At 59.5% G+C, this 53,585-nt stretch carries 65 protein-coding genes, 4 tRNA genes and 1 pseudogene (1 of these 70 running past the window's edge); 53 read left to right on the top strand and 17 right to left on the bottom strand.

The window, feature by feature from the left end; all coding sequences use genetic code 11:
• From EQW76_RS00005 to EQW76_RS00030, 6 genes and pseudogenes are all read left to right on the top strand, one after another.
• Positions 1–245, top strand: a pseudogene (locus EQW76_RS00005) (arsenical-resistance protein); the annotation flags it as partial.
• Positions 242–670 carry an arsenate reductase (glutaredoxin) gene (gene arsC, locus EQW76_RS00010; RefSeq protein ID WP_142822248.1) on the top strand — a complete coding sequence of 143 codons (429 nt, stop codon included), beginning with the start codon at positions 242–244 and terminating at the stop codon, positions 668–670. The pseudogene EQW76_RS00005 and the gene arsC, both read left to right, overlap by 4 nt.
• The gene (gene arsH / locus EQW76_RS00015; protein ID WP_142822249.1) at positions 663–1,370 is read left to right on the top strand and encodes an arsenical resistance protein ArsH; all 708 of its coding nucleotides are present in this window, start codon (positions 663–665) and stop codon (positions 1,368–1,370) included. Before arsC ends, arsH begins: the two co-directional genes overlap by 8 nt.
• A complete protein-coding gene (gene arsK, locus EQW76_RS00020) occupies positions 1,367–2,581 on the top strand; it encodes an arsenite efflux MFS transporter ArsK (protein WP_142822250.1) in 1,215 nt (404 codons plus the stop codon). The genes arsH and arsK overlap by 4 nt, the downstream gene beginning before the upstream one ends.
• 138 nt (positions 2,582–2,719) lie before the next feature.
• Positions 2,720–3,232 (top strand): hypothetical protein, encoded by a 513-nt coding sequence (locus tag EQW76_RS00025; protein ID WP_142828912.1) that lies wholly within the window; start codon positions 2,720–2,722, stop codon positions 3,230–3,232.
• An 83-nt stretch (positions 3,233–3,315) separates the two neighbouring features.
• A complete protein-coding gene (locus EQW76_RS00030; protein ID WP_142822252.1) occupies positions 3,316–3,834 on the top strand; it encodes a hypothetical protein in 519 nt (172 codons plus the stop codon).
• 37 nt (positions 3,835–3,871) lie between these two features.
• Here the strand turns inward: EQW76_RS00030 and EQW76_RS00035 are convergent, their stop codons facing one another.
• Positions 3,872–4,597, bottom strand: coding sequence for an SDR family NAD(P)-dependent oxidoreductase (locus EQW76_RS00035; protein WP_142822253.1), 726 nt, complete (start codon positions 4,595–4,597; stop codon positions 3,872–3,874).
• 185 nt (positions 4,598–4,782) lie between these two features.
• Between EQW76_RS00035 and EQW76_RS00040 the strand changes: the two genes are divergently transcribed.
• The 3 genes from EQW76_RS00040 (at position 4,783) to prfB (ending at position 7,901) form a co-directional block, all read left to right on the top strand.
• Entirely contained in the window at positions 4,783–5,739 is a 957-nt protein-coding gene (locus tag EQW76_RS00040) for a LysR family transcriptional regulator (protein WP_142822254.1), read from the top strand.
• 115 nt (positions 5,740–5,854) lie between these two features.
• Positions 5,855–6,637: a TIM barrel protein gene (locus EQW76_RS00045; protein WP_142822255.1), complete on the top strand. Its 783-nt coding sequence runs from the start codon at positions 5,855–5,857 to the stop codon at positions 6,635–6,637.
• A gap of 132 nt (positions 6,638–6,769) precedes the next feature.
• Positions 6,770–7,901 (top strand): peptide chain release factor 2 gene (prfB, locus tag EQW76_RS00050; RefSeq protein WP_142822256.1). Its coding sequence is split into 2 segments (ribosomal slippage): positions 6,770–6,838 and positions 6,840–7,901, totalling 1,131 coding nucleotides; the frame shifts between segments, so codons are not numbered across the junction.
• A gap of 78 nt (positions 7,902–7,979) precedes the next feature.
• On the opposite strand, the gene EQW76_RS00055 is transcribed toward prfB, so the two are convergent.
• Both EQW76_RS00055 and EQW76_RS00060 read right to left on the bottom strand, forming a co-directional pair.
• Complete coding sequence (locus EQW76_RS00055; protein ID WP_224128255.1) at positions 7,980–8,492, bottom strand: hypothetical protein; 513 nt, start codon at positions 8,490–8,492, stop codon at positions 7,980–7,982.
• 41 nt (positions 8,493–8,533) lie between these two features.
• Complete coding sequence (locus tag EQW76_RS00060) at positions 8,534–9,307, bottom strand: NAD kinase (RefSeq protein WP_142822257.1); 774 nt, start codon at positions 9,305–9,307, stop codon at positions 8,534–8,536.
• A 211-nt stretch (positions 9,308–9,518) separates the two neighbouring features.
• On the opposite strand from EQW76_RS00060, the gene EQW76_RS00065 reads away from it, so the two are divergent.
• Both EQW76_RS00065 and EQW76_RS00070 read left to right on the top strand, forming a co-directional pair.
• Complete coding sequence (locus EQW76_RS00065; protein ID WP_142823565.1) at positions 9,519–10,142, top strand: YigZ family protein; 624 nt, start codon at positions 9,519–9,521, stop codon at positions 10,140–10,142.
• Between the two features lie 131 nt (positions 10,143–10,273).
• Positions 10,274–11,323 (top strand): 3-deoxy-7-phosphoheptulonate synthase, encoded by a 1,050-nt coding sequence (locus tag EQW76_RS00070; protein ID WP_142822258.1) that lies wholly within the window; start codon positions 10,274–10,276, stop codon positions 11,321–11,323.
• A gap of 53 nt (positions 11,324–11,376) precedes the next feature.
• Here EQW76_RS00070 and EQW76_RS28960 read toward each other — a convergent pair whose 3' ends face one another.
• The 4 genes from EQW76_RS28960 to EQW76_RS00085 all read right to left on the bottom strand — a co-directional run bounded on the left by EQW76_RS28960 (position 11,377) and on the right by EQW76_RS00085 (position 12,688).
• Positions 11,377–11,544, bottom strand: coding sequence for a hypothetical protein (locus EQW76_RS28960; RefSeq protein ID WP_153816477.1), 168 nt, complete (start codon positions 11,542–11,544; stop codon positions 11,377–11,379).
• A gap of 93 nt (positions 11,545–11,637) precedes the next feature.
• Positions 11,638–11,850 carry a hypothetical protein gene (locus tag EQW76_RS29225; protein WP_162556542.1) on the bottom strand — a complete coding sequence of 71 codons (213 nt, stop codon included), beginning with the start codon at positions 11,848–11,850 and terminating at the stop codon, positions 11,638–11,640.
• Positions 11,851–12,071: 221 nt separating this feature from the next.
• Complete coding sequence (locus EQW76_RS00080) at positions 12,072–12,326, bottom strand: hypothetical protein (protein WP_142822260.1); 255 nt, start codon at positions 12,324–12,326, stop codon at positions 12,072–12,074.
• Between the two features lie 110 nt (positions 12,327–12,436).
• The gene (locus EQW76_RS00085; protein WP_142822261.1) at positions 12,437–12,688 is read right to left on the bottom strand and encodes a hypothetical protein; all 252 of its coding nucleotides are present in this window, start codon (positions 12,686–12,688) and stop codon (positions 12,437–12,439) included.
• 150 nt (positions 12,689–12,838) lie between these two features.
• Between EQW76_RS00085 and EQW76_RS28965 the strand changes: the two genes are divergently transcribed.
• Positions 12,839–12,991, top strand: coding sequence for a hypothetical protein (locus EQW76_RS28965; RefSeq protein WP_153816508.1), 153 nt, complete (start codon positions 12,839–12,841; stop codon positions 12,989–12,991).
• 79 nt (positions 12,992–13,070) lie between these two features.
• Here the strand turns inward: EQW76_RS28965 and EQW76_RS00090 are convergent.
• The 3 genes from EQW76_RS00090 to EQW76_RS00100 form a co-directional block, all read right to left on the bottom strand.
• Positions 13,071–13,146, bottom strand: a tRNA-Thr gene (locus EQW76_RS00090).
• A 246-nt stretch (positions 13,147–13,392) separates the two neighbouring features.
• The gene (locus tag EQW76_RS00095) at positions 13,393–14,085 is read right to left on the bottom strand and encodes an AprI/Inh family metalloprotease inhibitor (RefSeq protein WP_224128253.1); all 693 of its coding nucleotides are present in this window, start codon (positions 14,083–14,085) and stop codon (positions 13,393–13,395) included.
• 38 nt (positions 14,086–14,123) lie between these two features.
• Complete coding sequence (locus EQW76_RS00100) at positions 14,124–15,032, bottom strand: RNA methyltransferase (RefSeq protein ID WP_142822263.1); 909 nt, start codon at positions 15,030–15,032, stop codon at positions 14,124–14,126.
• 211 nt (positions 15,033–15,243) lie between these two features.
• Here EQW76_RS00100 and EQW76_RS00105 point away from each other — a divergent pair.
• From EQW76_RS00105 to tuf (EQW76_RS00115), 3 genes are all read left to right on the top strand, one after another.
• Positions 15,244–15,328, top strand: a tRNA-Tyr gene (locus EQW76_RS00105).
• A 23-nt stretch (positions 15,329–15,351) separates the two neighbouring features.
• A tRNA-Gly gene (locus EQW76_RS00110) sits at positions 15,352–15,425 on the top strand.
• Positions 15,426–15,678: 253 nt separating this feature from the next.
• A complete protein-coding gene (gene tuf / locus EQW76_RS00115; protein WP_142822264.1) occupies positions 15,679–16,854 on the top strand; it encodes an elongation factor Tu in 1,176 nt (391 codons plus the stop codon).
• Positions 16,855–16,953: 99 nt separating this feature from the next.
• On the opposite strand, the gene EQW76_RS00120 is transcribed toward tuf (EQW76_RS00115), so the two are convergent.
• Positions 16,954–17,541: a histidine phosphatase family protein gene (locus EQW76_RS00120; RefSeq protein WP_142822265.1), complete on the bottom strand. Its 588-nt coding sequence runs from the start codon at positions 17,539–17,541 to the stop codon at positions 16,954–16,956.
• Between the two features lie 394 nt (positions 17,542–17,935).
• Between EQW76_RS00120 and EQW76_RS00125 the strand changes: the two genes are divergently transcribed.
• The 5 genes from EQW76_RS00125 (at position 17,936) to EQW76_RS00145 (ending at position 20,527) form a co-directional block, all read left to right on the top strand.
• Positions 17,936–18,011, top strand: a tRNA-Trp gene (locus EQW76_RS00125).
• 318 nt (positions 18,012–18,329) lie between these two features.
• Positions 18,330–19,106, top strand: a complete 777-nt coding sequence (locus EQW76_RS00130; RefSeq protein WP_142822266.1) for a DNA polymerase III subunit epsilon — start codon at positions 18,330–18,332, stop codon at positions 19,104–19,106.
• 131 nt (positions 19,107–19,237) lie between these two features.
• Entirely contained in the window at positions 19,238–19,660 is a 423-nt protein-coding gene (locus EQW76_RS00135) for a hypothetical protein (RefSeq protein ID WP_142822267.1), read from the top strand.
• Positions 19,661–19,971: 311 nt separating this feature from the next.
• On the top strand, positions 19,972–20,181 hold the full coding sequence (locus EQW76_RS00140; RefSeq protein WP_111220660.1) for a cold-shock protein: 210 nt from the start codon (positions 19,972–19,974) through the stop codon (positions 20,179–20,181).
• Between the two features lie 121 nt (positions 20,182–20,302).
• On the top strand, positions 20,303–20,527 hold the full coding sequence (locus tag EQW76_RS00145; RefSeq protein WP_111220661.1) for a hypothetical protein: 225 nt from the start codon (positions 20,303–20,305) through the stop codon (positions 20,525–20,527).
• A 292-nt stretch (positions 20,528–20,819) separates the two neighbouring features.
• Here the strand turns inward: EQW76_RS00145 and EQW76_RS00150 are convergent, their stop codons facing one another.
• The 4 genes from EQW76_RS00150 to EQW76_RS00165 form a co-directional block, all read right to left on the bottom strand.
• Positions 20,820–21,155, bottom strand: a complete 336-nt coding sequence (locus tag EQW76_RS00150; protein WP_142822268.1) for a hypothetical protein — start codon at positions 21,153–21,155, stop codon at positions 20,820–20,822.
• A gap of 32 nt (positions 21,156–21,187) precedes the next feature.
• Positions 21,188–21,706, bottom strand: coding sequence for a YidB family protein (locus EQW76_RS00155; RefSeq protein WP_142822269.1), 519 nt, complete (start codon positions 21,704–21,706; stop codon positions 21,188–21,190).
• Between the two features lie 186 nt (positions 21,707–21,892).
• Positions 21,893–23,377 carry an alpha-amylase gene (amyA, locus tag EQW76_RS00160; RefSeq protein ID WP_142822270.1) on the bottom strand — a complete coding sequence of 495 codons (1,485 nt, stop codon included), beginning with the start codon at positions 23,375–23,377 and terminating at the stop codon, positions 21,893–21,895.
• A gap of 104 nt (positions 23,378–23,481) precedes the next feature.
• Positions 23,482–24,822, bottom strand: coding sequence for an MFS transporter (locus EQW76_RS00165; RefSeq protein ID WP_142822271.1), 1,341 nt, complete (start codon positions 24,820–24,822; stop codon positions 23,482–23,484).
• A 493-nt stretch (positions 24,823–25,315) separates the two neighbouring features.
• Between EQW76_RS00165 and secE the strand changes: the two genes are divergently transcribed.
• The 8 genes from secE (at position 25,316) to rpoC (ending at position 37,461) form a co-directional block, all read left to right on the top strand.
• The gene (gene secE, locus EQW76_RS00170; protein WP_111220666.1) at positions 25,316–25,516 is read left to right on the top strand and encodes a preprotein translocase subunit SecE; all 201 of its coding nucleotides are present in this window, start codon (positions 25,316–25,318) and stop codon (positions 25,514–25,516) included.
• A gap of 18 nt (positions 25,517–25,534) precedes the next feature.
• Complete coding sequence (nusG, locus tag EQW76_RS00175; protein WP_142822272.1) at positions 25,535–26,065, top strand: transcription termination/antitermination protein NusG; 531 nt, start codon at positions 25,535–25,537, stop codon at positions 26,063–26,065.
• 176 nt (positions 26,066–26,241) lie between these two features.
• The gene (gene rplK / locus EQW76_RS00180) at positions 26,242–26,670 is read left to right on the top strand and encodes a 50S ribosomal protein L11 (RefSeq protein ID WP_111220668.1); all 429 of its coding nucleotides are present in this window, start codon (positions 26,242–26,244) and stop codon (positions 26,668–26,670) included.
• Between the two features lie 4 nt (positions 26,671–26,674).
• Positions 26,675–27,370: a 50S ribosomal protein L1 gene (gene rplA / locus EQW76_RS00185; protein WP_142822273.1), complete on the top strand. Its 696-nt coding sequence runs from the start codon at positions 26,675–26,677 to the stop codon at positions 27,368–27,370.
• A gap of 335 nt (positions 27,371–27,705) precedes the next feature.
• The gene (rplJ, locus tag EQW76_RS00190; RefSeq protein WP_142822274.1) at positions 27,706–28,227 is read left to right on the top strand and encodes a 50S ribosomal protein L10; all 522 of its coding nucleotides are present in this window, start codon (positions 27,706–27,708) and stop codon (positions 28,225–28,227) included.
• 58 nt (positions 28,228–28,285) lie between these two features.
• Positions 28,286–28,663 (top strand): 50S ribosomal protein L7/L12, encoded by a 378-nt coding sequence (gene rplL / locus EQW76_RS00195; protein WP_142822275.1) that lies wholly within the window; start codon positions 28,286–28,288, stop codon positions 28,661–28,663.
• A gap of 260 nt (positions 28,664–28,923) precedes the next feature.
• On the top strand, positions 28,924–33,063 hold the full coding sequence (gene rpoB / locus EQW76_RS00200; protein ID WP_142822276.1) for a DNA-directed RNA polymerase subunit beta: 4,140 nt from the start codon (positions 28,924–28,926) through the stop codon (positions 33,061–33,063).
• A 189-nt stretch (positions 33,064–33,252) separates the two neighbouring features.
• Positions 33,253–37,461, top strand: coding sequence for a DNA-directed RNA polymerase subunit beta' (gene rpoC / locus EQW76_RS00205; protein ID WP_142822277.1), 4,209 nt, complete (start codon positions 33,253–33,255; stop codon positions 37,459–37,461).
• A gap of 277 nt (positions 37,462–37,738) precedes the next feature.
• On the opposite strand, the gene EQW76_RS00215 is transcribed toward rpoC, so the two are convergent.
• Positions 37,739–38,449, bottom strand: a complete 711-nt coding sequence (locus tag EQW76_RS00215) for a phosphatase PAP2 family protein (protein WP_142822279.1) — start codon at positions 38,447–38,449, stop codon at positions 37,739–37,741.
• A gap of 161 nt (positions 38,450–38,610) precedes the next feature.
• Positions 38,611–38,904: a transcriptional regulator gene (locus EQW76_RS00220; protein WP_142822280.1), complete on the bottom strand. Its 294-nt coding sequence runs from the start codon at positions 38,902–38,904 to the stop codon at positions 38,611–38,613.
• 506 nt (positions 38,905–39,410) lie between these two features.
• Here EQW76_RS00220 and rpsL point away from each other — a divergent pair.
• The 25 genes from rpsL to rplO all read left to right on the top strand — a co-directional run.
• Positions 39,411–39,782: a 30S ribosomal protein S12 gene (rpsL, locus tag EQW76_RS00225; RefSeq protein ID WP_003507760.1), complete on the top strand. Its 372-nt coding sequence runs from the start codon at positions 39,411–39,413 to the stop codon at positions 39,780–39,782.
• A 78-nt stretch (positions 39,783–39,860) separates the two neighbouring features.
• Positions 39,861–40,331 (top strand): 30S ribosomal protein S7, encoded by a 471-nt coding sequence (rpsG, locus tag EQW76_RS00230; protein ID WP_111220676.1) that lies wholly within the window; start codon positions 39,861–39,863, stop codon positions 40,329–40,331.
• 30 nt (positions 40,332–40,361) lie between these two features.
• Positions 40,362–42,461, top strand: a complete 2,100-nt coding sequence (fusA, locus tag EQW76_RS00235) for an elongation factor G (RefSeq protein WP_142822281.1) — start codon at positions 40,362–40,364, stop codon at positions 42,459–42,461.
• 64 nt (positions 42,462–42,525) lie between these two features.
• A complete protein-coding gene (gene tuf, locus EQW76_RS00240) occupies positions 42,526–43,701 on the top strand; it encodes an elongation factor Tu (protein WP_142822264.1) in 1,176 nt (391 codons plus the stop codon).
• Between the two features lie 321 nt (positions 43,702–44,022).
• Entirely contained in the window at positions 44,023–44,331 is a 309-nt protein-coding gene (gene rpsJ, locus EQW76_RS00245) for a 30S ribosomal protein S10 (RefSeq protein ID WP_003547547.1), read from the top strand.
• Positions 44,332–44,370: 39 nt separating this feature from the next.
• Positions 44,371–45,012, top strand: a complete 642-nt coding sequence (gene rplC / locus EQW76_RS00250) for a 50S ribosomal protein L3 (protein WP_142822282.1) — start codon at positions 44,371–44,373, stop codon at positions 45,010–45,012.
• Positions 45,013–45,025: 13 nt separating this feature from the next.
• Positions 45,026–45,646, top strand: coding sequence for a 50S ribosomal protein L4 (rplD, locus tag EQW76_RS00255; RefSeq protein WP_142822283.1), 621 nt, complete (start codon positions 45,026–45,028; stop codon positions 45,644–45,646).
• Positions 45,643–45,936 carry a 50S ribosomal protein L23 gene (locus EQW76_RS00260; RefSeq protein WP_111220680.1) on the top strand — a complete coding sequence of 98 codons (294 nt, stop codon included), beginning with the start codon at positions 45,643–45,645 and terminating at the stop codon, positions 45,934–45,936. Before rplD ends, EQW76_RS00260 begins: the two co-directional genes overlap by 4 nt.
• Positions 45,937–45,947: 11 nt before the next feature.
• Positions 45,948–46,784, top strand: a complete 837-nt coding sequence (gene rplB, locus EQW76_RS00265; protein ID WP_142822284.1) for a 50S ribosomal protein L2 — start codon at positions 45,948–45,950, stop codon at positions 46,782–46,784.
• Between the two features lie 15 nt (positions 46,785–46,799).
• Positions 46,800–47,078: a 30S ribosomal protein S19 gene (gene rpsS, locus EQW76_RS00270; protein WP_111220682.1), complete on the top strand. Its 279-nt coding sequence runs from the start codon at positions 46,800–46,802 to the stop codon at positions 47,076–47,078.
• Positions 47,079–47,080: 2 nt separating this feature from the next.
• Complete coding sequence (gene rplV, locus EQW76_RS00275) at positions 47,081–47,473, top strand: 50S ribosomal protein L22 (protein ID WP_111220683.1); 393 nt, start codon at positions 47,081–47,083, stop codon at positions 47,471–47,473.
• Positions 47,473–48,189 (top strand): 30S ribosomal protein S3, encoded by a 717-nt coding sequence (gene rpsC, locus EQW76_RS00280; RefSeq protein ID WP_111220684.1) that lies wholly within the window; start codon positions 47,473–47,475, stop codon positions 48,187–48,189. Before rplV ends, rpsC begins: the two co-directional genes overlap by 1 nt.
• Before the next feature lie 34 nt (positions 48,190–48,223).
• A complete protein-coding gene (gene rplP / locus EQW76_RS00285; RefSeq protein WP_111158089.1) occupies positions 48,224–48,637 on the top strand; it encodes a 50S ribosomal protein L16 in 414 nt (137 codons plus the stop codon).
• Between the two features lie 12 nt (positions 48,638–48,649).
• Positions 48,650–48,850, top strand: a complete 201-nt coding sequence (gene rpmC, locus EQW76_RS00290; RefSeq protein ID WP_111220685.1) for a 50S ribosomal protein L29 — start codon at positions 48,650–48,652, stop codon at positions 48,848–48,850.
• Positions 48,851–48,862: 12 nt separating this feature from the next.
• The gene (gene rpsQ, locus EQW76_RS00295) at positions 48,863–49,102 is read left to right on the top strand and encodes a 30S ribosomal protein S17 (protein WP_142822285.1); all 240 of its coding nucleotides are present in this window, start codon (positions 48,863–48,865) and stop codon (positions 49,100–49,102) included.
• A 265-nt stretch (positions 49,103–49,367) separates the two neighbouring features.
• Positions 49,368–49,736 (top strand): 50S ribosomal protein L14, encoded by a 369-nt coding sequence (rplN, locus tag EQW76_RS00300; protein ID WP_111158087.1) that lies wholly within the window; start codon positions 49,368–49,370, stop codon positions 49,734–49,736.
• 15 nt (positions 49,737–49,751) lie between these two features.
• A complete protein-coding gene (gene rplX, locus EQW76_RS00305; protein ID WP_111220688.1) occupies positions 49,752–50,060 on the top strand; it encodes a 50S ribosomal protein L24 in 309 nt (102 codons plus the stop codon).
• Positions 50,053–50,610 carry a 50S ribosomal protein L5 gene (gene rplE / locus EQW76_RS00310; protein WP_142822286.1) on the top strand — a complete coding sequence of 186 codons (558 nt, stop codon included), beginning with the start codon at positions 50,053–50,055 and terminating at the stop codon, positions 50,608–50,610. The genes rplX and rplE overlap by 8 nt, the downstream gene beginning before the upstream one ends.
• Positions 50,611–50,643: 33 nt before the next feature.
• Positions 50,644–50,949 (top strand): 30S ribosomal protein S14, encoded by a 306-nt coding sequence (rpsN, locus tag EQW76_RS00315; protein WP_111220690.1) that lies wholly within the window; start codon positions 50,644–50,646, stop codon positions 50,947–50,949.
• 12 nt (positions 50,950–50,961) lie between these two features.
• Positions 50,962–51,360, top strand: a complete 399-nt coding sequence (rpsH, locus tag EQW76_RS00320; protein WP_003547562.1) for a 30S ribosomal protein S8 — start codon at positions 50,962–50,964, stop codon at positions 51,358–51,360.
• 44 nt (positions 51,361–51,404) lie between these two features.
• Complete coding sequence (rplF, locus tag EQW76_RS00325; protein ID WP_111220691.1) at positions 51,405–51,938, top strand: 50S ribosomal protein L6; 534 nt, start codon at positions 51,405–51,407, stop codon at positions 51,936–51,938.
• 12 nt (positions 51,939–51,950) lie between these two features.
• Positions 51,951–52,313, top strand: coding sequence for a 50S ribosomal protein L18 (gene rplR, locus EQW76_RS00330; RefSeq protein ID WP_142822287.1), 363 nt, complete (start codon positions 51,951–51,953; stop codon positions 52,311–52,313).
• 143 nt (positions 52,314–52,456) lie between these two features.
• On the top strand, positions 52,457–53,026 hold the full coding sequence (gene rpsE / locus EQW76_RS00335; protein ID WP_111220693.1) for a 30S ribosomal protein S5: 570 nt from the start codon (positions 52,457–52,459) through the stop codon (positions 53,024–53,026).
• A 13-nt stretch (positions 53,027–53,039) separates the two neighbouring features.
• Entirely contained in the window at positions 53,040–53,249 is a 210-nt protein-coding gene (gene rpmD / locus EQW76_RS00340; protein ID WP_142822288.1) for a 50S ribosomal protein L30, read from the top strand.
• 15 nt (positions 53,250–53,264) lie between these two features.
• Positions 53,265–53,585, top strand: partial view of a 50S ribosomal protein L15 gene (gene rplO / locus EQW76_RS00345; protein ID WP_111220695.1) — the 5' portion only. 162 nt of this gene lie beyond the right edge of the window; the window shows 321 of its 483 coding nt (coding positions 1–321); it begins with the start codon at positions 53,265–53,267; the stop codon falls past the right edge of the window.

Here is a 53,585-nt window from a genome sequence, read left to right on the forward strand (position 1 = left end):
CGGGAGAGCAGCATTGCGTGGCCGGCCCGTCGGCGCTGATCGGCGCCAGCAATTTCTTCGAACTTGCGGTGGCCGCTGCGATCAGCCTGTTCGGGTTCCAGTCGGGCGCGGCGCTTGCCACCGTCGTCGGCGTGCTGATCGAAGTGCCCGTGATGTTGTCCGTCGTCTGGATCGTGAACCACTCGAAGGCCTGGTACGAGCGCGGCCCTTCGGTCTCCCGCAACACCTCCACAGAGGAGCCATGACCATGGATGTCACTATCTATCATAATCCTGCCTGCGGGACCTCCCGCAATACTCTGGCGCTGATCAGGAACGCGGGTATCGAACCGACGGTGATCGAGTACCTGCAGACGCCTCCCTCGCGGACTGAACTCGTGGGGCTGCTGACCGGCGCAGGCCTGTCGCCGCGCAACGCACTGAGGGAAAAGGGCACGCCTTACGATGAACGCGGCCTCGGCAATCTGTCGCTGACGGACGAGCAGATCATCGACGCCATGTTGCAGCACCCGATCCTGATCAACCGTCCATTCGTTGTCACGCCGCTCGGAACGCGCCTCTGCCGCCCCTCGGAAGCGGTGCTGGATATCCTTCCCCATAGGCAGGTCGGCGCCTTTTCGAAGGAAGATGGTCAGCAGGTCATAGACGAAAAGGGCAATCGTCTTGTCTGAATTGCCCGCCGCAGATCTGCGCCACATCCGGATGCCCGACCTCGATGCGCTGCGGACAGACATCTCGCATCACAAGCCCCGTATTCTGTTTCTCTATGGCTCGCTTCGTGAGGTTTCCTATAGTCGGCTCCTCGCGGACGAGGCCCGTCGCCTGCTCGAGCATTTCGATTGCGAAGTCCGTATGTTCGATCCGCGCGGTCTGCCGCTTCCCGATGCGGAGCCGGCCGACCACCCGAAGGTCGTAGAACTCCGCGAACTTTCCGAATGGTCCGAGGGCCAGGTCTGGGTAAGCCCGGAGCGCCACGGCGCGATGACCGGCATCATGAAGGCTCAGATCGACTGGATCCCGATGTCCATCGGTTCGGTTCGCCCGACGCAGGGCAAGACGCTCGCCGTCATGGAAGTCTCCGGTGGCAGCCAGTCGTTCAACGCTGTCAACCAGATGCGAATCCTCGGCAGGTGGATGCGGATGATCACCATTCCGAACCAGTCCTCCGTACCGCAAGCGTTCCAGCAGTTCGACGCCGATGGCAGGATGAAGCCGTCTCCGCTTTACGATCGCGTGGTCGATGTCTGCGAGGAACTGGTCAAATTCACGCTGCTGACACGCGACGCGTCTTCCTACCTGACGGACCGCTACAGCGAGAGGCGCGAGGATGCCGGTCGACTGGAGGCGCGGACCACGTTGAAGTCGATATGAAGCGCTTCGACCTGCCGGTGGCTGCCATTCTCGGCCTGGGGGTCACGCAGATTGTCGGCTACGGCACGCTCTATTACTCGTTCGGCATTCTGGCGCCTGACATGGCACGGGATCTCGGCGCCTCGGTGGAATGGATGTTTGGTGCCCTGTCGGCAGCGCTGCTGATCGGCGGGTTCGTCGCACCCTGGCTCGGACGATGGATAGACCGCTTCGGAGCAGGCAGGATCATGGCGATCGGTTCGTTGATAGCAGCCCTGGCGCTCGCCGCCTGCGCTCTGGCTCCCAACCGTTTCGCCTTCGCGGTGATACTGGTGTTCATCGAGGCGGCCGCTAATTTCGTCCAGTACGGAGCGGCCTTCGCGCTGCTGGTGCAGATCAACCCCAAAGTTGCACAGCGGAGCATTACTACCCTGACGCTGATCGCCGGCTTTGCCTCGACGATCTTCTGGCCCATCACCACGGCCCTGCATGCCCATCTGCCGTGGCGGGAGGTCTACGTCGTCTTTTCGCTTCTCAATCTGGCCATCTGCCTGCCGATCCACGCATGGCTTGCACTGTCTACTGCCAAGGTGCGCCGAAACGGCGCCGCCACCGCGCCAGCCCCTGTCGAAGGCGCACTCGCCGAGGGGCAGAGACGCGTCGGTTTCGCGCTGATGGTCGTTGGCTTTGCATTTCTGTCGCTGGTGAGCTCGGCCATTCTTGTGCATATGGTGCCGCTCATGGCGTCGCTGGGGCTCGGAACCATGGCCGCTCTCGTCGGCACCGTGTTCGGTCCGGCGCAGGTCGCCAGCCGCGTGATCAACATGGTCTTCGGTCGCAACCTTCATCCTTTGCGACTGGCGGCGTTGTCCGGGCTTCTCGTCTCTGTCGCCATCGTGGTGCTCGATGCGACTGCGCCTTCGACATCAGGCGCAATCGCATTTGCTGTGCTGTTTGGTTTCGGCAATGGCATATTCAGCATCGCGGCTGGGACGCTGCCGCTGTACCTGTTTGGCAGCGAAGGTTATGGCAGGCTGCAGGGAAAACTTATGTCCGCACGGCTGATTGTCGGAGCGACGGCGCCGTTCGCCTTTGCCGTATCGCTGGCATCTGCAGGGGCGGCGATCTCGCTCGGTGTTGTCGCAGCCTTTGGTGCCATTGCCACCTTCAGCTTTCTCCGGATCGGCCGGATTGCCGCAACGCCACATCGCGTTTCCGGAAAAATCGGGTGATCGTGCGCGAGCAGGTCGAACCATGAGATCGCCAAAGAGCGCTCCGGATGCAGATACCTTTCGACGGGGAAAGCAAAGTCGGCTAGAGTTCGCGAAGCACGAACTGCGTGGCGGACGCAAACTTCACGGACTATTGCGATGACGATGACTGGTATTCTTCTGATCGTGGTGATGCTGGTCGCCGCTGTTCTCGTGTGGCTGAAGCGCGGCAAGGGGGCACAGCGCTCCGCCATGTTCGAAACCTCGGGACTTTCCTATTTCAAGGTGTTGCTGCGGCAGCGCGGCGTCGACGTATCGCGCATCCCGGATGCGGCGCTCGCCGACATCATTCGTGCCAAGATCGCCGCAGCCAAGACCCAGGCGACCGTCGCCGGCATGACCGACGCGACGCGGTCCCGCAAGAACTGGCGGATCAATCTGGTCAAGTCGCTGGAGGCGGAAGCCACCCTGATGGTCTCGCTGATGGCTTCAGGCGCCGAGGTCGATCCCACATCCGATGCCGCCATCGCGCTGACGCGACACGGCGTGTTCAAGCCAAGAAAGCCGACCGGTCTCACCGGAATGACGCCCGAGCAGTTCCTGGAGGCCACAAGGCGCGGCACGCTTTACTCGGAGCTCGGCGAGCGCCGCGCCAAGCGCGAGACTTCCTGAGGCGCCTAATATCGTCGAGCGCCCAATACCCGTTTGCCGTTGCCGCAGCATCACTCTTAAAAAACTGAAAGTTACTTACGCCCATGACGGCTGCCTTTTTTGCGGACTATGCGAAGGACCTGAAAGTCCTGCTCGACGAGATAGACACCGCGCCCAACAACTTCCGCTCGTTCGATCTGCATATCGATATCGCTCACAGGGGCCTGCTGTTCGTCTACGAGACGCGCCGCAAAATGGGGCAGACCGACAGCATCTATTACGCCCGGATGGCGAAGACCGGTTCCAGCAAACAGATCTCGCAGAAGACCGCCTACGATGCAGTCAGCGGCTTCTTTCGCCACGGACAGTTCCTCGCCCTCACAGGAGATTTTGCCGGTGCCGATGGCGCCGAGGGCACGACTGTCGAGGGTGATCACCCCACCTGCGCCGTTGCGTTCACCTATCGCCGCACCGGCATGGAAAAAGCGATGTCGATACGTCTCATCTTCCTCGGTTTTTCCACCGATGACGATGCGCTCGCCTATGCGGCGACGGTAGCGGATACGCCGACGCTCGCAGTCTCCCGCCCGTTCCGATCCGCACGCGTCTGGGAATGGAAGTAGGCACGGTCGCCGTGGTCCGAAGTGCTGCCGATCTTTTTCACCAAGGCACGGTCTGCCCGTCGAAATAGAAGCCAGCATTGGGGCCGGTCGCATCGTGGCTGGCCAGCCAGACGATCCCGGCCGCTGCCTGCTCCACCGTGCGATAGCCGGAGTGGTCGTTGAAATCCGTCGCCGTGTAGCCGGGATCGACGGCGTTGACATGGATGCCGCTGGCCACGAGTTCCTTGGCGAAGGCCACGGTGACCGCGTTGAGCGCCGACTTCGAGCTGTTGTAGCCCATCGGATTGACGGCATAAAAGGGATGGGCCGGATCGGAAACCCAGCCAATCGAGCCAAGACCGCTGCTGACCATGACGATGTTGGCTTCGCCCGCCGCTGTCAGCAAGGGTATGAAGGCTTGCGTCACCCGGATGGCGCCGAACACATTGGTCTCGTAGACGTCGCGGATGGCAGCGAGGGGCTGCTGGCTCGGAGGCACCGGCGGGCCGCCCGAGATGCCGGCATTGTTGATCAGCACGTCGAGCTTGTGATCGGCTGCAGAGACCGTGGCGACAGCGGTAGCCACGCTCTCGTCGCTGGTAACGTCGATCGCGAGCAGCCTGACGTCATCACCCTCCGCCTGCAATTGACGGACAGCCACCCCGCCGCGCTCAGCGTCCCTGCTGCCAAGCCAGATCCGGTAGCCAAGCCGGCCGAGTTGGCGTGCCGTCTCGAAGCCTATGCTCTTGTTGGCGCCGGTGATGAGAACTGTTTTTCCACTCATGGTTCGTTTCTCCTATAACCGAGGCCGGCCTATCGCCTGGGTCGGTATTTCTAAATACTGCGCTGTTCCGAAGCAGCTTCGGCCACCGCAACAGCGTCGAACTGCGGCTCGCAAGCCCTTAGCGAGGTTATAGTTTCGTTCTATGGTGTTTGATAATCCGCCCTAATCCGGATAAGCTGATCGCCATGGCGAACAGTAACGAACAGCTATTTCTTGACGATCTTTCCATCTTTCTCGCGGTCTGCGAGACCGGCGGTTTCCGGGCTGCGGCAAAGCGGCTGGCGATGTCGCCGTCGAGCGTCAGTGAGAAGATCGCCCAGCTCGAGGCTCGCCTGGGTGTGCCGTTGCTGATCCGCACAACCCGAAGCGTGATGCCGACAGAGGCCGGGCGCGGGCTTGCCGCACGGATCACGCCGCTTTTGAGCGAGACACGTGCAGCGCTCAACGATGCAGCCAGTACGCATGGGCAAGTGAGAGGGCTGCTCAGGCTGAATGTCACCGGCGCCGTCATGGTCGATATCCTGCCGCCGCTGATCGACCGGTTTCTCGATCTGCATCCGCATGTGCGGGTCGAGATGGTGGTGGAGGACAGGCTCGTCGACGCGACGGCAGCTGGCTGCGATGCCGGCATTCGCTATGGTGAGCATCTGGCCCAGGATATGATCGCGGTGCCGATTGGCCCGCGCATCCAACGGCTGGCCGCGGCAGCCTCGCCTGACTATCTCGAGGCACGCGGCATTCCCCGGCATCCCCGCGATCTGCTCGATCACGACTGCATCCGCCTCAGGTTTTCCAGCGGGGCGCTCGTCGAGTGGGAGTTTCAGAAGGGCGAGGAAACTGTCACCGTCGATCCGCCGGGCCGGTTGATCGTCGGGGTCGAGGCTGCCGCAACCGCGATCGAATGGGCCTGCCGGGGCCTTGGTGTTATTGCGACATTCGAGAATTTCATCGATCCCTACCTCAGGTCCGGCGCTCTGGTGCCGGTGCTGCCTGAATGGTGGATGCCGTTCGAGGGGCCATGGCTCTATTTTTCCAGCCGTTTCATGCCCGCTCCCTTGCGCGCCTTCGTCGATCTAATCGCTGCGGAACGGGCGTCGCTCAGTGTTGGAGGGTTGGTGCCTCCTGGAGCCGGAAACGCATAAGTCCTGATGACGCAAGCATAACCTCTGTATCGCACGCACAATCCGAGTTGCGGAGATCGCCTCTATCGGTTCTAGTGCGACACCTAATCCGTTCACGCCTCACGAGGTCGTCTTCATGAAGTCTCCGTTCCAGCTTGCCGCCTGTGCCGAAATGCTCTGGCGCGACCGGCCGATCGAGTGGCGGGCGAGCCGGCTGAAGGAGCTCGGCTTTGGCGTCGGTCTGTGGAACTGGCCGGAGCACGATCTTGCAAAGCTGGAGGCGACGGGCGCCACCTTTACCATCATGAATGGTTACCTCGAAGGACGCCTGACCGATGACGAAGGTGCCGCCCAACTGCTGAAGACAGCGCGAGAAACGGCCAGGGTTGGCAAGCGGCTGGGCGTCCAGCGTCTCAATCTGCATGGAACGGGGCTGGGCGAGGGTGGCCTGCCGATCCGGCCTGTCGAGGTCGTCACCGGTGCGATGTGGCTGAAGGCCCGCGCCACGCTATGCCGTGTCGTCGAACTGGCTGAGGAGGAAGACGTCACCTTCAGCCTGGAAAACCTCAACCTGCTCGTCGATCACCCCGGGGTGCCCTTCGGCCGGGCAGGGGATACGTTGGCGCTTGTGGCCAGCATCGACCATCCGCGCCTGACACTCAATCTCGACCTGTATCATGCCCAGATCGGCGAAGGTAACCTGATAGAACTTTGCCGCAAGTGCCTTCCATGGATAGGTGAAATTCAGGTTGCCGATGTCCCCGGGCGTCTGGAGCCTGGAACTGGCGAGGTCAACTGGAAGGGCGTCGCGCGGGCGCTGAAGGCGATGGGTTATACCGGGCCGGTCGCCATGGAAGCCTATGCATCCGGCGATCCCGAGGAAGCACTCGTGGCGTTTCGAGAGGCCTTCACCGTCTGAATGGGCTGTCCATGGGGCGCTGTTCGACGGCGCCTTGCCAGCCTTGTGCCGTAACCGCCGACTACGGGCTTTACATCGGCGGCATGCCTAACTATGTCACGGGCAACATCAATCGAACCGAGAAGCGAGACCATGCGCGCCGAAATCGAGAATATTGTCGACGAAATCAAGCAGGCCATAAGCCTGCTGAGGAGGCATCTTTGACTGGGATCAGGCCGTAAGGCGACTGGACTGGTTGAATAACAAGGCAGAGGATCCAAACCTCTGGAACGATGCATCCGAGGCACAAAAGCTGATGCGCGAGCGTCAGAACCTCGAAGACAGCATCAATGGCGTCCGGCTGCTCGAACGGCAGGTCGATGACAATATCGAAATGATTGCGCTCGGCGATGAAGAGGGCGATGCCGACATCGTCAAGGAAGCCGAGGAAGGCCTGAAGGTCCTGCGCACCGAAGCGGCCCGCCGCCAGGTCGAGGCGATGCTGTCCGGCGAAGCCGACAGCAACGACACCTTCCTCGAAGTCCATTCGGGTGCCGGCGGCACGGAAAGCCAGGACTGGGCCAACATGCTTCTGCGCATGTACACCCGCTGGGCCGAACGTCAGCGCTTCAAGGTCGAGTTGCTGGAAGTCCATGACGGTGAAGAAGCCGGCATCAAGTCGGCGACGCTGCTGATCAAGGGCCACAATGCCTATGGCTGGCTGAAGACCGAGTCGGGCGTCCATCGCCTGGTGCGCATTTCGCCCTACGACAGCAACGCCCGTCGGCACACCTCGTTTTCGTCGATCTGGGTCTATCCCGTCGTCGACGATTCGATCCAGATCGACATCAACGAAGGCGATTGCCGCATCGACACCTACCGCTCGTCCGGTGCCGGCGGTCAGCACGTCAACACGACGGATTCCGCCGTGCGCATCACGCATATCCCGTCCGGCATCGTGGTGCAGTGCCAGCAGGAGCGCTCGCAGCACAAGAACCGGGCGACAGCATGGGAAATGTTGCGCGCCCGCCTGTACGAAGCGGAACTGAAGAAGCGCGAGGATGCTGCCAACGCGGAGGCCGCGTCGAAATCCGACATCGGCTGGGGTCACCAGATCCGTTCCTACGTGCTGCAGCCCTACCAGCAGGTGAAAGACCTGCGCACCGGCGTTGTCAGCACCGCGCCGGACGATGTGCTCGACGGCGAGATCAGTCCGTTCATGGAAGCAGCTCTGGCGCACCGCATCAGCGGCGCAGCAGATGCCGCAGTGGACGACATCGACTGATCGTCGCGACTGCTTCTGCCAAACAAAGACCCCCTCGCGGCTGTCTGCCTAGAGGGGGTCTTTTTTTATAGCCAGCGCTTACTCCGGCGCCTTCTCAACGACGATTTCCCCGAGTTCGTCGAGCATGACATTCCAGACATCCGCGTCGGCATCGGCATCAGCTTTGATATAGAGCGTGGCAAACAGGCCGGGTTCGCGGATGATGCCCCCGGAGTTTTCGGGCCGGATATCCGTAACGATGGCCTTCAGCGCGGTGATTTCGGGCAGTTCCGTCGTTGAAACGATCTGCGGCCCGTCGTCGGTCGTGGCGACCTGCTGCAGGTAGACCTTCGATGTGCGATCTGCCTGGCGCACCGCATAGAGCTTGTAAAACCCGTGGCGCGACGGTGGCGTGATTGTCGTGGGCGTATCGGTGCTTGGCAAAGTCACGGCGGGTGCCGGCTGCGCCGCTCCGTTATCCTGCCAGAAGCCTGTTGTCGTCGAGGCAATGATGCTGGCCGGCAGCACGCCGTCGTCGGCCCGCGCCTCGGAAGTCGAAACGACGCTTGCCAGCAGTGCGGCCAACAGTGGGGCGTGGAGTGCGTTTCTCAAGAGCTAGCTGCCATCAGATGTCGTCAGGGGGAGTGGGCCGGTCAATCGGAAAATTGCTCGGCGAGGATACGGTCGGACCACGAGCGGTCGGGGTCGGAAAGGATGCGGGCGGTGGTGTCCTGGGTCTGGGCGATACGGACGCTCAGCACCGATTTCACCTCCGTGTTGTCGGCCACCGCATTGACGGGGCGCTTGACCGGCTCAAGGACAGTAATGTCCACCGTCACCTTGTTGGGCAGCAGCGCCCCGCGCCAGCGACGCGGACGGAAGGCGCTGACCGGCGTGATGGCGAGCAACGGCGCTTCCAGCGGCAGGATCGGTCCATGGGCGGAGAGGTTGTAGGCGGTGGAGCCGGCCGGTGTGGTGACCATCAGGCCGTCGCAGATCAGTTCTTCCAGCCGCACATGGCCGTCGATCTCGACGCGCAGCTTGGCCGCCTGGTAGGACTGGCGGAACAGCGAGACCTCGTTGATGGCGAGCGCCACCGATTCGCTGCCGTCCGCATTGACAGTACGCATCTCCAGCGGATGGAACGCATTCTCGACTGCTGCATCGATGCGTTCGTCGAGGTTCTCGACACGGTAGTCGTTCATCAGAAAGCCGACGGAGCCGCGGTTCATTCCGTAGACGCGCTTGCCGGAGTTCATTGTGTTGTGCAGCATCTGCAGCATGAAGCCATCGCCGCCGAGCGCCACCATGACATCGGCGTCCTCCTGGGGCGCCTGGCCATAGATGGCGATCAGTTCTTCGCGCGCCGCCAGCGCCTCCGGTGAAGTCGAGGCCAGAAAGCAGAGGGACTGAAATGAGCGCGGCATGCAATATCCTTCGACAATCTCCGTCTACGTAAAGGATAACACCCCTGTGCGACAAGCCGTATTCGCCCACCGGCGATATCGCGGCATAGTCGCACAGCGGGCGCGGCTCCGGATACAATCTTCCGGCGAGGCTGCTGGAACAGGCTCGCCATGTCGCAGCCAAGCCGTTACAGACGAACGGGCAATTGTCCTTTCAGAGACCAAAGTGCCGATGTTTTCCCTCAGGCAGCCGACCTCGTTCGAGCAATCCATCAAGAAGAGCCGGTTTCTCGCGCTCGCAGCCGCGATTGCCGATGAGGACGAGGCGAGGGCAAAGCTGTCTGCTCTTGCAGATGCCGGCGCGAACCACAATTGCTGGGCCTGGCGTATCGGCCAGACCTATCGCTTCAATGACGATGGCGAGCCGGGCGGTACCGCTGGCAAGCCCATCCTGCAGGCGATAGACGGCCAGTCGTTCGACCGTGTGCTGGTCGTCGTCTCCCGCTGGTTCGGCGGCGTGCTGCTCGGAACAGGCGGCCTGATGCGCGCCTATGGCGGCACGGCCGCAGCCTGCCTCAGGGCTGCCGATCGGGTCGAGGTGGTGCCGATGGTGGCAGCGATCGCATCGATCGGGTTTTCCGATCTGGCTCTGGCAAAGGCGCGGCTTCTATCAATCGCCGGCCTCTCCGTCGTCGCCGAAATGTTTACCGAAGACGGCGCAGTGCTTTCCCTCAGTATTCCGGAAGGTCAGGCAGATCGGGCCGCAGCCCTCGTCGCCGACATTACGAACGGCCGGGTCCAGCTCGATTTCGGCTCTGTGGGCAATCCGGACACTCTAGCGGGAGCGGCGCCGTAGCCACGGATAGCTTGGCCATCGGGAACCTATCTGCGGCAACCGCGCCTGAACGCGGCGAAACGCGTGGCAGCGGCTTCCGTTTGCCGTCCTTATTGACTATCAGTCTGCCATCAATTGTGAGGAGTTCCCCCGTGCCGACCACTGACGATCTGCGCATTCTCGAGATCACCCCCCTGAGCCCGCCGTCCCGTGTCGTTGCGGACGTGCCATGTTCGCCTCATGCGGCCGAAACGGTCTCCGCTGCCCGCGCCGCCGTGCACCGTATCCTCACCGGCGAGGACGACCGGCTGGTGGTGGTCGTCGGCCCATGCTCGATCCACGATCCCGTTGCTGCGCTTGATTATGCACGGCGTCTGGTCGCGGAGCGCAAGCGGCATCAGGGCGAACTCGAAATCGTCATGCGCGTCTATTTCGAAAAGCCGCGCACCACGGTAGGCTGGAAGGGGTTGATCAACGATCCCCGTCTCGACGGTAGCTTCAAGATCGAGGAGGGCCTGCGGCTTGCCCGCCAGCTGCTGGTGGATATCAACGACCTCGGCCTGCCCGCCGGCTGCGAGCTTCTCGATACCATCACGCCGCAATATATCGCCGACCTCGTCAGCTGGGGTGCTATCGGCGCGCGCACCACGGAAAGCCAGGTGCACCGCGAGCTCGCCTCCGGCATGTCCTGCCCGATCGGCTTCAAGAACGGCACCACCGGCGACATCAGGATTGCGCTGGACGCGGTGACCGCCGCCTCGCAGCCGCACCATTTTCCGGCCGTCACCAAGGATGGCCGCGCCGCCATCGCCTCGACATCCGGCAACGAGGATTGCCACCTTATCCTGCGCGGCGGCAAGGCGCCGAATTTCGACGCCGAAAGCGTTGCCGCAGCTGCAGCCGAATCGCTGAAGGCCGGCCTGCCGCCGCGCATCATGATTGATGCCAGCCATGCCAACAGCGGCAAGAACCCCGACAACCAGCCGCACGTCATCGACGCCATCGCCAGCCAGGTTGCAGCCGACGACCGGCGGATCATCGGCACGATGCTGGAAAGCAATCTCGTCGGCGGACGTCAGGAACTGGTGGCCGGGGGAAAGCTGACCTATGGCCAGAGCATCACCGACGGCTGCATAGACTGGGAAACGACGGTCTCGGTGCTTGACGTGCTGGCCAAATCGGTGCTCGCGAGGCGTGGCTAAAGCGCAGTATCGACGCGCTTCCCGTAAAAAGCCGTCCATAGCGAACGAATGCCTTAGCTCGAAGACTTCTTCCTGAAGGTTATCTCGTAGCCGCGCGTCGCGCCGGCATCGCTGGCGATCTTCTCAACCTTGCTGGCAGCGGCCTTCTCCTTGGCGGCTGCCTTTTCCATCATCTGGCCAAGGCCGGCCAGGGACTTCTTTTTCGGCGGTTCGTCGGTCATTCCCTACCTCGCTGTTGCACCCGTTAGTGCTGCCAGTTCGGCGGGCAGCAGGCAATGGAAAAAAGCCATTACAGGCGCGCACAGTCGTAGGTATCAATCCGGGAGCTTTTCCGGCTGATCGACAGCGGCATCGGCAGACGCTGCATTGTCGTCTGTCGAAACCGCACGTTCGAGCTCGGCCGCGCGCAGCCTGGCAGCACTCTGCAGAAGCTGCGCAAACGCTCCCGGTGGCACACCATCGGCCTTCAGGACCTGACCGATCAAAGGATCTGCCGCTGCTTCATGGATCGTCATATCTTCGCCCATAGTCGCGCTCCTGGTTAATATGAACTGAATCGTACCGTCCATCGGTGTCGAGATTGAGTCTGGAATTCGGGTTCTCGGTTTCGTTATACTGAGATCGAACCGGAAGTTTTTTCAAACGCCTTTAGTCCACCCAACGCCTTGGGGATGATACGAGGCTGATCAAACACCATCGGTCGTCTACTCCGGTCCAAAGTCTTGCCCCGGAACTCGGGCTCCTGACCTCACTGGCTGCTCTGCGCGGGAGCAGGTTGTGACACCGCACCGCTGTTGCCGGCACCGCCGTTGGGTGCGGGGTTGGTATGGGAGACCTCTCGGGTCATCGCGAAGGCAGCCAGACCGACAATGAAGACCACTGCAACCGCCAGACCCCAGAACGACAGGCTTTTTCCACGTCCGGACATTGCCCGCTCCCGGCCCTGGTACGCCGTTTCGGGCACGGTAGCGGCATCGTTGTCGTTATCTACCGGCTTGGACATGACGATCGTTCCCCACAAATATTTGCCTGACAACCCGTCAAGCGCGAGCTTGTTCCGCCAGCAGCGCCTTTGGGGAGGGATCCGTGGCCGATTGTTATTCCTGCTGGCCGTCAGGCGTTCAGGTCGAGCTGAACGGCAGCTTCCGCGACTGCCGACTTTGTCTTCTGCTTGCGCCCCAAACGCGATTTTGTCGACTTCGCAGATGTGTCGCCGCCAGCATCTTCCAGGTCAGGAATGAGCATTGCGTCGTCGGTTGGCACGAAAGCGCCGCTTCCGGCTTCGTCGGCGGCACGGGCTGTCTTCAGCGCGCGCGCCTGCCGGTCTGGGGAAGTGGCGGCTGTCTGTGGGGCAAATCGAATCATAAACATGGTACTCCGCAATGTTCTCTTTATGTTCACATGCCGGAAAGCCCGAGTCAATGAATACATTCCGAGATCGCGCCGTGATGGCGGTTGTCCGCCCGCGTCCGGCGCGATAGGTATCCACCGACGAGCTCAGGAGACCCGCACCGCATGGACGACAACGTCGTGAAATTCAAACCGAAGCGCCCGGAAAAAGCGCCGCGCAGACTATCCCGCTGGCAGCGAAAGATCGTCATCACCGTCTTCATCTGCGCCGTCTTCGGCATCATCTATCTGAAGAACTGGCTGATGGGGCAGGCGTAAGGGCTGGGCAACCCCAAGACCCGACCGCATGCTGTCGCACGCGGAGAAGTCGGATCTACGGAACATCGAAAAGAAAAAGTGGTGCCCCCGACAAGGTTCGAACTCGTGACCCCCTGATTACAAATCAGGTGCTCTACCAACTGAGCTACAAGGGCGGCAGAGGGGCAAATAGCAGATTCTCAGCGCCTGTAAAGTCAAAATCATTGCGAACGCTCAGCTTTTCGCATCTGTCCCCAATGCTCGGGCCACATTCAACATGGAAAGCGAACATGGACGCGCGGGATTCGAACAGCGCCATGTTTGTCGAGGGTTTTTGAAGAAGACCTAAGCGTCGCATTACTTTAATGGCCGGTCGCAGCGATGCGACCGTTTTCACCTCGCTTCAGCGAGTATCCCAGCGGTCAGGGCTGGCGCACCAGTTTCAGCGGCTTGCCGCCATCCTCAAGCGATTTGTCGAAGCTGCCGTCCGCCTTCATGTCGAAGGAGATCGACGTACCATCGTCGCTCATCAGCACCAGGCCGAAACCCTCCAGCGCCCAGAGCGTCAGCTTCATATCCTTGAACTCTGCAGCGCAGTCACCGTTCGGTGACACCTTGGTCGTGCCGTCGCCGTCCTTGTCGCCCGTCAGCTTGAGCGCGCAGATAGGCTGAGTTCCCTCCGGTTTCTGGATAGCCCAGTTGCCGGCAATGCTTTCGATTGTTGGGACATGGTCGATGGTGCCCAGCGCGGGCAGTAGCCACATCGGTTCGCCGTCCTCGGTTTCCCAGGGCGATCCCTCGTCCTGGATGAAATTGACCAGCGTCTTGTGGGCGGCATCGACGATTGAGAGTGTTCCGTCCTCGGAAAGCGTCCATGCCGTCGCCTTGGAAAGTGCGGGAACCGGCGTTGCGCAGGCTTCCGCGCCGGTAATCGCATAGCCGCCGGCAGCTGGTGTGGTGGCAAATGTCAGCAGGCAGCCCTTGCTGCCGTTCTGCGGCGCCGCCAGCCAGCTGCCGGCCTGCGCCTTCAACTGGTCGGCATCGGCAGCCTCGACTGCGCTGGCAAGTGTCAGCAGTGAAGCGGCACAGACCGCCAGGGCAAGGATAGGGCGCACGGCATTCTCCATCGGCTGCAGACCGTCGGGCCTGCCGATCAGGGTTTCAGGTAGGACCGCGCCGCATAGAGCGCGATGGCGGCGGCATTGGAGACGTTGAGCGACTTGATGGCGCCCGGCATGTCGAGGCGTGCGAGCACATTGACTTTCTCGCGCGTCTTCTGACGCAGGCCCTTGCCTTCGGCGCCGAGCACCAGCGCAACCTTGTCGCCGGAGAACGTGCCCTCGAGCGGTGCCGGCCCGTCCGAATCAAGGCCTATCGTCGTGAAGCCGAGTTTGTTCAGTTCGCCAAGCGTGTCGGAAAGGTTCGTCACCTGGATATAGGGAATAAGCTCGAGCGCACCGGATGCGGATTTGGCAAGGACGCCCGATTCGGTCGGGCTGTGGCGGATTGTGGTGATGACGGCACCGGCGGCGAAGGCAACGGCGGAGCGCATGACGGCGCCGACATTGTGCGGATCGGTGACCTGATCCAGCACCAGCAGCAGCGGACTGTCTGTCAGCGCCGAGAGCTTGCGCACAGGCAGCGGCCGGGTTTCCAGCATGACGCCCTGATGGATGGCATCCGGGCCAAGGATCTTGTCGAGGTCCTGCGGCGTGATCATCTCGACGGGGTAGGGCAACTGGTCGACAGGGCCGATATCGAGGCGCACCAGCGCGTTCTGGGTAACCGAAAGCTTCAGCAACTTGCGTTCGGGATTGTCGAGTGCAGCGCGCACGGTGTGCAGCCCGTAGAGCTGGACGAGATCGGGGGCGATCGGCGCAGGCTTCCAGTCGCCGCCGCCGGCGCGTTTGCGCTTCTGCGGCTGGGGCGTTGGAATTTCACCGCGTTCACGCTTGGCATCGCGATGGGCGCGGCGCAGCGTGGCGTAATGGGTATCCTTTTGCGAATGATCGCCGGACGTGGTTTCTGGGCCGGTAGGGCCGGGGGCTTTATCTTTGCTCATGCGGCTTTATACCCAGCGCTGCGATAAGCGCATAGTCCTTCTTTCATGTCTTGCTTTGATCGCGGGCCTTTCCGTTGGAGAGGAAATAATTTCGTCATTTTTGCACATTCCTCGTGTTGACAGACCGGAGCCGGGCGGTCATATACGCGGCGCAGTCACGGCGGCAACGTCGGGTCTGACAGACTTGGTAGCCAAGGTCCGGATGGAATCTGGAGGGATGCCCGAGTGGTTAAAGGGGACGGACTGTAAATCCGTTGGCTCAGCCTACGTTGGTTCAAATCCAACTCCCTCCACCATTCCGTCATTGGATCTTGCACCCGCGGGTATAGCTCAGTGGTAGAGCAGCAGCCTTCCAAGCTGAATATGCGGGTTCGATTCCCGCTACCCGCTCCAGGGTCTTGGAAATCCAAATCACAATTCCCATCTAACGAGTTGAACCGACAGGCGCTTATCGCTCTGTCCGGAACATCCGCTGCATTCCGTCAAACGGACTTCTGTCTAGCTGGCGGCGCGCGACAATCGCCGGTCGCGGGCGAAAATCCGGCTGTGCAATTAAGTCTTGCGCTCCCGCATCGAAAGCCTTAAACGGCGGCACTAAACCGGTTCGCCGGGGTCACCAATCCTACGTTCATCAGGAAGCATTCAAATGGCAAAGAGTAAGTTTGAGCGCAACAAGCCGCACGTTAACATCGGCACGATTGGCCACGTTGACCACGGCAAGACGTCTCTGACGGCAGCGATCACGAAGTATTTCGGCGAATACAAGCGTTACGACCAGATCGACGCTGCCCCGGAAGAAAAGGCACGCGGCATCACGATCTCGACGGCTCACGTCGAATACGAAACGCCTGCCCGTCACTATGCACACGTCGACTGCCCCGGCCACGCCGACTACGTCAAGAACATGATCACCGGTGCTGCCCAGATGGACGGCGCGATCCTGGTCTGCTCGGCAGCCGACGGCCCGATGCCCCAGACCCGCGAGCACATCCTGCTTGCCCGTCAGGTTGGCGTTCCCGCCATCGTGGTGTTCCTGAACAAGGTCGACCAGGTCGACGACGAAGAGCTGCTCGAACTCGTTGAGCTCGAAGTCCGCGAACTTCTGTCGTCCTACGACTTCCCGGGCGACGATATCCCGATCATCAAGGGCTCGGCTCTGGCCGCTCTCGAAGATTCGGACAAGAAGATCGGCGAAGACGCCATCCGCGCTCTGATGGAAGCCGTCGACTCGTACATCCCGACGCCTGAGCGTCCGATCAACCTGCCGTTCCTGCTGCCGATCGAAGACGTGTTCTCGATCTCCGGCCGTGGTACGGTTGTTACCGGTCGCGTCGAGCGCGGCATCGTCAAGGTTGGTGAAGAAGTCGAAATCGTCGGCATCCGCGCAACGACCAAGACGACGGTTACCGGCGTTGAAATGTTCCGCAAGCTGCTCGATCAGGGCCAGGCTGGCGACAACATCGGCGCGCTGATCCGCGGCGTCACCCGTGACGGCGTCGAGCGTGGCCAGATTCTCTGCAAGCCAGGTTCGGTCAAGCCACACAAGAAGTTCATGGCTGAAGCCTACATCCTGACGAAGGAAGAAGGCGGTCGTCATACTCCGTTCTTCACCAACTATCGTCCGCAGTTCTACTTCCGCACGACGGACGTGACCGGCATCGTCTCCCTGCCTGAAGGCACGGAAATGGTCATGCCTGGCGACAACGTCACCGTTGCTGTCGAACTGATCGTGCCGATCGCCATGGAAGAAAAGCTGCGCTTCGCTATCCGCGAAGGCGGCCGTACCGTCGGCGCCGGCATCGTAGCCTCGATCGTCGAGTAATAACGGACGATCTCTTGAATTGAACAAGGCCTCGCTGGCGACAGCGGGGCCTTTTCACGTCTGGAGTTTGCTGGACGTTCATGAGAAAGCCAGAGACGGTTACTGGCAGTCGATCCGGGTGACGATGCCGCCGTCCAGCGCGAATATCGCGTCCTGGGGCACATCCAGGCCCAGCGCATCCGCCTGCTCCAGGTCAGCGTAGATTCCCCGGATGACGCGTCCGGCGACGCCGTGCGAGACGATGATCTTGTTCGCGGCCGGGTGGCGCTTGACTTCCGCAAGCGCCTCCAGCAGGCGCTCCGCAAAGCCCGCGAAGCCCTCTCCGTCGGGCGAGTGGAAGAACCATTCGAAACGGCTGAGCCCGTCGAGGGCACCTGGCCATTCCATCTCGATTTCGTATGTTGTCAGTCCGTCCCAGCAGCCCATGCCGATTTCCATCAGACGCGGATCGAATACGATCTCGTCACCAAAGCCGGCGGCGCCTGCGATGATGGCGGCCGTGTCTGCGGCGCGCCCGAGCGGGCTTGAGAAGATGGCCGTGCTGTCGGGATCGATAAGACCCCGAAGCGTCGCGCCGACACGCTCGGCCTGCTGTCTGCCGAGCGTGGTGAGGCCGGAATCGACCTGGCCCTGCCAGCGGCCTGCAGCATTGAATTCGGTCTGGCCGTGTCTTACGAGATAAATCATTAGAGGTTATTGGCGAGGTAGTCCGGCATCTGTCAAGGGCGGCAATGGAGCGAAGGCGCGAAGCTCACGATACGCTCAACAACGCGAATGCGAATCGCATGCGCCGCCGACTTGTCCTGCCACGAAGCAGGGGGCTCAATCCTGGTCGCACCTCCTCTCCGTATGCGGCTGCCATCGCTTGCATCTCGTACCGCGCGTCTGAAAATATCCGGCAAGTTTCTCGCTTCCACAGGAGGCGTAGCTGGCGTCGCTCCTTGACGTCCCACAGCAAGGCGTCGTGGTGGCGGAAAAATCCAAAATCGGACTTGCCAATTTATGCCGCGCGCCGTAAAGGGAGCGCCATGCTTCCGAAGGGCATCCGGCGATATGCCGGCAGTGCCCGGAAAAAGCGTTTAGGGGTATAGCTCAGTTGGTAGAGCGGCGGTCTCCAAAACCGCAGGTCGTAGGTTCGAGCCCTGCTGCCCCTGCCATTTTCCAGAACTCTCGACCATAGCAAGTGCCTGGCAAATGCCAGGTCAGCATCGACATATGGCTCCTCACATCTTGATCTCGGCGCTGTAGCCTGCATCTGACGCGGCAAATATTTCGTCGGTATCTTGATCGGTATTCGATCGACCCACATCTGCTCCTCAGTATCCATGTCAGGCATTGACCGCGACGGTCCATGCCCGCCAATCTGCATTTGCATGGAAGCGTAGAGCCTTAAATGCCGGGTAATTGATCTTGGAGCCGAGACTGCCGTTGTGGCTCATCCCTGTCACCAACGCATAACCGTCAGGAAAATTGGATTGAAAACGGACTATGCCTTTCCAACTGCCGGTTCCCGTATTCGGGTCATAGATCTCGAAACCGGCGGCAACGGCCCCAATGATGTCTGCGAGATCGGCTGGCAGGATGTGAGGCTCGGGGTGGACGGTCTGTGGCATGTTGGAGAAGAGCGCGGCGGCCTGATGGTCAATCCCGGCCGCCCGATCTCAGCCGAGACGATGGCAATCCATCATATAATCGACGAGGACGTCTCGGACGCGCCATTGTGGAGGGATGTCGCCGGGCGTGTGCTGAGGCCGGAGGGCGGCGTGCTGGCCTTGGCGGCCCACCGTGCGTCTTTCGAGCAGCGCTACTGCACACCACGCCATAGCCGCGGCGCGGCTTGGATATGCACCTGGAAATGCTCTCTCCGCGTCTGGCCCCACCTTGCGAGCTTCTCGAACCAGATGCTGCGCTACCAGAGGATGCCGGAGGGCCTTGTCCGCGAGCTCGGCCTGCCAGCCCATCGGGCAACACCCGATGCCTATGTTACCGCTCACCATTTGCGTGACCTGTTGAACGCAGCCCCGCTTGAGCAGCTTCTTGCCTGGAGCATGGAGCCAGGGCTTTTGCCTCGGGTTCGCTCAGGACCCGACCGCGGCAAGGGCTGGGACCGTCTGAGCCCGGAAGCGCTGCGGGAATTTGCCAAAGACCGCGATGTCGATATCCGCTTCAGCGCCGAAACCGAATTGCGCCGCAGGGAAGGGACAGGTCCTCTGCCTATTGTTCCTCCAATAGGGCAGGGAAGCCTGTTTTGACGTACGGAGACGGTGATGATTCAAGGAGCGGAATCGCCGCAAATGGGCTGGACAAGCTTTCTTCGGGCACATGCATCTTTTTCGCGGGAATTGCGTTGTTAGGCTTTAGATTAAACCGAAAGGCAACGACCATGGATCCGATTACCAAAACCGCCGGCGCCGAAGACAAGCTGCAGTCGCATCTAGCCGAGATGGAAGCCCGGGCGATGGATGGCGGCCCAGCGCTGCTCGATGCTCCCCGCATCGACCGCCAGGCTCGCCTGCAGGCGCTCAAGGAGGAGGTTGCCGATCTGCAGCAGACGGTGGCCGGCATAAAGGCGAGGGTGGCCCGCACGCGGCAGCAAGCGGTATCGGTGGTGAAGTCGGGAGCGGAATGGGCGGATGCCAGCGCGCATGCGCAGCTCGGTTCCTACCCTTGGGCAAAGCTGGCTGGAGCCTCGGCCGCCACATTCGTCGGCACCAGGATTTTGCGCATGCTTCCCCTCGGCGGCATTCTCTCCATTGCAGCACCGCTGATCATCTCCCAGATCAAGGCAAGGAATGCCAAGCGCTAAATTTGAGTTCACCGATTTCCCGCCATGCGATCCCGTTTGAAATCGCATGGCGGGCGTGCCTCAGGCGAGAGGCCTTCACCTGCGGTGATCGCCCATCCGGACATAAAACGTTAATTATTACTCTTTGACGTTGACATCCCCGGTGGTTACGCCTATCTAGAGTTCATCGATCTTTTGCTTGCTGAACTTTGGTTGCCGCGCGATTAGCACCGCGCCTGACGAACTTCCCTTTCAAAATACATCGTTATCACCGCCTGCAGTGCTCATGGCATTGCGGTATTCTAAAAATGCTTTGAAAAGGGTTCATCATCATGACCACAGGCACAGTAAAATGGTTCAATTCCACTAAGGGCTTCGGCTTCATCCAGCCTGACAACGGCGGCGACGATGCTTTCGTCCATATCTCCGCTGTAGAGCGTGCTGGTATGCGCGAAATCGTTGAAGGCCAGAAGGTCAGCTACGACCTCGAGCGCGACAACAAGTCGGGCAAGATGTCTGCTTGCAACCTCCAGGCTGCATAATTTAAAGCTTTCTTCTTCGCCTTGACCACGGATGTACTGGCACTGCGACGAAAGAAATCTCTTTAAGGCCGGGTTTTCCCGGCCTTTTTCACGTTTTCTAATATTGCGATAGGACCCCGTCATGGCAAATGAAACATCGAAATCCCGCGAAGAAGCCGAAATCGCGTTCGCAGGGACGCAGACCCATTTCTATGCGCGCGGCCAAGCCGCTGAAGAACTCGACGCCATGGTCGCCGACCGCGAATCCAAGACCGCGCGCTTGCGCGAAGCCCGTCTCGCCAAGGATCGCCGCGATATGATTGCCGCGACCGCAGCAAGGCTTCAGAAGCGCTCTGCGAAAGCCTGAGCTCCCCAGTATACGATCTGCCGTCAACGTTATTTAGAGGCTGCGAAACCGTCGCAGCCTTTTTGCGTGAGACTGAATGCGTTGCAAGCGCGGTAGGTCCGCTGTGACGGCAGTTGACGCGATCCCGTCAGCGGCAACACTCCATCGCTGACAAAAGCTTCACTCAGCATTTCATTGAAATCTGTTCTACCGGTTCTGAAAATCGGTGTGGTCACAAGCAAACGCCGATATCTGAATTAACAGATACCGGCGCCGATAATGCTGACGGATTGTAGTCGGTCGGTGGCTCCGACTAGCGGGTGGCGCCCCAGATAAACGCCAATGCCGCGACGATCGAGACCGCCGTCAGTGGATTGCCAGTGACTGTGGTCTTCACATCGTCAAGGATACGGTTGAAGCTGGAACCGGTTGCAACGCTGGTCGGTTCGTCTTTCCAGTCGCGGACCCTTTCGGCCTCGCGCGAATCCGCCCGTCCCTGAGGGATCCCGCTGATGGACTGCGAGACCGGGTCGGACGCCGGAAACGTGTCTTCAAGTCCCTGTTCGAGAGAATCCTTGCCGAGCACGCGCTGGACATTCTGCTCCTTGAGCAGGGACGCAACTGCTGGCGAGATAGGGTCGTTCGGCATGATATTCCTCCTGGATTTAAAAACTCCCGCACTTATTGCAGGAGCCGAGCAAAGCTCTTTTCGTCTGGTACCTTGCCGTCTGGCGTCAGGTCATTGACAGCCTTGGGGAGATCCTGTGATAGGCGGCTCAGCAGTTCCTGCTCGCTCAATCCCGTCTTTTCCGTCAGTTCCCTGACGACATCCGGGCCGAGCGCCTGTGACAGCTGCTGGTTGTCGATCGGCGCGTTGTCGCCGGGCGATACCCATGAGTTTGCAGCATCGCCGTGACCGTTCTGTTGGAATTGCTCCAGCAATCCGCCAAGCCCACCGCTGAGGATGCCGCCCGCAGATCCACCGCCGAGCAAGCCTCCAAGGCCGCCTTGCGTCACACTGCCGAGCAAGCCACCGAGCCCGCCGGCCTGATCCTCGCTTTGTTGCGTTCCGGGCTGCTGGGGCGAGGGAGCCTGTCCGCTCTTGGTTAGGTTGCGCAGCACCTCCGCAATCTGGTCACGATGCTGATATCCTGCGACAGCGAGGACACCGAGGAGTGCTTTCATGGGGCCAAGGTTCATATTCATCTCCCAATGTTGATCGTAGTTAAGAATGCCGACGACGTCGGATTGTTCCGCCTGCCAGCCGCGCCGTCGCCGCAATCTCTAGTGCGGCAACGGGCATCTCGGTTGTATCCCTGAGAGGAGCGGTCAGGACATTTCATTGCGTGCGCTTTCACACGCAGTTCGCGGCCTGCCGGCGCTGCTCTAAAGCCTGTCCTCCCGGACCCAGACGCTGACGTTTCCGCCGTGCGTCGGAAACTGGCCCTTTCCGTCCTCGCCGACTTCTATCCTGTCGTCTCGTTGGCCAAGGAAATCCACGAACACGCCGCCGGCATGACCGGTGCCGAGCTCCACAGTCTTTTCGCCGGCCTCGCCATTCGAGAGGACCACCACGCAGCCCGGCGCATCGGCGGTACCGTGGCGCACAAAGCCGATGCAATTGGGATCGTCGAACAGGTCGGTCTGGGCGCCGTTGGCAAAGCGCTTCCTCGCTTCCACCAGTCGCGGCAGGCATTCGATCGCCGGCATGTCGACAGACCGCTCGTTGCCGTCCTTGTCATCCGTGTAGCTCGCGCCGTAGAGATCCGGATAGAAGACGCATGGTGTTCCCTGCTCACGAAGCAGGATGAGCGCGTAGGCAAGCGGCTTGAACCACGGCTCGACGGCCGCCTCGAGGGATTGCAGCGGCTGCGTATCGTGGTTGTCGACAAGGGTGACGGCGTGCTGGGGAAGGGCCGACACCAGCGATCCATCGAAGATCGTTCGCATGTCGAAATCGCCGCCCTGCTTCGACGCTTCGTGGAAGCGGTGGTGCAGCGCCACGTCGAACACCTGGAGTTGGTGGTCTACGAGCTCGAGATAGCTCTTCAGGACTTCCATGTCCGGATGCCAGTATTCGGCGACGACGAACAGGTCGCGGCCAGCGGTTTCCCTCATGTGCCCGACCCAGTCCCGGAAGAACCAGGCCGGAATGTGCTTCGCCGCATCCAGGCGGAACCCGTCTAGCGGTAGCTGCTCGGAGACCCAGCGGCCCCAGTATTTCAGCTCCTCATAGACGGCGTTGTTCCGGAATTCGACATTGGCGCCCATCAGGTAGTCGAAGTTGCCGTTTTCTTCGTCGACCTGCTCGTTCCATTCGCCGTCGCCATACTCGTTGACGAGCCGGAAGATGCCTTTTTCGTCAGGCTCCTCGGTGACATCGACGCCGCTGAAGCACTTCATATCCCAGATGAACTTGGAGTGCGCTCCATTGCGACCAGGGAAGGTGAAGCGTGTGTAGGCCAGCGCTTGGAATGCCTCGTCCTCGATCTGCGTTCTGTCCTCCGGATTGACGCGGCGAACCTTGACGCTTTCCTTTTCGTCGGCGCCCATCTTGTGGTTCAGCACGACGTCTAGGATGACGCAAACGCCGTTGGCTTTCAGGCTAGCGGCCGCGTTTTCGAGAGCGGCCCGGTCGCCGTATTTGGTCGCCACAGTGCCCTTTTGCTCGAACTCTCCCAGATCGAACAGATCGTAGGTGTCGTAACCGACAGAATAGCCGCCGGCGGCGCCCTTGTACGCTGGCGGCAACCAGACATCGGTAATGCCGATATTCGCAAGTCTTTCTGCCTTTTCAGCCACCTCGTTCCAGAGCCGGCCTCCGTCCGGATAGTACCAGTGAAAGAACTGCATCAGGGTGCGACCGGCCATGTTTTTCTATTTCCTCATGAATTGACGCGCCCATAACGGTCCGTCTCCAGATCTGTTCCGCTTCTTCGCGATGCAGGACGAAGTGCACCGCCCTGAAAGCGACCTCAGCGCGGCACAGTCTCGACATTCTTGCGGTCACCGGTCAGTGACAGCGCCAGCGCGGTGCAGATTGCGCCAGACAGCAGGTAGGCGCCGATTGCCCATATGCCGACATGGGTCGCCAGCGCGAGTACGATCAGGGGCGCAAACGCGGCACCCAGGAGCCAGGCGATATCGGAGGTGAACGCGGAGGCCGTGTAGCGAAATTGCGGTGCAAATCTGGTTGCAACGGCGCCGGACGATTGGCCGAAGGAAATGCCAAGCACGAAGAAACCGATCAGCAGGAAGACGTTCTGGCCGGCCTGCCCGAGTGTCAGCAGGAAGGGTGCTGCAAAAGCAAATATCGCGATTAGCAGCGCTCCCAGCAGCAGCTCGCGCGGCCGGCCGATCCGGTCGGCCAGCAAGCCGGAGAGGATGATGCCGACGACGGCAAACACCGATGCGCCAACCTGCCAGAGCAGCATATCGGCAGCACCGCGCCTGTCGGTGGCCACGCTCCAGCTCAGCGGAAAGATAGTCACGAGATAGATGGTCGCAAAAGCCGCGAGCGGCACGAAAGATCCGATCAGGATCTCGCGCCCTTGCGTGCGGATCGTCTCCAGCACCAGACGCGGCTGCAATTCACGCTCCAGCAGCGCCTGCTCGAAGGCCGGCGTCGCGACGATGCGAAGACGCGCAAAAAGGGCGACGACGTTGATGGCGAAGGCGACAAACAGCGGATAGCGCCATCCCCATGACAGGAAGTCATCGTCAGACAGGTTACCGACGAAATAGGCGAAGAGGACGGCGGCAAGAGCAAAGCCGATGGGCGCGCCGAGTTGCGGGATCATAGCGTACCATCCCCGCTGGTCTGCCGGTGCGTTCAAGGCGGAGAGCGAGGCCAGACCGTCCCAGGCTCCGCCGAGTGCGATCCCCTGAATAATCCGGAACGCCGCAAGCATGGCGATGACCGGCACGCCGAGCTCATCGTAGCTTGGCAGGAAGGCAACCGCTGCCGTCGATCCGCCAAGCAGGAATAGAGCAATGGTGAGTTTGGTGCCGCGACCATAGTTTCGGTCCACCCACATGAAGATGAGCGATCCGAACGGGCGGGCGATGAAGGCGAGCGAAAAGACGGCGAACGAGCAGAGGATCCTGTTCGTCTCGCCGTCGATGAAGGGGAACATCAGGCGGGGGAATACCAGAACCGATGCAATGCCGTAGACAAAGAAGTCGAAAAACTCAGACGTTCGCCCGATGATCACGCCGATGGAGACATTTGCCGGAGCGCTCGTCTCGCCGCGATGGAGGTCGCGGGCGTCTTCCTCCAGTGTCGATGACTTGGGGTTGGCATGATCTTGGCTCATCGTCGTCCCTCGCTCTTGCAGTCCGATATCAAGCCGCAACGCAGGCGGGCAAAATTGGTTGCGCACCATATTGAACAATATCTCTGCTTTTCACGCCAGCGCATCATTCGGTTCTACGAATGGAAGGCATCGCCGAGTAGGGGGCTTACGTGGGCGATCTGCAACCCAGGCTCTATTTCAGCGGGAAAGCACTTGAATGCCCGCAAGGTGGCGTGCTAAGGCACCCCAGCCGAAGCCGGCAGAGAATTCTCAAGGGGCTAATTTTAGCCGCGCCGGGGAGATCCTGCTGTTTAGGCCTGATAGATGCCGATCTGACCAGCGCGAAGGTTTCGCTGCTTCTCGGGTCGGTTTGCTGCATCTGCGGCAAAATTCGTGAGCGACTGATTCATCTCTTGTTAAAAAGGGAATCGGTCGTTATGTAAGGGTTCAACAGACACGCGGTGCGTGGGGCTGACTCGTTCAGCTTTACGCGCCGTAATTGCGTGGGCAGTCAATGGCATCCAAATCGAATCCGCTCGTGTTTCTCCGGCAGGTCCGCTCGGAGACAGCGAAAGTTACGTGGCCTTCGCGTCGTGAAACGGTGATCTCCACCGTCATGGTGCTGGTCATGGTGGTATTCGCGGCAATGTTTTTCTTTGCTGCCGACCAGCTTATTGGCTGGATTCTTGGTTACGTGCTGCAGGCCGGCAATTAATATCGAGTGGAGATGAAGATGGCGGCACGTTGGTACATCGTCCACGCTTATTCTAATTTTGAGAAGAAGGTTGCCGAGGATATCGAGAACAAGGCGCGTCAGAAGGGTCTGTCGCACCTGTTCGAGAAGATCCTCGTACCGACCGAAAAGGTGGTTGAAGTGCGCCGCGGCCGCAAGGTCGATGCAGAGCGCAAGTTCTTTCCGGGCTACGTCATGGTTCGGGCTAACCTGACCGACGAAGCCTATCACCTGATCAAGAATACGCCGAAGGTCACTGGCTTCCTCGGTTCCGACAACAAGCCGGTTCCGATCCCCGACAGCGAGGCTGATCGCATTCTCGGTCAGGTTCAGGAAGGTGTCGAGCGTCCGAAGGCCTCCATCTCGTTCGAGATCGGCGAGCAGGTTCGCGTTTCCGACGGTCCGTTCGCTTCTTTCAACGGCACGGTACAGGATGTCGATGAAGAGCGTTCGCGCCTCAAGGTGGAAGTCTCCATCTTCGGCCGCGCCACGCCGGTCGAACTCGAATACGCACAGGTCGAGAAGGTCTGAGTTTTTTAAATTCACCATCCGTCATTTGCGTGACGGATGGTGCGCGGCGTTTGCCGCAAGCGCGTGGAAGGGCAGGGCTCTAGCCGAACCTGACGTCCGTACCACGCAACCGCAGCCGCCGGAGCGATCCGGCATCAACGGCCGGGCAACCGGCCAACAGTGAAAGGCAGAGAGATATGGCTAAGAAAGTTGCAGGCCAGCTCAAGCTTCAGGTCAAGGCAGGATCGGCTAACCCGTCCCCGCCAATCGGCCCGGCGCTTGGTCAGCGTGGCGTAAACATCATGGAATTCTGCAAGGCGTTCAATGCCGCCACGCAGGAAATGGAAAAGGGCATGCCGATCCCGGTCGTCATCACCTACTACCAGGACAAGTCCTTCACCTTCATCATGAAGCAGCCGCCAGTCAGCTACTTCCTGAAGAAGGAAGCAAAGATCACTTCGGGATCGAAGCTGCCAGGCAAGACCAAGGCAGGCGAAATCTCCCGTGACCAGGTTCGCAGCATCGCTACGGCGAAGATGAAGGACCTGAACGCCGCGGATATCGAAGGTGCAATGGCCATGATCGAGGGCTCCGCCCGCGCTATGGGCCTGGAAGTGGTAGGTTAATCCGATGGTTGCGAAGCGCATCAAGAAAATCCGCGTCGGCGTCGATCCGACCCAGCTCTACGCTCTCGACCTCGCCATCGGCATGGTCAAGGAACGGGCTATCGCCAAGTTCGACGAAACTGTCGAAGTCTCCATGAACCTCGGCGTCGACCCACGTCACGCCGACCAGATGGTCCGTGGCGTCGTCAACCTGCCGAACGGCACCGGCCGTGACGTTCGCGTCGCCGTCTTCGCTCGTGGCGCAAAGGCTGACGAAGCTCGCGCAGCTGGCGCCGATGTCGTTGGCGCCGAAGACTTGGTCGAAATCGTCCAGGGCGGCAAGATCGACTTCGACCGTTGCATCGCAACGCCTGACATGATGCCGCTGGTCGGTCGTCTCGGCAAGGTTCTCGGCCCGCGCGGCATGATGCCTAACCCGAAGGTCGGCACCGTGACCATGGACGTCGCTGGCGCTGTCAAGGCATCCAAGGGCGGCGCTGTCGAGTTCCGCGTCGAGAAGGCTGGCATCGTCCACGCCGGCATCGGCAAGGCCTCGTTCGAGCCGAAGGCGCTGGAAGAAAACATCCGCGCATTCGCCGACGCCGTCATCAAGGCAAAGCCGGCTGGCGCCAAGGGCATTTATGTCAAGCGCGTCGCCATCTCTTCGACCATGGGCCCAGGCGTCCGTATCGAAGTTGCCTCGGTCACCGCACCGGTCTGATAATTCGGCCGGGCGCAAGTCCGGCCATCAAGAATTCCCGACCTCTCCGGAGGTTGGGATTTCCGGAGAAATCCGGAATTCCTGTCCGAGATTGCAGGTGGTTATCCCTTAATCACTGATGCCTGCATGAGACGGGTAAGACCCGAATTTGGATGAAGTTTTTGACTTCGATAAACTCGGTTCGAGCCTTGGATGCCTTGTGTTCTGCGATCCCCCGGGGTCCAGGCGCGAGGGGACAGGATCCTCAAGCGTCGCTTGGGATCTCATCGATCCCTTGAGGCAAAAGGCAACCCGGCAGGGCCGTCCTACACGGACCTGTCAACTGGAGAAAAGCAGTGGAAAAAGCGGAAAAGCGCGAATTCGTCACGGAACTGAACGGGGTCTTCCAGGCCGCCGGCTCAGTCGTCGTGGCCCACTATGCTGGTGTCACAGTCGCACAGATGAACGACTTCCGTTCGAAGATGCGCGCTGCTGGCGGCACCGTCAAAGTCGCGAAGAACCGCCTGGCCAAGATTGCTCTTCAGGGCACTGAGTCGGAAGGGATGTCTGATCTCTTCAAGGGTCAAACGCTGATCGCTTACAGCGCAGACCCGATTACGGCTCCTAAGGTACTCGTGGATTTTGCCAAGACCAATGACAAGATCATTGTTCTCGGTGGTTCCATGGGATCGACCACACTCAACGCGGACGCTGTCCGGTCGCTTGCGACCCTGCCTTCGCTTGATGAACTGCGTTCGAAGCTGCTGGCCATGATCCAGACCCCAGCTACCCGTATCGCAGGCGTCGTTGCAGCACCGGCAGCTCAGCTTGCTCGCGTGTTTGCCGCCTATGCCAAGAAGGACGAAGAAGCCGCTTGAGGCGGTTTTTCGCTGTTACATTAAACCAGATCGAACCGAATAAAAAAGGAACTATACCATGGCTGATCTCGCAAAGATCGTAGACGACCTTTCTGCTCTGACCGTTCTCGAAGCCGCTGAACTGTCGAAGCTCCTCGAAGAAAAGTGGGGCGTTTCCGCTGCTGCTCCGGTTGCTGCTGCAGCCGCTGCTGGCGGTGGCGCTGCTGCTGTCGTCGAAGAAGAAAAGACTGAGTTCGACGTCGTCCTCACGGACGTTGGCGCGAACAAGATCAACGTCATCAAGGAAGTCCGCGCAATCACAGGTCTCGGCCTGAAGGAAGCTAAGGACCTCGTTGAAGCCGCTCCTAAGGCTGTCAAGGAAGGCGTCAACAAGGCTGAAGCCGCTGACATCAAGAAGAAGCTCGAAGACGCCGGCGCTAAGGTCGACGTTAAGTAATCTTCAAACTGCGTTTGGGGGGTGGCTTCGTGCCGCCTCCCATTTGCCGTTTTTTCTGAACGCCTTACCTAAGGGCCGCATCTTCGGCTTTTCGGTAATGAGTTCTTCAAGAGGATAGTCTCCAGGCGAATACGACACGGCATCCGCGCCTGCGCATTCGAATGTGAGACGAGATTGAACCACTCATTGATAGACGGGATCGCCTGGCCAGCGGTTCCCGTCAGTTGCAGGCCCGGATGCAAGATTTTGAAGGAGCGACGATGGCTCAGACCCTTTCGTTCAACGGTCGTAGGCGCGTACGCAGATTTTTTGGTAAGATTCCTGAAGTTGCAGAGATGCCGAACCTCATTGAGGTTCAGAAGGCATCCTACGACCAGTTTTTGCTTGTTGATGAGCCCAAGGGCGGTCGCCCCGACGAGGGCCTTCAGTCGGTTTTCAAGTCGGTGTTCCCGATAACTGATTTTTCCGGCACCTCGATGCTTGAATTCGTCTCGTACGAATTCGAACCGCCGAAGTTCGACGTCGACGAATGCCGTCAGCGCGACCTGACCTACGCAGCGCCGCTGAAGGTGACGCTGCGCCTCATCGTGTTCGATATTGACGAAGATACGGGCGCGAAGTCCATCAAGGACATCAAGGAACAGTCGGTCTACATGGGCGACATGCCCCTGATGACCAATAACGGCACCTTTGTCGTCAACGGCACCGAGCGCGTCATCGTCTCGCAGATGCACCGTTCGCCAGGCGTGTTCTTCGACCATGACAAGGGCAAGAGCCACTCATCCGGCAAGCTGCTGTTTGCTGCCCGCGTCATCCCTTATCGCGGTTCCTGGCTCGATATCGAATTCGACGCCAAGGACATCGTCTACGCCCGTATCGACCGTCGCCGCAAGATCCCGGTAACGTCGCTGCTGATGGCGCTCGGCATGGACGGCGAAGAAATCCTCGAGACCTTCTACACCAAGTCGACCTATGAGCGCTCCGGCGACGGCTGGCGCATTCCGTTCATCGCCGAGACGCTGAAAGGCGCCAAGACGATCACCGACATGATCGATGCCGACACCGGCGAAGTCGTTGTCGAAGGCGGAAAGAAGCTGACCCCGCGCCTGCTCAAGCAGTTGACCGAGAAAGGCCTCAAGGCCCTCAAGGCGACCGACGAAGAGCTGTACGGCAACTTCCTCGCCGAAGACATCGTCAACTTCGAGACCGGCGAGATCTATCTCGAAGCCGGCGACGAACTCGACGAAAAGACGCTGCCGATCATCCTCAAGGCCGGTTTCAACGAGATCCCGGTTCTCGGTATCGACCACATCAACATCGGCGCCTACATCCGCAACACGCTCTCGGTCGACAAGAACGAGAACCGTCAGGATGCGCTGTTCGATATCTACCGCGTCATGCGTCCGGGCGAGCCGCCGACAATGGACTCGGCCGAAGCCATGTTCAACTCGCTGTTCTTCGACAGCGAGCGTTACGACCTGTCGGCTGTCGGCCGCGTCAAGATGAACATGCGTCTTGACCTCGAAGTCGAGGACACTGTCCGCACGCTGCGCAAGGAAGACATCCTCGCAGTCGTCAAGATGCTGGTCGAACTGCGCGACGGCAAGGGCGAAATCGACGACATCGACAACCTCGGTAACCGCCGTGTACGTTCGGTCGGCGAATTGATGGAAAATCAGTACCGCCTCGGCCTGCTTCGCATGGAGCGCGCTATCAAGGAACGCATGTCGTCGATCGAGATCGACACCGTCATGCCGCAGGACCTGATCAACGCCAAGCCAGCCGCTGCTGCCGTCCGCGAATTCTTCGGCTCCTCGCAGCTGTCGCAGTTCATGGACCAGGTGAACCCGCTCTCGGAAATCACCCACAAGCGCCGTCTCTCGGCTCTTGGACCGGGCGGTCTGACCCGCGAGCGCGCCGGCTTCGAAGTCCGCGACGTGCATCCGACCCACTACGGTCGTATTTGCCCGATCGAGACTCCGGAAGGCCCGAACATCGGTCTGATCAACTCGCTGGCCACCTTTGCCCGCGTCAACAAGTACGGCTTCATCGAAAGCCCTTACCGTAAGATCATCGACGGCAAGGTCACCTTCGAAGTGCTTTATCTCTCCGCCATGGAAGAGGCCAAGTACTACGTTGCCCAGGCCAACGCCGAAATGAACCCCGATGGCTCGTTTGCCGAAGAGTTCGTGGTTTGCCGTCATGCCGGCGAAGTCATGCTTGCTCCGCGCGACAACATCAACTTGATGGACGTCTCGCCGAAGCAGCTGGTTTCGGTCGCTGCCGCGCTGATCCCGTTCCTGGAAAACGACGACGCCAACCGCGCTCTGATGGGCTCGAACATGCAGCGTCAGGCCGTGCCTCTGCTGCGTGCCGAAGCTCCGTTCGTCGGCACCGGCATGGAGCCGATCGTTGCCCGTGACTCCGGCGCTGCCATCGGCGCCCGTCGTGGCGGCGTGGTCGACCAGGTGGATGCGACACGTATCGTTATCCGCGCTACGGAAGGCCTCGATGCTTCGAAGTCCGGCGTAGATATCTACCGCCTGATGAAGTTCCAGCGTTCGAACCAGAACACCTGCGTCAACCAGCGTCCGCTGGTCACCGTTGGTGACGTCGTCAACCGCGGCGACATCCTGGCCGACGGTCCTTCGACCGATCTCGGCGATCTGGCGCTCGGCCGGAACGTGCTCGTCGCGTTCATGCCATGGAACGGCTACAACTACGAAGACTCGATCCTGCTTTCCGAGCGTATCGTTGCTGACGACGTGTTCACCTCCATCCACATCGAAGAATTCGAAGTGATGGCGCGCGACACCAAGCTTGGTCCGGAAGAAATCACGCGCGACATTCCTAACGTATCGGAAGAAGCGCTGAAGAACCTCGACGAAGCCGGTATCGTCTACATCGGTGCCGAAGTGACGCCGGGCGACATTCTGGTCGGCAAGATCACACCGAAGGGCGAGAGCCCGATGACGCCGGAAGAAAAGCTTCTGCGCGCCATCTTCGGCGAGAAGGCCTCCGACGTTCGCGACACATCCATGCGGATGCCTCCGGGCACCTACGGTACCGTCGTTGAAGTTCGCGTTTTCAACCGCCACGGCGTTGAAAAGGACGAACGTGCGATGGCGATCGAGCGGGAAGAAATCGAACGTCTCGCCAAGGACCGCGACGACGAACAGGCGATCCTCGACCGTAACGTCTACGGCCGCCTGATAGAAAACCTGCGCGGTCAGGTGTCGGTTGCCGGTCCAAAGGGCTTCAAGAAGGGCGTCGAGCTCTCCAACGCCGTCATCTCCGAATATCCCCGCTCGCAGTGGTGGATGTTTGCAGTCGAGGACGAGCGGATCCAGGGCGAAGTCGAAGCGCTCCGTGGCCAGTACGACGAATCCAAGTCGCGCCTTGAACAGCGCTTCATGGACAAGGTCGAAAAGGTCCAGCGCGGCGACGAAATGCCTCCGGGCGTCATGAAGATGGTCAAGGTCTTCGTCGCTGTTAAGCGCAAGATCCAGCCAGGCGACAAGATGGCTGGCCGTCACGGCAACAAGGGCGTTGTTTCGCGCATCTTGCCGGTTGAGGACATGCCTTTCCTCGAAGACGGTACGCATGTCGACATCGTGCTGAACCCGCTCGGCGTTCCGTCGCGCATGAACGTTGGCCAGATCCTCGAAACCCATCTGGGTTGGGCCTGCGCCGGCATGGGTCGCCAGATCGGCGATCTTCTGGAAGCCTACAAGGCAGGTGGCGATATCGCGCCGCTGCGCAAGACGATCGACGACGTCGTCGGCTCTGGTCCGAAGGGCGACGAAGTCAGGGAGTACGACGACGAGTCCGTCGTTCGCCTGGCCGATCAGTGGAAGCGCGGCGTATCGATTGCAACGCCTGTATTCGACGGTGCCCATGAAGCCGACGTCAACGACATGCTGCGTCTTGCCGGTCTCAAGGAAAGCGGCCAGTCGACGCTTTACGACGGACGTACAGGTGAACAGTTCGACCGTCAGGTGACAGTCGGCTACATCTATATGTTGAAGCTGAACCACTTGGTCGACGACAAGATCCATGCCCGTTCGATCGGTCCTTACTCGCTCGTGACCCAGCAGCCGCTGGGTGGCAAGGCGCAGTTCGGCGGTCAGCGCTTCGGGGAAATGGAAGTCTGGGCACTGGAAGCATACGGTGCGGCATACACGCTGCAGGAAATGCTGACGGTGAAGTCGGACGACGTGGCCGGGCGTACCAAGGTTTACGAAGCGATCGTCCGTGGCGACGATACCTTCGAGGCCGGTATTCCGGAAAGCTTCAACGTTCTCGTCAAGGAAATGCGTTCGCTGGGTCTGAGCGTCGAGCTGGAGAATTCCAAGCTCGAGGATCTGCAGCCAGTGCAGTTGCCGGACGCGGCCGAATAACAATCGATAAGGTGCGCGCTGCCTTAGGCAGCGCGCATCGTCCCTCCGCCATCACGTTTTCGTTTGGCCTGGCAGGGACGATTCCGCCGCAATCTGCGGTTATTGTCGTTTTAAGGCGTCAGTCCGGTTCCCGGGAATTTTCCGGTACTGATCGCATTTGGGGGCGTTTCGCCCAAGAAGGAGACAGGCATGAACCAAGAGGTCATGAATCTTTTCAATCCGCAGGTGCCTGCACAGAACTTCGATTCAATTCGAATTTCCATCGCATCGCCGGAGAAGATCCTCTCCTGGTCGTACGGCGAGATCAAGAAGCCAGAAACAATCAACTATCGTACGTTCAAGCCTGAACGCGATGGTCTGTTCTGCGCGCGGATCTTCGGACCGATCAAGGACTACGAATGCTTGTGCGGCAAGTACAAGCGCATGAAGTACAAGGGCATCATCTGCGAAAAGTGCGGCGTCGAAGTCACGCTGTCGCGCGTTCGGCGCGAGCGCATGGGTCATATCGAACTGGCTGCACCCGTTGCCCACATCTGGTTCCTGAAGTCGCTGCCATCGCGCATCTCGACGCTGCTCGACATGACGTTGAAAGACGTTGAACGCGTCCTGTACTTCGAAAACTATATCGTCACCGAGCCAGGCCTGACTGCTCTGAAAGAGCATCACATGCTCTCGGAAGAAGAGTACATGCTTGCCGTTGACGAATACGGCGAAGACCAGTTCACTGCGATGATCGGCGCCGAAGCCATCTTCGAATTGCTGGCATCCATGGATCTCGAAAAGATCGCCGGCGATCTGCGCCAGGATCTTGCCGACACCACGTCGGACCTGAAGCAGAAGAAGCTGATGAAGCGTCTCAAGATCGTTGAGAACTTCATGGAATCCGGCAATCGCCCGGAATGGATGATCATGAAGATCGTTCCCGTGATCCCGCCGGACCTGCGTCCGCTGGTACCGCTGGACGGCGGTCGCTTTGCGACCTCCGACCTGAACGATCTGTATCGCCGCGTCATCAACCGCAACAACCGCCTGAAGCGCCTGATCGAGCTTCGTGCGCCTGGCATCATCATCCGCAACGAAAAGCGCATGCTGCAGGAATCCGTCGATGCGCTGTTCGACAACGGCCGTCGCGGTCGCGTCATCACGGGTGCCAACAAGCGTCCGCTGAAGTCGCTCTCCGACATGCTGAAGGGCAAGCAGGGTCGTTTCCGCCAGAACCTTCTCGGTAAGCGCGTCGACTATTCCGGCCGTTCGGTTATCGTCACCGGTCCGGAACTGAAGCTCCACCAGTGCGGCCTGCCGAAGAAGATGGCGCTCGAACTGTTCAAGCCGTTCATCTACGCCCGTCTCGACGCCAAGGGTTACTCCTCGACCGTCAAGCAGGCGAAGAAGCTGGTCGAGAAGGAAAAGCCGGAAGTCTGGGATATCCTCGACGAGGTCATCCGCGAGCACCCGGTTCTCTTGAACCGCGCTCCGACGCTTCACCGTCTCGGCATCCAGGCGTTTGAGCCCATGCTGGTCGAAGGCAAGGCCATCCAGCTGCATCCGCTCGTCTGCACGGCCTTCAACGCCGACTTCGACGGCGACCAGATGGCCGTTCACGTGCCGCTCTCGCTGGAAGCCCAGCTTGAAGCACGCGTCCTGATGATGTCGACCAACAACATCCTGCACCCTGCAAACGGCGCACCGATCATCGTGCCGTCGCAGGACATGGTTCTCGGCCTCTACTATCTGTCGATCATGAACCAGAACGAGCCGGGCGAAGGCATGGCCTTCTCGGATCTCGGCGAGCTGCATCATGCCCTTGAAAACAAGGTCGTCACGCTGCACTCCAAGGTGCGTGGCCGCTTCAAGTCGATCGACGAAGAGGGCAAGCCTTACTCTAAGATCTATGAAACGACGCCTGGCCGCATGCTCATCGGCGAACTTCTGCCAAAGGCATTCAAGGTTCCTTACGAAACCTGCAACCAGGAAATGACCAAGAAGAACATCTCCAAGATGATCGACACGGTCTATCGTCACTGCGGCCAGAAGGACACGGTCATTTTCTGCGACCGTATCATGCAGCTCGGCTTCGCTCACGCCTGCCGCGCCGGCATCTCGTTCGGCAAGGACGACATGGTCATTCCGGAAACCAAGGCCAAGATCGTCGGTGACACCGAAAGCCTGGTGAAGGAATACGAACAGCAGTACAATGACGGCCTGATTACCCAGGGCGAAAAGTACAACAAGGTCGTAGACGCATGGGGCAAGGCTACCGAAAAGGTCGCTGAAGACATGATGGCCCGGATCAAGGCCGTCGAGTTCGATGAGGCTACCGGTCGCCAGAAGCCGATGAACGCGATTTACATGATGTCCCACTCCGGTGCCCGCGGTTCTCCGAACCAGATGCGCCAGCTGGGTGGTATGCGCGGCCTGATGGCTAAGCCTTCGGGCGAAATCATCGAGACGCCGATCATCTCGAACTTCAAGGAAGGCCTGACCGTTAACGAGTACTTCAACTCGACCCACGGCGCCCGCAAGGGTCTTGCAGACACCGCCCTGAAGACAGCCAACTCCGGTTACCTGACGCGCCGTCTCGTTGACGTTGCGCAGGATTGCATCGTCACGCACGTCGATTGCGGTACAGAATCGGGCCTCACCATGACCGCCATCGTCGATGCCGGTCAGGTGGTTGCCTCCATCGGTGCCCGTATCCTCGGTCGTACGGCGCTGGACGATATCGATCACCCGGTCACGGGCGAGCGCATCGTCGATGCCGGCAAGATGATCCTCGAGCCAGATGTCATCGAGATCGAAAAGGCCGGCATCCAGTCGATCCGTATTCGTTCTGCCCTGACCTGCGAAATCCAGACGGGCGTTTGCGGCGTCTGCTACGGCCGAGATCTCGCCCGTGGTACGCCGGTCAACATCGGTGAAGCTGTCGGCGTCATCGCCGCGCAGTCGATCGGTGAACCAGGCACCCAGCTGACCATGCGTACCTTCCACTTGGGCGGCACGGCCACCGTGGTCGACCAGTCGTTCCTCGAAGCGTCCTACGAAGGTACGGCGCAGCTGAAGAACCGCAACATGCTGCGCAACTCTGACGGCGTTCTCGTCGCCATGGGCCGCAATATGACGATCCAGATCCTTGACGAACGCGGTGTCGAGCGCTCCTCGCAGCGCGTCGCCTACGGTTCGAAGATCTATGTGGATGACGGTGACAAGGTTCGTCGTGGACAGCGCCTCGCAGAGTGGGACCCCTACACACGTCCGATCATGACGGAACTGGCTGGTACGGTTCAGTTCGAAGACGTTGTCGACGGTCTGTCCGTTCTGGAAGCCACCGACGAAGCGACCGGCATCACCAAGCGTCAGGTCATCGACTGGCGTTCGACCCCACGCGGTTCGGACCTCAAGCCGGCGATCGTCATCAAGGACGCCAGCGGCAATGTTGCAAAACTGCCCCGCGGTACGGATGCCCGCTTCTTCCTCTCCGTCGATGCGATCCTTTCGGTCGAGCCCGGCCAGAAAGTATCCCAGGGTGACGTTCTTGCCCGCTCGCCGCTGGAAAGCGCCAAGACCAAGGACATCACCGGCGGTCTGCCGCGCGTCGCCGAATTGTTCGAAGCCCGTCGTCCGAAGGACCACGCTGTCATCGCCGAAATCGATGGCACGATCCGTCTCGGCCGCGACTACAAGAACAAGCGTCGCGTTATCATCGAGCCTGCGGAAGACGGCGTCGAGCCAGTCGAATACCTGATCCCGAAGGGCAAGCCCTTCCATCTTCAGGACGGCGACTACATCGAAAAGGGTGATTACATCCTCGACGGTAACCCGGCACCGCACGACATCCTGGCGATCAAGGGCGTCGAGGCACTTGCCTCGTACCTGGTCAACGAAATCCAGGAAGTCTATCGTCTGCAGGGCGTTGTCATCAACGACAAGCACATCGAAGTGATTGTTCGTCAGATGCTGCAGAAGGTGGAAATCACCGATGCGGGAGACAGCCACTATATCGTCGGCGACAACGTCGACCGTATCGAGCTGGAAGACAACAACGACCGCTTGATCGAGGAAGGCAAGAAGCCTGCTTACGGCGATCCGGTTCTGCTCGGCATCACAAAGGCGTCGCTGCAGACGCCGTCCTTCATCTCCGCCGCGTCCTTCCAGGAAACGACGAAGGTGCTGACGGAGGCTGCAATCGCCGGCAAGACCGATGGCCTGCAGGGCCTGAAGGAAAACGTCATCGTCGGCCGCCTCATCCCGGCCGGTACCGGTGGTACAATGACGCAGATCCGCCGCATCGCCACGGCGCGCGACGAACTGATCCTCGAAGAGCGCCGCAAGGGCTCCGGATCGGCCGTCGCCACGCCGATGCTGCAGAACCTCAACGAAAAGGCCCCAGCCGCCGAGTAATCGGCGACAGGGTCCAGACACAAAAACACCGCCCGGAGCGATCCGGGCGGTGTTTTGCGTTTTCGTGTTCGCTTAATGACGCGGCAGAGATTGGTAGCGTTGGGGTATCAGGCCAACTCCGCCGTCATCCTCGGGCTTGTCCCGAGGATCTGCAATGATTTGAAATCGCCGGTAGATTGGATCCTCGGGACAAGCCCGAGGATGACGGACGGTGCTGATGATAAAAGAAAGGGCTGCCCGGTTTGCCGGCGGCCCAATCACATAAACTTCGGCTATCTCACATGCCGAGCGCGGTACGCAACTCGGCCTTGGCCGCTTCGAATTCCGTCTTGTAGTCGTCATGAGTCATGATCGTCGATGCGATGACCGTGCCGGAGATGCGGCCGGCTTCGATATCGGTGGCGTAATGGATACCGCCAACCATGCGGTTATGGCCATATTCCCAGGCGCGGGCCATCAGCGCGGCTTTCTTTTCCGGCAGCATGTTGGAAAGCACGATCCCCATCAGGGTGCCGATTGTCGTATGGCCGGATGGATAGGAGCCGGACTTCGACAGCGGCACGACCGGGTGCACGAGATCGCTGTAGAGATGCGGGCGAGGGCGGTTCCAGACCTTCTTGGCGGGATCGGTGACAGCGCCTTCGGTTTCGACGATGCGATCGAAGAAGGCCGTGAACTTCGGCAGGTTTTCCTTGGTGAACTTCGGGCTGTCGATGACATCGGCAAAGCGCCAGACATTTTCCTCCGCGTCGGCAACGGCGCGAGCCGACTGCTCCGGTGTGCGGGTAACCTGAAGGGTCAGGATCTCGGCGAGCTCGGCCCTCATCTGGGCAGAGTCATTGGCCGGTGGCGGTGGTAGCAGCACCAGGAGGTTGACCTCAGTGGCGTCGGTAAACGGCTTGGCCTTGGCATCCTCGGCAAACGAGGGCAGGGCGATACCGATGGTGAAGGCAAGGCTGATGGCGCAGATCTTGGCAAAGTGTTGCATGGTGGCTCCCCTGATGCAGTGACACGCTGCGCAGGTATCAAGGGAGTGTTTTAGCTGTGTGACAGTTTTGTTGGGGGATGGTAGCGGGCAAGATAGATCGGACGCTAGGATACGCATAGCCCCTTAAATCAGGACCTTCAGCGCATCCGGCTCCATTGCATTCACCTGAATCGGATAATCGCCACTTCGCCTTCGAGCGCACCGTTGTAGGCCGATGCGTGGGGCTCCTCGGTGGGGACTTCCGTGAGCATGCCGATCTGGTCGAGATCGGCTTCGACGAAGCCTTCTTCGGAGAGGGCGTTCAGCGCCTCGCGCACGGCGGTGTCGTCGTCTGCTGCCCGCAGCATGACATGCAGTTCGACACCTTCGCCGCCATCGGTCTCGTAGCCCTTGCCGATGATGATGAAAACCATCGGGCCGTCATAGTTGTTGTCGTTGTCCGGATTGGTGATCATCGGGAAGTTCCTCAGGCGAGTCGATTCGATCTTGCGAATCTAGGGTTGCTGTAGCCCTGGCGTGCACGGCTGGTTGTCGATTCCTTATAGGCTTTCGATGCCATGCCAAAGTCTATCTTGTCACGGGAACCGCATTTCCCCTATAATTGGCCTCTAAAGCGCTGCTTTCCAGGGGTTTGGCGAGCGACGCGTCAAGATAATTTTGCGTCCGGCCTTGACGAAAGGCCTTGAAGCCAGTAGTACCCGCCCCATCAGAACAGATGTGAGGCATGGCTGTTCGGAGCGACACGCTCTGGAGATCACCTCAAACAAGGTTCTAAACGCACGTTGAATACAGGTTTTCCGCACGCATGACGCCATAGACTGGCGTCCTCTGCTTTGATGTGGTCCATCCGTGAAAGCGGGTCGGGCCACGCTTTGTGCATTACCGATACGTGTGGTGCTGCCGGAAACGGCGAATGTTATGCCCGCAAGGGTGTTGAGACAAGATTTTAAGGGATGGTTGAATGCCTACCGTAAACCAGCTGATCCGCAAGCCTCGCCAGGCACAGGTAAAGCGCAATAAGGTTCCTGCACTCCAGGAAAACCCGCAGAAGCGTGGCGTTTGCACACGCGTTTACACGACGACCCCGAAGAAGCCTAACTCGGCTCTGCGTAAGGTTGCCAAGATCCGCCTGACCAATGGCTTCGAAGTCATCGGCTACATTCCTGGTGAAGGCCATAACCTTCAGGAACACTCTGTCGTCATGATCCGTGGCGGCCGCGTAAAGGATTTGCCGGGCGTTCGTTACCACATCATCCGCGGCGTTCTCGATACCCAGGGTGTCAAGAACCGCAAGCAGCGCCGTTCCAAGTATGGCGCAAAGCGTCCGAAGTAATTTCGGGTTCAGAATTTAAGGTGCTGCGCGAGGTTCTCCGCGTGATAAGGCGCCGGCAACATTTGAAGAGACAAAACTATGTCAAGACGTCACAAAGCTGAAAAGCGCGAGATCAACCCGGACCCTAAGTTCGGCGATCTGATCGTTACGAAGTTCATGAATGCGATCATGCTGCACGGCAAGAAGTCGGTCGCTGAAACGATCGTTTACGGCGCGTTCGAAAACGTACAGGGCAAGTCCAAGCAGGACCCGCTCGTCGTGTTCCACTCTGCGCTCGACAACATCGCTCCGCACGTCGAAGTCCGTTCGCGCCGCGTCGGTGGTGCGACATACCAGGTTCCTGTTGACGTGCGCCCAGAGCGCCGCCAGGCACTTGCTATCCGCTGGCTGATCACTGCTGCCCGCAAGCGTAACGAAACCACCATGGTCGACCGTCTCTCGGGCGAACTGCTGGACGCCTCCAACAACCGTGGCAGCGCCGTCAAGAAGCGCGAAGACACGCACAAGATGGCTGATGCCAACCGTGCGTTCTCGCACTATCGCTGGTAATCTCGAACGGTATCCGAAAGGCAGTCCATTATGGCTCGCGAATATAAAATCGAAGACTACCGCAATTTCGGTATCATGGCGCATATCGACGCCGGCAAGACCACGACCACCGAGCGTATTCTTTATTACACCGGCAAGTCGCACAAGATCGGCGAAGTTCACGACGGCGCAGCCACGATGGACTGGATGGAGCAGGAACAGGAACGTGGGATCACGATCACCTCTGCTGCTACCACGACCTACTGGAAGGGTCGCGACGGCAAGACCCGCCGCTTCAACATCATCGATACTCCCGGCCACGTCGACTTCACGATTGAAGTCGAGCGTTCGCTGCGCGTACTCGACGGTGCGATTGCTCTTCTCGATGCCAACGCCGGTGTAGAGCCGCAGACGGAAACCGTCTGGCGTCAGGCTGAGAAGTACAATGTTCCGCGGATGATCTTCTGCAACAAGATGGACAAGACCGGCGCCGATTTCTATCGCTCGGTCGAGATGATCAAGACCCGTCTGGGTGCGATCGCTGTCGTCATGCAGCTGCCAATCGGCGCCGAAAGCGATTTCATCGGCGTTATCGATCTGGTCGAGATGAACGCCCTGATCTGGCGCGACGAGTCGCTCGGCGCCCAGTGGGATGTCACCGAGATTCCGGAAGACATGAAGGCCAAGGCGCAGGAATATCGCGAAAAGATGATCGAACAGGTCGTCGATATCGATGAAGCTGCTACGGAAGCCTATCTCGAAGGCATCATGCCTGACAACGAGAAGATCCGCGAACTCGTTCGTCGCGGCACCATCGACGTCAAGTTCCATCCGATGTTCTGCGGCACGGCCTTCAAGAACAAGGGCGTTCAGCCTTTGCTCGACGCCGTTGTCGACTACCTGCCTTCGCCGCTCGACATCCCGTCGATCGCCGGCATCGACGTGAAGACCGAAGCCGAAATCGCCCGTCATCCTTCGGATGAAGAGCCGCTTTCGATGCTCGCCTTCAAGATCATGAACGACCCCTTCGTCGGTTCGCTCACCTTCGCCCGTATCTACTCCGGCAAGCTCACTAAGGGCACCGCGGTCATGAACACGGTCAAGGAAAAGCGCGAGCGCATCGGCCGCATGCTGCAGATGCACTCGAATTCCCGTGAAGACATCGAAGAAGCTTTCGCTGGCGACATCGTTGCTCTCGCAGGCCTCAAGGAAACCACGACCGGCGACACGCTCTGCGATCCGCTGCACCAGGTTATCCTCGAGCGCATGGAATTCCCCGAGCCGGTCATCCAGATCGCCATCGAGCCGAAGACCAAGGGCGACCAGGAAAAGATGGGCCTCGCGCTCAACCGCCTGGCTGCTGAAGATCCTTCTTTCCGCGTCAAGACGGACGAAGAATCGGGCCAGACTATCATTGCCGGCATGGGCGAATTGCACCTCGACATCCTCGTCGACCGCATGCGCCGCGAATTCAAGGTAGAAGCCACCGTCGGCGCGCCGCAGGTTGCCTACCGCGAAACCATCACGAAGAAGCACGAGGAAGACTACACGCACAAGAAGCAGTCCGGCGGTACTGGCCAGTTCGCGCGCGTCAAGATCGTCTTCGAACCGAACCCTGATGGCGACGAATTCAAGTTCGAATCCAAGATCGTTGGTGGCTCTATTCCGAAGGAATACATCCCAGGCGTTCAGAAGGGCATCGAAAGCGTTATGTCGTCCGGTCCGCTGGCTGGCTTCCCGATGCTGGGCGTCAAGGCTACCCTCATCGACGGTGCCTTCCATGACGTCGACTCCTCGGTCCTCGCGTTCGAAATCGCCTCCCGCGCCTGCTTCCGTGAAGCAGCAAAGAAGGCCGGTGCTCAGCTTCTCGAGCCAATGATGAAGGTCGAAGTTGTTACGCCCGAAGATTATGTCGGCGACGTTATCGGCGACCTGAACTCGCGTCGTGGCCAGATCCAGGGCCAGGAAAGCCGCGGTATTGCCGTTGTCATCAATGCCAACGTGCCGCTCGCGAACATGTTCAAATACGTCGACAACCTGCGCTCCATGTCCCAGGGCCGTGCGCAGTACACGATGACCTTCGACCATTATTCGCCGGTTCCGTCGAACGTAGCCACTGAAATCCAGGCAAAGTATTCCGGTCAGAAATAACCGGAATACCAATTGACCGAAACAAGAATAATCCCGGTACGGGAAGAGATAACGGAGAGCCGAAATGGCAAAGAGTAAGTTTGAGCGCAACAAGCCGCACGTTAACATCGGCACGATTGGCCACGTTGACCACGGCAAGACGTCTCTGACGGCAGCGATCACGAAGTATTTCGGCGAATACAAGCGTTACGACCAGATCGACGCTGCCCCGGAAGAAAAGGCACGCGGCATCACGATCTCGACGGCTCACGTCGAATACGAAACGCCTGCCCGTCACTATGCACACGTCGACTGCCCCGGCCACGCCGACTACGTCAAGAACATGATCACCGGTGCTGCCCAGATGGACGGCGCGATCCTGGTCTGCTCGGCAGCCGACGGCCCGATGCCCCAGACCCGCGAGCACATCCTGCTTGCCCGTCAGGTTGGCGTTCCCGCCATCGTGGTGTTCCTGAACAAGGTCGACCAGGTCGACGACGAAGAGCTGCTCGAACTCGTTGAGCTCGAAGTCCGCGAACTTCTGTCGTCCTACGACTTCCCGGGCGACGATATCCCGATCATCAAGGGCTCGGCTCTGGCCGCTCTCGAAGATTCGGACAAGAAGATCGGCGAAGACGCCATCCGCGCTCTGATGGAAGCCGTCGACTCGTACATCCCGACGCCTGAGCGTCCGATCAACCTGCCGTTCCTGCTGCCGATCGAAGACGTGTTCTCGATCTCCGGCCGTGGTACGGTTGTTACCGGTCGCGTCGAGCGCGGCATCGTCAAGGTTGGTGAAGAAGTCGAAATCGTCGGCATCCGCGCAACGACCAAGACGACGGTTACCGGCGTTGAAATGTTCCGCAAGCTGCTCGATCAGGGCCAGGCTGGCGACAACATCGGCGCGCTGATCCGCGGCGTCACCCGTGACGGCGTCGAGCGTGGCCAGATTCTCTGCAAGCCAGGTTCGGTCAAGCCACACAAGAAGTTCATGGCTGAAGCCTACATCCTGACGAAGGAAGAAGGCGGTCGTCATACTCCGTTCTTCACCAACTATCGTCCGCAGTTCTACTTCCGCACGACGGACGTGACCGGCATCGTCTCCCTGCCTGAAGGCACGGAAATGGTCATGCCTGGCGACAACGTCACCGTTGCTGTCGAACTGATCGTGCCGATCGCCATGGAAGAAAAGCTGCGCTTCGCTATCCGCGAAGGCGGCCGTACCGTCGGCGCCGGCATCGTAGCCTCGATCGTCGAGTAATAACGGACGGCTGCCGCGCAAGCGGCAGCCGATACCGTGACAATAATATGAAGCAGGGGGCCTTGGCCGCTTGCTTATGACACGGAAATGTAGCAAATGGCGCGCAGGCGCGATTTGCGCGGTGCTTTGCATGTGGAATTCGCATGTCGAAGTGGCTTTTAAATAGAACAATAAGGTGGGCTAGGTAGCCCAAAGGCTGGATAGGGATGCCAAACACTGGTGTCCCTCTCGATCTTTGAAACCGGTGATCCGCCTTACGTCATAAGACAAACCGCATTCTCTCGAGGGCGCGGCGATAACAGACAACAAGGATAATGTCGAATGAACGGCCAGAATATCCGCATTCGCCTTAAGGCGTTCGATCATCGGATTCTCGACGCTTCTACGCGTGAGATCGTATCGACGGCTAAGCGCACCGGTGCAAGCGTCCGGGGCCCCGTTCCACTTCCGACCCGTATCGAGAAGTTTACGGTTAACCGCTCCCCGCACATCGACAAGAAGAGCCGCGAACAGTTCGAGATGCGCACGCATAAGCGCCTGCTCGACATCGTTGACCCGACCCCCCAGACAGTAGACGCGCTGATGAAGCTCGATCTCGCTGCTGGTGTCGATGTTGAGATCAAGCTCTGAGACTTACAGTCTTCGAGCTGAGTGAGAAGGATTGAACCGATGCGTTCAGGTGTGATTGCACAGAAGGTGGGAATGACGCGCGTCTATAATGACGCAGGCGAGCATGTCCCTGTTACGGTACTGCGTATGGAGAGCTGCCAGGTGGTGGCCCAGCGTACGGTCGAAAAGAATGGCTACGTCGCGGTCCAGGTTGGTTCTGGTGTGGCCAAGGTCAAGAATACCTCGAAGTCCCTGCGTGGCCACTTTGCCGCTGCAAACGTCGAACCGAAGACCAAGCTGCAGGAATTCCGGGTTTCGGAAGACAACCTGCTTGAAATCGGCGCCGAAATCACGGCTTCCCATTTCGCCGCTGGTCAGCTGGTCGATGTTACCGGCACCACGGTCGGTAAGGGCTTTGCCGGCGCTATCAAGCGTCACGGCTTCGGCGGCCTGCGCGCCACCCACGGCGTGTCCGTCTCGCACCGTTCGCACGGTTCGACCGGTTCGCGCCAGGATCCGGGCAAGGTATTCAAGAACAAGAAGATGGCTGGCCACATGGGCCAGACGCGCGTCACGACGCAGAACCTTGTAGTGGTTTCGACCGATGAAGATCGCGGTCTTATCCTGATCAAGGGTGCCGTCCCGGGCTCCAAGGGTGCCTGGATCATCGTTCGCGACGCCGTCAAGTCAGCCGCGAAGTAAGGGAGCCGAACCAATGGAATTTAACGTCAAGACCCTCGAGGGGAAAGACGCCGGGAAGGTCTCCCTTTCTGATGCGATTTTCGGCCTCCAGCCGCGCGAGGACATTCTCGCTCGCGTCATCCGCTGGCAGCTGGCAAAGAAGCGCGCTGGCACGCACAAGTCCAAGGGCCGTGCTGAAATCTGGCGCACCGGTGCCAAGATGTACAAGCAGAAGGGTACGGGCCGCGCTCGTCACCACTCCGCACGTGCACCTCAGTTCCGTGGCGGTGGTAAGGCTCACGGTCCGGTTGTTCGCAGCCACGAACATGATCTGCCGAAGAAGGTTCGCGCCCTCGGCCTGCGTCATGCTCTGTCGACGAAGTTCAAGGCTGAAGACATCATCGTTATCGATGACTTCATCGCAACGGAAGCCAAGACGAAGGTCCTGGCAAATACGTTCAATGCAATGGGCCTGACCAACGCGTTGCTCATTGGCGGTGCCGAGCTCGACGCCAACTTCAAGCTCGCAGCCGCAAACATCCCGAACATCGACTTTCTGCCGATCCAGGGCATCAACGTTTACGACATTCTGCGTCGCGGTAAGCTCGTGCTTTCCAAGGCCGCTGTCGAGGCTCTAGAGGAGCGCTTCAAGTGACCGATATTCGCCATTACGACGTGATCGTCTCGCCGTCGATCACCGAAAAGTCCACCATGGTTTCCGAGTATAATCAGGTTGTCTTCAACGTCGCCCTGACGGCTACCAAGCCGCAGATCAAGGCAGCTGTTGAAGCCCTGTTCGGCGTCAAGGTGACTGCTGTTAACACTCTGCGCCGCCTCGGCAAGACCAAGCGTTTTCGCGGTTTTGTCGGCAAGCAGAAAGACGTGAAGAAGGCGATCGTGACGCTGGCCGAAGGCCAGACCATCGACGTCTCCACAGGTCTGTGAGGAATTAGAAAATGGCATTGAAATCATTCAATCCGACGACCCCGAGCCAGCGTCAGCTGGTCATCGTCGACCGCTCGGCCCTCTACAAGGGCAAGCCGGTCAAGGCGCTGACGGAAGGTCTGTCGAAGAAGGGCGGCCGCAACAACACCGGTCGTATCACCGTTCGCTTCCAGGGCGGCGGTCACAAGCGGACCTACCGCCTCATCGACTTCAAGCGTCGCAAGTTCGACATCGAAGGTACGGTTGAACGTATCGAATACGACCCGAACCGCTCTGCCTTCATCGCTCTCATCAACTATGCCGATGGCGAGCAGCGCTACATCATCGCACCGCAGCGCCTGGCGCCCGGTGACAAGGTTATCGCTTCCGACAAGGTCGTGGACATCAAGCCTGGCAACGCCATGCCGCTGCAGTTCATCCCGGTCGGCTCGATCATCCACAACGTTGAGATGAAGCCGGGCAAGGGCGGCCAGATCGCTCGCTCCGCCGGTGCTTATGCGCAGCTGGTCGGCCGCGATGCAGGCCTCGCGATCCTTCGCCTCAACTCCGGCGAACAGCGCCTCGTACCAGGCACCTGCCTGGCTTCGATCGGTGCCGTTTCCAACCCGGACCACGGCAACACCAACGACGGCAAGGCCGGTCGTTCCGTTTGGCGCGGCAAGCGTCCGCATGTTCGCGGCGTCGTCATGAACCCGGTCGACCATCCGCACGGCGGTGGTGAAGGCCGGACCTCCGGTGGTCGCCATCCGGTGACACCTTGGGGCAAGCCGACGAAGGGTGCGCGTACGCGCTCCAACAAGTCGACCGATAAGATGATCATGCGCTCGCGCCATCAGCGCAAGAAGTAAGAGAGGAAGTCTCCAATGGCTCGTTCAGTATGGAAAGGTCCGTTTGTTGACGGCTATCTTCTCAAGAAGGCTGAGAAGGTTCGCGAAGGTGGACGCAACGAAGTGATCAAGATGTGGAGCCGTCGCTCCACCATCATGCCGCAGTTCGTCGGTCTGGTCTTTGGTGTCTACAACGGCAGCAAGCATATCCCGGTCAATGTCAACGAAGACATGGTCGGTCACAAGTTCGGTGAGTTCGCACCCACCCGTACCTATTACGGTCACGGCGCGGACAAGAAGGCGAAGAGGAAGTAACGATGGGCAAGGCAAAAACAGAACGCCGGCTCAAGGACAACGAAGCGCAGGCAGTCGCCCGCACGCTTCGTGTCAGCCCGCAGAAACTCAACCTCGTTGCTGCGCTTATCCGCGGCATGAAGGTCGAGCGCGCCTTGGCCGAGCTTGAATTTTCGCGCAAGCGGATCTCCGGAGCGGTCAAGAAGACCCTCGAATCGGCGATCGCAAACGCTGAAAACAATCACGATCTCGACGTCGACGCTCTCGTCGTCGCCGAGGCCTACGTCGGCAAGTCGATTGTCATGAAGCGCTTCCACGCTCGTGGTCGTGGTCGTGCATCGCGCGTCGAAAAGCCCTTCGCACATTTGACGATCGTCGTTCGCGAAGTGCAGCCAGCACAAGAGGAGGCCGCATAATGGGTCAGAAGATCAATCCAATCGGTTTCCGCCTTGGCATTAACCGCACTTGGGACAGCCGTTGGTTTGCAGACAACGCCGAATACGGCCAGTTGCTGCATGAAGACATCAAGATGCGCAAATTCGTCATGACCGAGCTGAAGCAGGCCGGCATTTCGAAGGTGGTTATCGAGCGTCCGCACAAGAAGTGCCGCGTCACGATCCACTCGGCGCGTCCGGGCCTGATCATCGGCAAGAAGGGTGCAGACATCGACAAGCTTCGCAAGAAGCTGGCCGACATGACGAACTCCGAAACGCACCTGAACATCGTCGAAGTCCGCAAGCCGGAAATCGATGCTGTCCTGGTCGCCCAGGGCATCGCTCAGCAGCTGGAACGTCGTATCGCTTTCCGCCGCGCCATGAAGCGCGCCGTTCAGTCGGCAATGCGTCTCGGTGCCGAAGGCATCAAGATCACTTGTGCCGGCCGTCTCGGTGGTGCTGAAATCGCCCGTACGGAATGGTATCGCGAAGGTCGCGTGCCGTTGCACACGCTGCGCGCCGACATCGACTACGGTACGGCTGAAGCCACCACCGCTTTCGGTATCTGCGGCATCAAGGTCTGGATCTTCAAGGGCGAAATCCTTGAGCACGACCCGATGGCATCTGAACGCCGTCAGGCCGAAGGCGATAGCCAGGGCCCAGCCAGCAGAGAAAACCGTCGCCGCGATCACGCCTAAGGGCGCTCGAGGTAGTTAATTCGGAGAATAGATTATGTTGCAGCCAAAGCGTACGAAGTACCGCAAGCAATTCAAGGGCCGCATCAAGGGCGTAGCCAAGGGCGGTTCTGATCTCGCATTCGGTGAATTCGGCCTGAAGGCCCAGGAACCGAATCGTGTCAACGCTCGTGAGATCGAGGCGGCTCGCCGCGCGATCACGCGTTTCATGAAGCGTGCCGGCCGTGTATGGATCCGGGTTTTCCCGGACGTACCGGTCACCAAGAAGCCGACCGAAGTCCGCATGGGTAAGGGCAAGGGCGGCGTCGAATACTGGGCATGCAAGGTCAAGCCCGGTCGTATGATGTTCGAGATCGACGGTGTCAGCGAAGAAATCGCCCGTGAGGCGCTTCGTCTGGGTTCTGCCAAGCTCTCGGTCAAGACGCGCTTCGTGCAGCGCATTGCAGAGTAAGGAAGAACAGCTATGAAAGCCGCAGATGTTCGCGCGTTCACCGCCGACCAACTCAAGGAAGAGCTAGCCAAGCTGAAGAAGGAGCAGTTCAACCTGCGCTTTCAGAAGGCCACCGGCCAGCTTGAAAAAGCCTCTCGTGTGAACGAGGTCCGCAAGGACATCGCCCGCGTGAAAACCATTGCCCGCCAGAAGGCGGCAGAAGCCAAGGCCTAAAGGAAAAATAAGATGCCGAAACGCATTCTGCAGGGCGTCGTGGTCAGCGACAAGAACGAAAAGACCGTCGTGGTTCGGGTCGAGCGCCGCTTTGCGCATCCGCTCCTCCAGAAGACGGTTCGTCGTTCTAAGAAGTACAAGGCCCACGACGAGAACAACGCATACAAGACCGGCGATATGGTTTCTATCGAGGAATGCGCGCCGATCTCCAAGGACAAGACCTGGACGGTCGTTTCCGGTCAGGTTAAGTAAGAATTTGCGGCGAGGCCTTGCGTCTTGCCGTAATTTCTATATGAAGCAGCGACGGAACGCCTGAGACTCGGGCGTTCTTTTGCTTTTAGCGCACGGAAGGTCCCATTGGGGAAACCACCCTGGCAAGATCGATCCCGCGCTGGCTGAAGCTACTGCCTTGTTTTCACTCTTCCTTTTTGGAGGGGCGCAAGCGGGTAAACAATTCCATAAGCCGGGATAGGGGGCTCTGCCCAACCATTCCGGTATAACAAGAAGGCGACCTGATATGATTCAGATGCAAACAAACCTCGACGTCGCGGATAATTCCGGCGCACGTCGTGTCATGTGCATCAAGGTGCTGGGCGGTTCGAAGCGCAAGTATGCCTCGATTGGCGACATTATCGTCGTCTCGATCAAGGAAGCTATTCCGCGCGGCCGCGTAAAGAAGGGTGACGTGATGAAGGCTGTGGTCGTTCGCACAGCTGCCTCGATCCGCCGTGCGGATGGAAGCGTCATTCGTTTCGATACCAATGCAGCAGTACTTATCGACAACAAGAAAGAGCCGATCGGCACACGTATCTTCGGACCGGTTCCGCGCGAACTTCGCGCTAAGAACCACATGAAGATCATCTCGCTCGCTCCTGAAGTTCTGTAAGGGGAGCGGTTAAAGATGCAAAAGATCCGCAAGGGCGACAAGGTCGTCATTCTGGCTGGTAAGGACAAGGGTCGTACCGGCGAAGTCATTCAAGTGATGCCGAAGGAAGACCGCGCAGTCGTTCGCGGCGTGAACATGGTAAAGCGCCATACACGCCAGTCGCAGTCGCAGGAAGCCGGCATCATCAACAAGGAAGCCTCGCTTCACCTGTCCAACATCGCGATTGTCGACAAGGACGGCAAGCCGACCCGCGTCGGTTTCCAGGTCGTTGATGGTAAGAAGGTCCGCGTGGCCAAGCGTTCGGGAGATGTGATCGATGGCTGAGGCTAAATACGAACCGCGCCTGAAGACGGAATACGTAACCCGTATTCGCGCAGCGCTGCAGGAACAGTTCTCCTACACCAACGAGATGATGATCCCCAAGCTGGACAAGATCGTCATCAACATGGGTGTGGGCGAGGCGACAGCTGACTCCAAGAAGCCGACGATTGCTGCTGCCGACCTGGCCGCAATCGCTGGCCAGAAGCCGGTCATCACTTTCGCGCGCAATTCCATCGCTGGCTTCAAGGTCCGCGAAAATATGCCAATCGGTGCCAAGGTCACGCTCCGTGGCGCCCGCATGTATGAGTTCGTGGATCGCCTGATCAACATCGCGCTTCCGCGCGTTCGCGACTTTCGCGGCCTGAACCCGAAGAGCTTTGACGGTCGTGGCAACTTCGCCATGGGCATCAAGGAACACATTGTGTTCCCAGAGATCAACTACGACAAGGTTGATCAGATGTGGGGCATGGACATCATCGTTTGCACGACGGCGACCAAGGACGACGAAGCTAGGGCTCTGCTCACAGAGTTCAACTTCCCGTTCCGCACGTAACCGTAACGACGAGCGTAGAAAAGGAAATCAAATATGGCGAAGACAAGCGCAGTTGAAAAGAACAAGCGCCGCCGCAATACGGTTGCTAACAGTGCCGCAAAGCGTGCCGCGCTGAAGGCAACCATCATGAACCAGTCCCTTCCGATCGAAGAGCGGTTCAAGGCTACCCTGAAGCTCGCATCGCTGCCGCGCGATGGATCCAAGACTCGCGTCCGTAACCGTTGCGAGATCACCGGTCGTCCGCGCGCCTACTACCGCAAGCTGCGCATGTCGCGTATCGCACTGCGTGAATTTGGCAATTTCGGCAAGGTGCCGGGCATTGTCAAGTCGAGCTGGTAAGGAGTAGCCCACATGACAATGACAGATCCATTGGGCGATATGCTCACACGCATCCGTAACGGTGCCTCGCGTCGCAAGTCGTCGGTTTCGACGCCTGCTTCCAAGCTCCGTGCACGTGTTCTCGATGTCCTTCAGTCCGAAGGTTACATTCGTGGCTATTCCGTCGTCGATTTCGGCAACGGCAAGTCCGAGCTCAGCATCGAGCTGAAATATTATGAAGGCGCATCGGTCATCCGTGAGATCGGCCGTGTGTCTAAGCCGGGCCGCCGGGTTTATGTCTCGGTCAAGTCCATTCCGCAGGTCGCGAACGGTCTCGGCATCACTATCCTTTCTACTCCGAAGGGCGTGATGGCCGACCACCAGGCTCGTGAACAGAATGTTGGTGGCGAGGTTCTTTGCTCGGTCTTCTAAGGCTGGTCTAAAGAATTTCCCTCGAAACAGACAGGTTTGAAAAAATGTCTCGTATCGGCAAGAAGCCCGTTCAGGTGCCTGCAGGAATCACGGCCACGATTGATGGCCAAAAAGTGACTGCTAAGGGCCCCAAGGGTGAACTGTTTTTCGTCGCGAATGACGATATCGGTCTCAAGCTCGAAGATAATGCGATTGTTGTGACGCCGCTCAACGACAGCAAGAATGCTCGCTCAAAGTGGGGGATGTCCCGCACGATGGTCGAAAACATCCTGGTTGGCGTCAAGGACGGTTACGAGCGCAAGCTCGAAATCAACGGCGTTGGTTACCGCGCGGCCCTGCAGGGCAAGAACCTGCAGTTGGCGCTTGGTTTCTCCCACGACGTGATTTATGAACCGCCAGTCGGAATCACAATTGCTGTGCCGAAGCCGACGGAAATCGTCGTCACCGGTATCAACAAGCAGCAGGTCGGCCAGGTGGCCGCAGAAATCCGCGAATACCGTGGCCCCGAGCCTTACAAGGGCAAGGGCGTCAAGTATGCCGGTGAGCGGATCATCCGCAAAGAAGGCAAGAAGAAGTAAGGATCACGCGAAATGGCTAGCAGGAAAGAAGCACTTGCACGTCGTGCCAACCGCGTGCGTCGTCATCTTAAGTCGGTGGCTAACGGCCGTCCGCGCCTGTCGGTTCATCGCTCTTCGAAGAACATCTACGCCCAGGTCATCGACGATGTGGCCGGCAAGACGCTTGCGTCTGCCTCCACTCTCGACAAGGATCTGCGCGGTTCTCTGAAGACCGGTGCTGACACAGCAGCGGCAACGCTCGTCGGCAAGCTCGTTGCAGAGCGCGCCTCCAAGGCGGGCGTCAACGAGGTCGTGTTCGACCGCGGCGCCTTCATCTATCACGGTCGCATCAAGGCTCTGGCCGAAGCTGCCCGTGAAGGCGGTCTCACCTTCTAATATAAATTTCCGGCCGGTGGCGTAAAGCTCCCGGCCGGATTTCGGTCTTTTCAGACCATCACCGGACCACAGGGCAGCGAAAAGCCCGATGTGGTCTTGTTGCAGTTGCCGATTGCACCCGGAAAAGAAAAAGGAAAAGGACAATGGCACAAGAAAAAAGAGGTTCTCGGGACGATCGCCAGAACCGTGACGAGCGCGATAGCGAATTCGTCGACAAGCTGGTCGCGATCAATCGCGTTGCCAAGGTCGTCAAGGGCGGCCGTCGTTTCGGCTTTGCAGCTCTCGTCGTCGTCGGCGACCAGAAGGGCCGCGTTGGCTTCGGTCACGGCAAGGCGCGCGAAGTGCCTGAAGCTATCCGCAAGGCAACGGAAGCCGCCAAGCGCGAGCTGATCTTCGTTCCCCTGCGTGACGGCCGTACGCTGCATCACGACATCCATGGCCGTCATGGCGCCGGCAAGGTTCTGCTGCGCTCTGCCAAGGCTGGTACCGGCATCATCGCCGGTGGTCCGATGCGCGCCGTATTCGAAACGCTCGGCGTTCACGACGTCGTCGCCAAGTCGACCGGTTCGTCGAACCCATACAACATGGTTCGCGCAACGTTCGACGCTCTGAAGCAACAGATCCATCCGAAGGACATCGCAGCTCAGCGCGGCATCAAGTATGCCACTCTGCAGGCTCGTCGTATTGCCTCCGGTAATGCGTCTGAAGAATAAGGGAGTTTGACCTATGGCCAAGACGACCAAGAAGACCGAAGCAAAGACCGTTACGGTCGAGCAGATCGGTAGCCCAATTCGCCGTCCGGACGTTCAGGAAAAGACTCTGATCGGCCTCGGATTGAACAAGATGCACCGTCGCCGCACTCTGGAGGATACTCCTTCGGTTCGTGGAATGATCCGTGCTGTCCAGCATCTCGTTCGCGTCGTCGACGAGAAGTAAGCCGGAGGATTCGTTATGAAACTGAATGAAATCACCGACAACGAAGGTTCGACCCACTCCCGCAAGCGCCTCGGCCGCGGTATTGGTTCGGGCAAGGGCAAGACCGGTGGTCGCGGCGTCAAGGGGCAGAAGTCCCGTTCGGGCGTAGCGATCAACGGCTTTGAAGGCGGTCAGATGCCAATCTACCGTCGTCTGCCTAAGCGCGGCTTCAACAACATCTTCAAGTCCGACTACGTCGTCGTATCGGTTGCTCGCCTCCAGGCAGCAGTCGACGCCGGCAAGCTGGACGCGAAGACGACGATCGATGCCGTGGCTCTCAAGGCTGCCGGCGTTATC

It is taken from the genome of Rhizobium sp. rho-13.1 (genome assembly GCF_007000305.1).
In the GTDB taxonomy this organism is placed as follows: domain Bacteria; phylum Pseudomonadota; class Alphaproteobacteria; order Rhizobiales; family Rhizobiaceae; genus Rhizobium; species Rhizobium rhododendri.

Bases quoted from the DNA above. Each gene is read 5' to 3' on its own strand.
- EQW76_RS00030 (WP_142822252.1), top strand. From the start codon at position 3,316: ATGACGGCTGCCTTTTTTGCGGACTATGCGAAGGACCTGAAAGTCCTG.
- rplR (WP_142822287.1), top strand. From the start codon at position 51,951: ATGGCTAGCAGGAAAGAAGCACTTGCACGTCGTGCCAACCGCGTGCGT.
- rplA (WP_142822273.1), top strand. From the start codon at position 26,675: ATGGTTGCGAAGCGCATCAAGAAAATCCGCGTCGGCGTCGATCCGACC.
- EQW76_RS00215 (WP_142822279.1), bottom strand. From the start codon at position 38,449: ATGCAACACTTTGCCAAGATCTGCGCCATCAGCCTTGCCTTCACCATC.
- rpmC (WP_111220685.1), top strand. From the start codon at position 48,650: ATGAAAGCCGCAGATGTTCGCGCGTTCACCGCCGACCAACTCAAGGAA.
- tuf (WP_142822264.1), top strand. From the start codon at position 15,679: ATGGCAAAGAGTAAGTTTGAGCGCAACAAGCCGCACGTTAACATCGGC.
- EQW76_RS00150 (WP_142822268.1), bottom strand. From the start codon at position 21,155: ATGCCGAACGACCCTATCTCGCCAGCAGTTGCGTCCCTGCTCAAGGAG.
- EQW76_RS00100 (WP_142822263.1), bottom strand. From the start codon at position 15,032: ATGAGCAAAGATAAAGCCCCCGGCCCTACCGGCCCAGAAACCACGTCC.
- rpsN (WP_111220690.1), top strand. From the start codon at position 50,644: ATGGCGAAGACAAGCGCAGTTGAAAAGAACAAGCGCCGCCGCAATACG.
- rpmD (WP_142822288.1), top strand. From the start codon at position 53,040: ATGGCCAAGACGACCAAGAAGACCGAAGCAAAGACCGTTACGGTCGAG.
- rplV (WP_111220683.1), top strand. From the start codon at position 47,081: ATGGGCAAGGCAAAAACAGAACGCCGGCTCAAGGACAACGAAGCGCAG.
- fusA (WP_142822281.1), top strand. From the start codon at position 40,362: ATGGCTCGCGAATATAAAATCGAAGACTACCGCAATTTCGGTATCATG.
- EQW76_RS00085 (WP_142822261.1), bottom strand. From the start codon at position 12,688: ATGATTCGATTTGCCCCACAGACAGCCGCCACTTCCCCAGACCGGCAG.
- EQW76_RS00145 (WP_111220661.1), top strand. From the start codon at position 20,303: ATGGCAAATGAAACATCGAAATCCCGCGAAGAAGCCGAAATCGCGTTC.
- tuf (WP_142822264.1), top strand. From the start codon at position 42,526: ATGGCAAAGAGTAAGTTTGAGCGCAACAAGCCGCACGTTAACATCGGC.
- EQW76_RS00040 (WP_142822254.1), top strand. From the start codon at position 4,783: ATGGCGAACAGTAACGAACAGCTATTTCTTGACGATCTTTCCATCTTT.
- rplX (WP_111220688.1), top strand. From the start codon at position 49,752: ATGCAAAAGATCCGCAAGGGCGACAAGGTCGTCATTCTGGCTGGTAAG.
- EQW76_RS00080 (WP_142822260.1), bottom strand. From the start codon at position 12,326: ATGTCCAAGCCGGTAGATAACGACAACGATGCCGCTACCGTGCCCGAA.
- EQW76_RS00220 (WP_142822280.1), bottom strand. From the start codon at position 38,904: ATGATCACCAATCCGGACAACGACAACAACTATGACGGCCCGATGGTT.
- rplF (WP_111220691.1), top strand. From the start codon at position 51,405: ATGTCTCGTATCGGCAAGAAGCCCGTTCAGGTGCCTGCAGGAATCACG.
- EQW76_RS28965 (WP_153816508.1), top strand. From the start codon at position 12,839: ATGGACGACAACGTCGTGAAATTCAAACCGAAGCGCCCGGAAAAAGCG.
- rplL (WP_142822275.1), top strand. From the start codon at position 28,286: ATGGCTGATCTCGCAAAGATCGTAGACGACCTTTCTGCTCTGACCGTT.
- rplE (WP_142822286.1), top strand. From the start codon at position 50,053: ATGGCTGAGGCTAAATACGAACCGCGCCTGAAGACGGAATACGTAACC.
- EQW76_RS29225 (WP_162556542.1), bottom strand. From the start codon at position 11,850: ATGGGCGAAGATATGACGATCCATGAAGCAGCGGCAGATCCTTTGATC.
- rpsH (WP_003547562.1), top strand. From the start codon at position 50,962: ATGACAATGACAGATCCATTGGGCGATATGCTCACACGCATCCGTAAC.
- nusG (WP_142822272.1), top strand. From the start codon at position 25,535: ATGGCGGCACGTTGGTACATCGTCCACGCTTATTCTAATTTTGAGAAG.
- arsK (WP_142822250.1), top strand. From the start codon at position 1,367: ATGAAGCGCTTCGACCTGCCGGTGGCTGCCATTCTCGGCCTGGGGGTC.
- EQW76_RS00140 (WP_111220660.1), top strand. From the start codon at position 19,972: ATGACCACAGGCACAGTAAAATGGTTCAATTCCACTAAGGGCTTCGGC.
- rpsL (WP_003507760.1), top strand. From the start codon at position 39,411: ATGCCTACCGTAAACCAGCTGATCCGCAAGCCTCGCCAGGCACAGGTA.
- rpsJ (WP_003547547.1), top strand. From the start codon at position 44,023: ATGAACGGCCAGAATATCCGCATTCGCCTTAAGGCGTTCGATCATCGG.
- EQW76_RS28960 (WP_153816477.1), bottom strand. From the start codon at position 11,544: ATGACCGACGAACCGCCGAAAAAGAAGTCCCTGGCCGGCCTTGGCCAG.
- rplB (WP_142822284.1), top strand. From the start codon at position 45,948: ATGGCATTGAAATCATTCAATCCGACGACCCCGAGCCAGCGTCAGCTG.
- EQW76_RS00035 (WP_142822253.1), bottom strand. From the start codon at position 4,597: ATGAGTGGAAAAACAGTTCTCATCACCGGCGCCAACAAGAGCATAGGC.
- rplN (WP_111158087.1), top strand. From the start codon at position 49,368: ATGATTCAGATGCAAACAAACCTCGACGTCGCGGATAATTCCGGCGCA.
- rpsG (WP_111220676.1), top strand. From the start codon at position 39,861: ATGTCAAGACGTCACAAAGCTGAAAAGCGCGAGATCAACCCGGACCCT.
- EQW76_RS00165 (WP_142822271.1), bottom strand. From the start codon at position 24,822: ATGAGCCAAGATCATGCCAACCCCAAGTCATCGACACTGGAGGAAGAC.
- arsC (WP_142822248.1), top strand. From the start codon at position 242: ATGACCATGGATGTCACTATCTATCATAATCCTGCCTGCGGGACCTCC.
- EQW76_RS00060 (WP_142822257.1), bottom strand. From the start codon at position 9,307: ATGCCGCGCTCATTTCAGTCCCTCTGCTTTCTGGCCTCGACTTCACCG.
- EQW76_RS00025 (WP_142828912.1), top strand. From the start codon at position 2,720: ATGACGATGACTGGTATTCTTCTGATCGTGGTGATGCTGGTCGCCGCT.
- EQW76_RS00065 (WP_142823565.1), top strand. From the start codon at position 9,519: ATGTTTTCCCTCAGGCAGCCGACCTCGTTCGAGCAATCCATCAAGAAG.
- EQW76_RS00155 (WP_142822269.1), bottom strand. From the start codon at position 21,706: ATGAACCTTGGCCCCATGAAAGCACTCCTCGGTGTCCTCGCTGTCGCA.
- rplK (WP_111220668.1), top strand. From the start codon at position 26,242: ATGGCTAAGAAAGTTGCAGGCCAGCTCAAGCTTCAGGTCAAGGCAGGA.
- rplD (WP_142822283.1), top strand. From the start codon at position 45,026: ATGGAATTTAACGTCAAGACCCTCGAGGGGAAAGACGCCGGGAAGGTC.
- rpoC (WP_142822277.1), top strand. From the start codon at position 33,253: ATGAACCAAGAGGTCATGAATCTTTTCAATCCGCAGGTGCCTGCACAG.
- rpsS (WP_111220682.1), top strand. From the start codon at position 46,800: ATGGCTCGTTCAGTATGGAAAGGTCCGTTTGTTGACGGCTATCTTCTC.
- EQW76_RS00120 (WP_142822265.1), bottom strand. From the start codon at position 17,541: ATGATTTATCTCGTAAGACACGGCCAGACCGAATTCAATGCTGCAGGC.
- rpsE (WP_111220693.1), top strand. From the start codon at position 52,457: ATGGCACAAGAAAAAAGAGGTTCTCGGGACGATCGCCAGAACCGTGAC.
- rplC (WP_142822282.1), top strand. From the start codon at position 44,371: ATGCGTTCAGGTGTGATTGCACAGAAGGTGGGAATGACGCGCGTCTAT.
- rpsC (WP_111220684.1), top strand. From the start codon at position 47,473: ATGGGTCAGAAGATCAATCCAATCGGTTTCCGCCTTGGCATTAACCGC.
- amyA (WP_142822270.1), bottom strand. From the start codon at position 23,377: ATGGCCGGTCGCACCCTGATGCAGTTCTTTCACTGGTACTATCCGGAC.
- rpsQ (WP_142822285.1), top strand. From the start codon at position 48,863: ATGCCGAAACGCATTCTGCAGGGCGTCGTGGTCAGCGACAAGAACGAA.
- rplP (WP_111158089.1), top strand. From the start codon at position 48,224: ATGTTGCAGCCAAAGCGTACGAAGTACCGCAAGCAATTCAAGGGCCGC.
- secE (WP_111220666.1), top strand. From the start codon at position 25,316: ATGGCATCCAAATCGAATCCGCTCGTGTTTCTCCGGCAGGTCCGCTCG.
- EQW76_RS00135 (WP_142822267.1), top strand. From the start codon at position 19,238: ATGGATCCGATTACCAAAACCGCCGGCGCCGAAGACAAGCTGCAGTCG.
- rpoB (WP_142822276.1), top strand. From the start codon at position 28,924: ATGGCTCAGACCCTTTCGTTCAACGGTCGTAGGCGCGTACGCAGATTT.
- EQW76_RS00045 (WP_142822255.1), top strand. From the start codon at position 5,855: ATGAAGTCTCCGTTCCAGCTTGCCGCCTGTGCCGAAATGCTCTGGCGC.